Origin of the sequence: Sphingomonas oleivorans (genome assembly GCF_003050615.1) — a bacterium.
In the GTDB taxonomy this organism is placed as follows: domain Bacteria; phylum Pseudomonadota; class Alphaproteobacteria; order Sphingomonadales; family Sphingomonadaceae; genus Sphingomonas_H; species Sphingomonas_H oleivorans.
In genome coordinates this window covers 115,344-172,093 of the sequence record NZ_NWBU01000017.1, presented here as the reverse complement: position 1 = coordinate 172,093, position 56,750 = coordinate 115,344, and the positions used below count along the sequence as shown (strand labels likewise).

Here is a 56,750-nt window from a genome sequence, read left to right as displayed (position 1 = left end):
GGTCTCTTCCAGCGCCAACGGCAAGGCAAGCCACGCTTGGAAGCCGAACATCCGGTCTTCGCGTGCCCGAAAATCGGGGCCGCTGCGCTCGGAGTGGACGATACCGCGCCCCGCAGTCATCAAGTTGACTTCGCCCGGACGGATGGTCTGGAAATAGCCCTCGCTGTCGCGGTGATCCATCTCTCCCTCGATCAGATAGGTGAGCGTGGCGAGACCGATATGCGGATGAGGGCGAGTATCGACGCCTGCACCTTCGCGAAAAACGGCCGGACCGAAGCTGTCGAGGAAGATGAACGGGCCAACCATACGGCGGTGCGCCGACGGCAAAGCCCTGCGAACTTGAAAATCGCCCAGATCGCGCACGGACGGAAGCAGGACCTGGTCAACTTGAGAATTGTTAGACTGGATGCTCATGGACTTTTCCTCATCTGGGCTCGAAAGCCTGTGATCTTTGTGATGAGGAGAACCTATGCCTGGTAGACGAACGAAAAAACCGGCATAAGATAGGCATTTACGTTCTAGGAAATCGGCATGATATCAGAGCCAGGTACACCCACACTCGACCAACTCAAAGTCCTGCTTACCGTTGTCGATGTGGGCAGTTTTGCCGGTGCGGCGCGCAAGCTGAACCGCGCCACGTCCGTCATCAGCTATTCGATCGCGAACCTCGAGGCGCAGCTCGGCCTGACCCTTTTTGATCGCGAAACCACGCGCAAACCACAGCTTACAGAGGCCGGACGCATGGTTCTGGCCGAAGCGAGACGTGTCGCCAACGGGATCGATAATCTGCGGGCCAAGTCGAAAGGAATGCTGCAGGGACTGGAGTCGGAACTGCATATCGTCCTTGACACGTTGCTTCCCGAGCATCGGGTGGTTGATGCCCTGATCAGCTTTCGAGAGCATTTCCCGACGGTCAACCTCCATCTCTATGTGGAATCCCTTGGCGCCGTCACGCGGCTGGTCCTTGATCGGGTGGCAACCATTGGTGTCGCCGGTCCGTTGGTCACGGTCGATGGAATCGAGAAGATTGGCATTGGCAGCGTTCATATGATTCCTGTTGCCGCGCCCGGTCATCCGCTTGCCAGTGCCGAAGAGAGTCAACCCGGTGCAGGTCGTGAGCATGTTCAGCTCGTTCTCACCGACCGATCAGAATTCACCAAAGGCAGAGATATGGCGGTTGTTGGAACGAGCACCTGGCGCCTGGCCGACCTCAGTTCCAAGCATATGTTGCTGAAGGCGGGGATTGGGTGGGGAAACATGCCCGAGCCGATGGTTCGGGACGATCTCATCGCCGGCCGATTGGTCCACCTCGATATGCCGGACAGCATTGAAGGCTACTATGTCATGGACGCCATCTATCGCACGGACACGCCGCCGGGGCCGGCGGGCAGATGGTTGATCGAGCGCTTTCGATTTCAGGCGAAATGTGACGATGCCGAAACTGGAACAGTGGGCTGACGTGGCGCTGGGCTACTGCCGTCGCAATCGAGCGGTCCGCCCCGGTTACGAGCGGCGGTTCGAATTTGTCGAACCTAATCGTCGATACTATTCGTCTATTTCGACAAAGGGTGAACTGCCAAATTGATCCTGCAGCAGCGCTCCATGGGGGAGCGCGGTCTCAGGAAAGAAATCGTCATGTCACAGACCGCCACCGTATCTTCGAAATTGTCCAACACCGCTTCCACCGTCGGAGCTATCCAATCGTTCGCACCGTTGGCCGGGCGCCTCCTCATTGCTCCACTCTTTCTGCTCTCGGGTATTTCCAAGCTCTCGGCTCCCGCCGCTACTATCGGGATGATCGCAAGCTCGGGGCTGCCTCTCGCCCCGCTCGGTTTTGCGGCTGCCATTCTTGTCGAAGTGATAGGGAGCATCGCCCTTATCGTCGGCTATCGCACTCGCCTCGTCGCCGCAGTGATGGCGCTGTTCACCCTCGCCACCGCGCTCGCCTTCCATGCCAACCTCGCCGACCAGAATCAGTTCTTTCATTTTTTCAAGAACATATCGATTGTCGGCGGACTGCTGCAAATCGTGGCGTTTGGCGCCGGACGCTTCAGCCTCGACGCTCGCACCCACTAAGGATTGGGCCGGAGGGGGTTCCAGATATTCCTTCCGGCCTTGCTCCAATCTCAGCCAAGCCACGGTGAGCCCCTCCGTTCTCATGCTGGAGCGGCTGGTTGCTATCGAACGAGGCACCGCGAAAGCCCGACGGGCTCGCTGAGTATCATTGGCCCGCGGAAATCTGGTTAACTACGACGGTTGGAATCCCTTTCGCGATAGTGTTCTCGCCATACTCAGCAAGCGTCGTAGTGCGGGATTATCGTTCTTTGGCGACCAGACGGCACCGAACGGCAGCACCTCTGCCTTGATTGGCCGATAGGCAATACCCGGCAGTTGAGCCGCTGTGGTCGCTTCGCTCGCCAGCGTCAGGCCACGTCCTATCGCAACGAGCGATAGAAGATTGTCCCGACCAACAAACTGCGAATGAATCTCTGAGTGTCGCCCCAAGTTCACCAATCGCTGCACCAGATAGTCATGTATTTCCTGACCAGGTGCTGCCTCGCTCACAATGAAAATCTCATGAGCAAGGTCGTGCTACTCCAGCTCTTCCTTTTCAGTGAGTTTATGCCTTTCGGGAAGCACCGCGAACACCCTTTCATACCAAAGATGCGCGACGTCGCATTCCGGCCATTCATGCGTTCCAGTAACAAATGCTATGTCGAGCTGGAATTGCCGGATAGCTGCGACGTGTTCAGATGGATGGCCGTCGATCAGTTCGATCCGCACGCCTGCATGGCGCTGATCGTAAGATCGCAACAGGTCAGAGAGGAACCCCGAGGCTAGGGACGAAAAGATCCCAACTCGTACTTGACCCGCTTCACTGCGGCCGATGGCGGCGACATCCCTGGCGCCGTCACTGATGTGTCAGAGCGCTCTGCGTGCCTGGCGCAAAAAACGCTGTCCAGCCTGGGTCAGGAAAACTCCGCCGCTGTGTCGGTGAAACAGCGATGCGCCCAAGCGGTCCTCAAGATCTCGAATACGCCGGCTGATCGCCGACTCCTGGACACCGAGCGCAGCGCCTGCCTTTCGGAAGCTTCCATGGTCGGCAGCCGCCACAAAGTAGCGTAGATGACGGAGTTCAAAGGGGATGTGCGCGGAGCCATTCATTTCACTATTGAAGGGCGTCAGCGCTGCAAGTGGCGCCATTTCACCATGCGCTCGCGCAGGTCGAGCACATCTCCATCGGCGGTGAAGCTGCCGTCACCACGATGATGCATTGTTCGCTGTTCCTTTCGGCCCGCGTCGATCCAGATCCGCTCGGCTTCGAGGATGAAAAGATTGTACTCATCAACGAGGCTGGTATCGGCGACCCTGCATTCGATATTCGCGAGGCACTCCTTGATCAGCGGCGCTGCCACGTCGCTGGCTGGCTGCGGTGTCAAATCAAAGCGATCAAATTTGTTGACGGCGTCGCCTGAGCAGTTGCCGATATCGACGACCACTTCCGCGAGATCGACCGTCGGGATGGCAATGACGCATTCGCCGGTTGCTCTCAGAGCGCTGTAGCTATGATCCCAAGGGCCAATGATGCAGCCGATCAATGGTGGAGCGTGCTGGATCATCATGTGGAAACCCATCGTCATGATGTTGGGTTTTCCGTTCTGGCTGGTCGTCACGAGCACGATCGGACCTGGCTCGAGCAGGCGATAAGCCTGCGAGGCTGGCAATTCGTTCATGATGGAGTTCCTTGATCCTCGACCTTCCCGTCAACGACGGGAAGGCAGACGTTTTGTTGTGTGTGGGTTGGGCGCTTACCAGCCCTGGTCGATCGGCAGAACGAAGAGTTCCGCAACGTTGACGTGGGCCGGCGCCTGAAGCGCGAACAGGATGGTCTCGGCGATATCCGCCCCCTGCAGGAAGGTCATCTGCTTGGCTAGATCGTCCATCTGCTGGCGGTAACCGGCATCCGTGATCTGGTCATAAAGCTCGGTGGCGACTGCGCCGGGCTGGATGCAGGTGACGCGGATGTTGTGCTTCTGCCCGACCTCCATGCGCAGGCCATCGGAGAAAGCGGTAACGGCGTGCTTCGTCGCACAATAGACCGACAGCCCCTTGAAGACCTTGCGGCCGGCGATCGAGGATGTGTTGAAGATGTGACCGGAATGCTGCTTGATCATTTGCGGCAGCACGGCCGCCGTCGTGTTGAGCAAGCCCTTGACGTTGACGTCGACCATGCGGTGCCATTCGCTGGTCTTGAACTGGTCAACATCGGAGAGCGGCATCAGACCGGCATTGTTGAAGAGAATGTCGATCGAGCCGTAGGCATCGACCAGCTTACTGACGCCAGTTTCGACGGAGGCGGGATCGACCACGTCCATTTCGATCACGAGAGCTTCGTCGCCCTTTTTCGTGATTTCGGTTTTCAGAGCTTCGAGGCGATCGGTGCGCCGGGCAGCGATGCCGACCTTGACGCCCGCAGAAGCCAGCTTGAGGGCCGTCGCCGCGCCAATACCGCTCGATGCGCCGGTAATCAGCGCGACTTTTCCATTGATGTTCGTCATGGCTTGTCTCCTTGTTGCTTTCGAACTCTTTCCGGGAAGCGGAAAGGCGTTCGCGTTCGACAAGGAGAAATCTAGAAGACCTCGGCTTTTCTCTCTCCCGGCGCTTTGCGGAGGCTGTCGGGATTTTGCTCGTTTCCGACTTCGGACGAGCTTGACGCTTCAACCGCGGCGGTAATCGGTTGGCGAAAGGCCGGTCTCACGGCGGAAGATCTGCGCGAAATGGCTGGGGCTGGAGTAGCCGACGGTCATTCCGATCTCGATGATGCTGGTGTCGGTTTCCTGCAGCAGTTGCTGCGCCTTGGCCACCCGCTGGCGAATGAAGTAGAGCGATGGAGAAAGGCCCGTCGCCTTCTTGAAGAGCCGGCTGAAATGGAACTCGCTCATTCCCACCGCATGGGCCAGGCTGTGCAGATCAAATGGCTGATCGAGCCGGGCTGCCATAAAGGCAATCGCCCGTCGCAGTTTGGAGCCGGGCAAGGCGTTTCGGGCACGCGCTTCGGTATCTGCAACCGCATAGTGGCGCACGAGATGCACGGCCAGGCTCTGCGCCAGTCCTTCGACAAACAGTGCGCTGCCACTGTTTTCCGCGACCAATTCTCCATGAAGGAGGTTCAGGATATGCGAGATAGTCGTGTCCCGACCACCGGAGATATCCTTCAAGGTGACGTTGCCACCGGCCTTTTCCAGCATCTCTCGCACCACCTTTTCGAACAGTGGGACAGAGACATAGAGGTGCATCACCTGAAATGCCTGATCACCGTCAGCCTGCCATCGCATTTCATAGGGAGCAGGTGATCGCGTCAGGAAGAAATCGCCGACGCTCACGCGATTCACCGCCCAGTCACCTCCAAGATCCCGTTCTTCGACGGTGGCACTACCCGACATGACCCAGACGATGAGCGGCTCGGCGACGGCGGGAACCAGGAAAGGGTGTTGAACCCGGTGACGAGAGAAGACCTGCACGAAGACGTCTTTCCACGCCGGTCCGTCGCCGCTAATCAACGTGGTCCCGCTGATATAGCTTTCGAGCCCGATCGGGGAGGTCCGCTCAGGGGTGGACGGCGGACTGGACGGTTCGTTCGAAGCCAATATCGCCTCCCTTACGTTGTGGATTCCGACTTCATAGAAATGTAACACTGATGATATTGATATCATCCCGAACTACATAGAACAGAGTAATTGGCTTCTTGCGATTATCATGGCGTTTTTCCGGCGCGATACAGGACCATGCCGGCATGATAGAGAACACCCTCGATGAATTCGCCATCGGCGGTGAACCCGGTATCATCCCAATAGTCGATATGATTGCCGCGAACCTCGTAATGTCCCTGATAGGCACTCTCCCGACGACCGCGTGCTTCATCATAGCGACCATTCGGCAGCAGGTTATGGCGAATGTGACCATCCTCCGTGATCCACATGCCGACATAGGGGTGGGTCTGGTCAGGCACGGAGGCCGACGTTCGAGCATTGTTCATCTGCGTATATCCTTCCTGGGCCGAGGCCGTCGTTATGCACGCAAGAAGCCCTGCAACGACAGCGGCGGTTGCGAGTTGAAAGTGGTTTTCGGGTGACATCCCGGCCTCCGCTCAAGCGCTGGCGGTGGGGCGAATGACAATTTCGCTGGTGTCGACATCGGCGGGCTGACCGATCACATGAGCGATTGCGTCAGCAATGGCCTCGGGCTTCAATGCGATCTGGCGATAGGCGATCATCGCTTCCGCAGCGGCGGAATCGGTGATGGAATTGGCCAGCTCGGATTCTACCACGCCTGGATAAACGCAGGTCACGCGGATCTTGTCGCTCTCCTGACGCAGCCCGTCGGAAATTGCACGCACCGCGTATTTGGTGGCACAGTAGACCGCAGCCGTCGGTGAAACGGTGAGGCCACCGATGGATGAGACATTGATGACCTGGCCGGTGCCCTGACGGTTCATGGCCGGCAGCACAGCCGCAATCCCGTAAAGGACGCCCTTGATGTTGACGTCGACCATCCGGTCCCACTCGTCCACTTTCAGGGATGCCATCGGTGAAAGTGGCATGACGCCGGCATTGTTGACGATGACGTCAATGCGTCCGAAGGTATCGAGCGCCGCATCGGCGAAGGCTTGGACATCTTCGCGTGATGTGACATCCAGGCTCTTATAGATAGCCTTGCCGCCGGCAGCGGTAATCTCGGCGGCCAGATTTTCGAGGCGATCCGTTCGCCGCGCGCCGAGCACAACTACGGCTCCGGCTTTGCCAAGTGCTCGGGCTGTCGCCTCACCAATGCCGCTGCTGGCGCCTGTGATGAGAACGATCTTGTTTGCGATATTGCTCATGGGATGATCCTTTCTTTGAAGTTGGTTGGGGGGAGTCAGGCGGCGTCAGAGAGCCGCGTGAAGCTGCGCAGATCGAGATCGCCCTCGACCAGATCGGGTATCCGGGCGACGAAAGCCTGCATGTGCGGAAGCGCGAAGTGCCCGTCGAGATCGCCGGCAGACCGCCAGTTTTCATAGACCATCCTCAAGTCCGGATCGTCGTTTGAATGATGAACGTCATAGGAAAGGCAGGCATCTTCCGCGCGGGATGGTGCGACCAGAGACAGAAGAGCCTTGCCAAGGTCTTCGGAACGGCCTGCCTTGGCACGAATGAATACCAGGTTTGTGAAGTTCGACATTGCCGTACTCCTTTTGAAAGCGGGATGAATTCGAGTTAGGCTGGCGGGCTATGCCATTTCCCGGAAATCGGTGCCGCGGCTGACGTCCTCCCACCGCCGCAGGTCGTCATCAAAGCGATCGAGGCGGGTTTGAGCACGCTGGAGCGCGTCGCTGCCCAGCAGCAGATCGAGCGGCGGCTCGTCGGCATTGACGGCTTCGAGGATGGCAAGCGCTCCCCGACGTGGGTCGCCAGCCTGCTTGCCGTCTTTGGTCAGGAGTCCATCAACTGCCCGTCCACTGGTCGCGGCGTAGTCGTCGACGTTCGACCCCGTCCGGAGAACCGAGCGGCTGGAAAGAAAATCGGTGCGGAATGAGCCCGGCTCGACGGATGTCACCCAAAGCCCGAACGGCGCCAGTTCTTGTGCGAGAGCATAGGAGATGGCTGAGAGCGCCGCCTTCGTTCCGGCATAGATGCCTGAGCCGGGAGCGGGAGCGATGCCAGCAATCGACGAGATATTGATGATGTGCCCGCGCCCTTGGTCGCGCATCTTGGGGAGCGCGTGACGAATAATCGCGAGCGGGGCGAAGAGATTGATATTGAAGATGTCTCGCACCTCCTGATCGGAGGCGGTTTCGACCGGCCCGAGAAGGCCGTACCCCGCGTTATTGACCAGAACATCGATGCGATCGTGCAACGCGTAGGCCGAAGCGAACGCATGTTCGATCGACGTGGGGTCGCCCGCCTCGAGCGGCAGGACATCAAGGTTATGCGCTGGAAGACCGTCCGGTACGCGCCCGCTGCGTGTCGTACCGATGACTTGATCGCCGTGCTCAAGCGCGGCATGCGCGAGGGCATATCCCAGTCCCCTCGATATTCCGGTGATGAACCAGACTCTATTGGTCATGACCTGCTCCTTTCCTTCGCGGTGAAGGCCCTGAATGGCTCACCGGCTCTGGAAAGGAGATTAGTTTGTGAGTTTGTGATTTATAATCCGATGTCTTTCAACATGGCTTGTTAGCTGGATTGGTATAATGGATATGCCCAGAAGAAAATGCACCCAAGAGATTCGGGGTGCATCTGAAATGCTGAGCCTGATCCGGCTTTCGGCTCTGGCATCACGTTTCTTCGAGTTGAAGCCAATGAGGCGGTGAGGCCGCCAGTTCGGCCCAATCAAGCTCTTCTTGAATAGCATGGAAGACATCGTCTTCTATCGTGCCGGCTCCCCGTATGCTCGACAACGTTGCCCGCATCTCTATGAGCGTCAATCGACGCAATTGATCCGCCTCGCTTAGGGCACGGGGATCTCGGTACTGCGCGGCGACAGTTCGGTCAGCGATGTAACCCTCACGAAGATTCGAGGCCGCCGATCCTTCCAGGCCCGAAAGGCTCTGTAGCGCGGCATCGAGTAAAGCAACGCGCGTGACGGCAACTTCGTCGCCGAAGGAGTCGTCCGGTTTCAGGTGAAAGAGCCGTATCAGCGGCCCCAACGTGAGACCTTGCCCGATCAGAGTCCCGAGAACGACGGCAAGCGAGCTGAGAACAATCAGATCGCGGGCGGGAAAGTCGATCGGCAAAGAGAGAGCGGCCGCCAGCGTCACCACCCCCCTCATGCCGCACCACGATACGATGCACCCTTGAGACAGACTCGGCACGTTGGAGCCCCGCGCTGCACGTGCTCCGCGATACATGACGCGATTGAACAGTAGCACCCAAGCGATGCGGACAAGGACGACTGTCGCCAGAACGGCGCCGGCGAAGCCCAAGGCGTGCCAGATTTCGGTTGCGTCCAGGCGCGCTACAATAGCGCGAGCCTGTAAACCCATAAGCAGGAAGGCGAGCACGTTCAGAAGAAAGACCGCAGCTTCCCATACAGCGTAGGAATGGACGCGATCGCGGGCCGACTGCCGTTCCGGCATATAACGCGCCACTGCCATGGCGAACGCAACGACGGACAGGATTGCGGAGAGGTGCAACCGCTCGGCGATGACCCAGGCGCCGAAAGTTGCTACGAATTCCAGTAGTCGGCTACCAAGTGTCCCCGCGAAACTTGGCGCGAGACGGACATAGAACAAAGCGAGACCGATCCCCAGGGCAACACCGCCGGGAGCGGCGGTCAGAATCATCGAAATCCGATGGCTTGAGATTTCGGGTTGCGTCGCTGCAGAGACGGCGGCACCTAGGATCAGGAGCGCGACAGCGTCGTTGAAGAGGCTTTCTCCCTTGAGAACTGCGATCGTCCTCCTTGGCAATGGAAAACGAGCAAGGACTGCGGTTGCTGCAGCAGCGTCCGGAGGTGCGACAATCGCTCCCAAAGCAATTGCAGCAGCCAAAGGCAGTCCCGCGAAGGCAAAACCCACCCACGCAACGGCGGCCGTCGTGAGAACAACGGCAAGTGCCGCCAATGCCAGCAACGGCGCCCAGTTGCTTTTCAGCGCACGAGGCGAAAAATCGTAGGCTGCATCGAAGAGCGCCGGTGCAATAAAGAGCGCCAACGCCAGTTGTGGGTCTATTTCAATGACCGGAACCCAGGGCAGTGCCGCAACAAGTAAGCCTGCCAGAGCGAGCATTGTCGGATATGGGATGCTCAATCGTCGCGACACATGCAGCAATCCAACTGCTACGAGGACGAGGATGAGCATGTTCTCGAAGAGAGCCATCTGTATACTCTCCCAACTCACGTCGGCCGATGGGCCTGAGCGCGGGTTGAATGTGGAAGGCTGCGCCAACGTGCAGGGCGGGTGACGTTAGATGCCGCTGGGAGGGTCGAGACTTCCGAAAACGTCAGTAGTTCGAACTTCGGTTCGGCAAGGTGACGCAGAACGTTGAAATAGCCTTCCATCCGAGCATGCCGCAGGTTGTCCCTGAGATCCTGGCGTGACCGCCACGTTTCGTAGATGCACCAGACACCGGCTTCGTCTTCTGATTTGTGGACACGGTACTGGAGGCAGCCGATTGCGGCTCGGCATGGCTGGACGAGCCGTTCAAGCTCGCGGCCCAATACCTCTTCCAATCCGGGACGGGCGCGTAAGATTGTAATGTTCTTAAGGCTTTCCATGACACGCTCCCAATCTCTTTTCGAATAGCTGCGTGGTTGTCCGCTGATGGAAGGAGCATGCCTTGCGAAGGCATGGCTGATAATCGATTGAGTTCCACTGTTCTTTGTTAGCAGCGAAGATATAATCGAGGGGCGCAAAAGAAAGCCGCGTGCCTTTTTGGGACCGCAGCTTAGCTATGACTGATTGGCCGAAGAGGTATTCAACGGCGGCTGAACCGGTAGCCTGCGTGATGAAGCTGGCCATCCTTGAACTCGCCAAAGGCCCAGAAGCCGAGATCGTCCAGATAGATAATCCGTTCGCCCTGAATCCAGTAAGCCCCACGGTACGCGCTTCGCCGATCTCCGCGCGCCTCATCATATCGGCCGCCAGGTAACAACTCCTGACGGACGAAGTCGCTTTCGTCGACCCACATTCCCAGATAGGGATGGTTGTCGATCAATCCTTGGACGGGTGCGATTGCTTCGGCTGCTCTTTCCAGAGGCTTACCATCCCACTGAAGAATCTTGCCTGCGCCGATCAGGATATCGAGATGTCCGCATCGGGCAGGCACTGGGCCAACGGGGGCATTCTTCGGATCGGCGATGCGGACAACGGCAATGTCTGCCGTGGCCGCCGGGGTTAAAGTAGCTGCCGAGGTGGGGCTAGAGAAGTCCACGCGCGAGGGCAGGATCAATGTCCTCTCGCAGTCGATGACGATCGTGTCTTCATCCCCCGGCGCCGTGGATAGGCCGGGGCCAACGGCTACGCATAAATCAAAACGTCCGCCTTCTCCCAATCACCGATACCTGCCTCTAGCGTAAGGACGGCACCTCCTGCCAGTAGGATAGGGCGAGCCTTCGCCTTCGTTGGCGAGGAGTTCCCGAAGCACTTCGGAATTACGCCCAAAGCGCCCAGGGATGATGTCAACTTGGTTTGCTGTCATCGAAACTCCCATTCACCTTCAAGCCGCTTCAAGGGTCAGGCGCTTGAGCAGGCTATAGAAGTCGAAGTAGGAGTCGGCGCGCATGATCTTCCCGTCCTTGAGCCTGTAGACGTCGCAGAACTGGACTTCCATCTTGCGGCCGGTGGGCTGAATTTCGCCGGCCGGCGAGTTGAACACGCCGCTATGGGTGCCGCGGCCGATGCCCTGCGCGATGACGTAGTCTTCAAGGGCGATGAGGCTGCGCACCTCGCAGGTGGCGTCCGGGAAGATGTTGAACCAGTTCTTCCAGGGATCGATGATCGCCCGTTCGCCGGTCGCCCGATAATCGAAAGGCACATCTAGCCACTCACTTTCGGGAGCGCCGAAACCGGCAATGACTTCGAGGTTCTTGGCGTTCACGGCTTCATAGAGTTCGCGGATGCGCTGAGCGTTGGTTTCGTTGGTCATGGGAATTTCTCCGTGGGTTCCTGGAAACGACCCAGCCGGCCGCCTCGTCAGCATTTCTGCCATGCCCTCGCCGGTTAATAATTCCCGGATTTCGCAGTGACCTTGTTAGTTCCACGCACATAATCCACCGATCGGTCCATTTGCTCAGGGTGAAGCTCGCCTGCCTAATGTTCCAGACGAACGGTCGCTCGCACGGTATCGATGAACGCGCGCAAAGCTGGTGCCATTTGCCTTTGCTTAGGATAGTAAAGAAAATAGCCTGGGTACGGCTCGCAATATTGATCGAGCATCTTGCTTAGACGGCCATCGGCTATAAGGGTATCGACCTCCCGATTTGTCGCAAAGGCGATGCCGGCGCCATCCAGGCACGCTGACAGCATCATTCCCCGGTCGCTCACGATGATAGAGCCTTTGACCACGAGTTCGAACCAACTCCCGTCACGATGGAATTCCCAGGCATAGGGAAGGCTCTGCCCCGACCAGCGCCAGAGAATGCAATTATGATCCAGTAGCTGCTCAGGCGTTTCCGGCGTGCCATGCTTCGCAATGTATTCCGGTGTCGCAACCGGATACTGGCGAAGCGGGCCTCCGATCTCGACAGCGATCATATCTCGTTCGACCACCTCGCCGGGTCGGATGGCAACGTCCCATCCACCCGACACAATGTCGACGACAGCATCATCGACGGTAACATCGACTGTGATCTCGGGATAAGACTGACTGAAGGCTCCAAGCATTGGAGCGATAAACACCTGCGCCGCGAGGCGGGCGGCGTGTACGCGCACCGTGCCAGCAGGCGTGTCTCGGAAGCGTACAGCGCTCTCAATCGCGGCACTGATCTCGTCCATTGCGGGGCGAAGGCGAAGCAGCAGGGCCTCTCCAGCAGGTGTGAGGGCGACACTGCGCGTCGTGCGATTAAGGAGGCGGATGCCCAGACGCTCCTCAAGGCTTCGGATCGTCTGGCTGAGAGATGATGGCGTGATGCCGAGGCGCTCTGCCGCGCGGCTGAAACTCAACTGCTCGGCAACAGTCACAAAGGTTCGGAGTTGCGCAAACTCACTGCCTTGGACTGTCGGCGTCATTCTTACCCCCGAGTAGCAAACCCTCTGATTGCTTAGTCAGTAGCAAATAATCGTCGATAATTCCTGCCAATTTTTTAATTTTCAGACATTTTTGTCTGTTCACTTGGGGTCATAAACGCTGCCAGCAACGCGAAAGGGCCTGGGCTCAAACACGCTCAGGCGCTTTCTACCTCACGGGTCATTTGCCCCATTCAGGGCCGCCGTCAGTGCATGTCTGCCCTCCATCAACGGGCAGGATGGCCCCCGTGATCCAGGCGGCCTCGTCGCTCGCCAGAAACGCCACTGCTGCGGCGATCTCGTCAGGCTGGCCGGCGCGTCTCAGGGGAATTCGGTCCCATGCCTTATCGAGCAGCGTCTCGTCCTCCATGATGGCTTCCACCATCCCGGTGACGGTCAGGCCGGGAGCAACGGTGTTGGCGCGAACGCCGAACTTGCCGAGATCGCAGGCGGCCGAACGGGTGAGGTTCGCCACGCCACCCTTGGCGGCGTTATATGCCGCATGGCTCCAGCCGCCACCGAGAGAGGAGACGGAGCCGATATTGACGATCGATCCCTTCGTCTCGATGAGATGCGGCACGGCCGCACGGCTCATATAGAAGACCCCGGAAAGGTCAGAACGCAGGCAGGCTTCCCAGTCTTCATCGGACGTGTCCTGGATGGTCCCGACGAGATTCATTCCCGCGGCATTGACCAGCGTGTCCACCCGACCGAACATTTCGACCGTTGCGACCACGAGAGCATCGCAGTCCTTTCGAATCGCGACATCTGCAACGCGGGTGGCGGTGCGATCAGCGGGCAAGGTTGCCGCTGTTTCGGCAAGGCGATTTTCCGTGCGACCGGAAATCATGACGGACGCGCCCTCCGCAACCAGGCGTCTGGCAATTGCGGCTCCGATACCCGAGCCACCGCCAGTTACGATTGCGACTTTCCCTTCAAAACGATTTGTCATGACAGACTCCTTTCCTGTGGCTGGCGATGGATCATTGCCAGGCCGGTTAGGTTTTCGGGATTTCAGGTGTTGAGTTCAGACGACCGGGAAATCGGCAGACCGGGAGAGCCCCTCCCAGGCGGTCACATTGGCCCGTAGCGCGTCGATCTTTTCGAGCGCTGCATCCACCGCGTCATTGCCGAGAAGCAGATGATGCGGAGGTTTGGCGGCAAGTACGGCTTCGCGGATTGCTTTAGCCGCACGGGCCGGGTCGCCGGCTTGATGACCTACCGAGGCATGATAGGCGCGGCGCGCTTCGCCAGCGGTGCCATCATAATCTGCTATGATAGCCGCGGCTTCGCTGGATGAGCCAGCCCATTCCGTGCGAAAACCGCTCGGTTCAACGGCCATGACCTTGATGCCGAGTGGCTCGACCTCCGTCCGGAGCGTATCGGACAGCCCTTCGACCGCGAACTTGCTGGCACAATAATAACCGACGCCCGTAAAGCCGACTATTCCGCCGATCGAAGTCAGGTTGACGATCGTGCCGCTGCGGCGGGTGCGCATCCCCGGCAGGACTGCGTGAATCGTGTTGGCCGTGCCGAAGAAGTTCACCTCGAACAACCGGCGCGCGTCCGCCTCCTCGGTTTCTTCCACCGCACCGAAAAAGCCGATACCGGCATTGTTGATCAGAACATCAACCCGGCCAAAGTGGGCTTCTGCTGCTTCAACGGCTTTACGGCACTGCGCGCGATCAATAACGTCGAGGGGCAGGATTAGGGCATCGCCCTTCTGCTTCAGGTCGGCAATTTTGTCGGTCTTGCGGGCGGTGACAACCACCTTCTCTCCACTTTCGAGAAGATGCTCGGCGATGTAGCGGCCGAAACCGGTCGAGCAACCGGTCACGAGCCAGACTTTTGAAGTTTCCTTGCTCATGTTATTTGCTCCTTGGATTTGATTACGGTTGCGGAGAGCGCTGCCGATAGCCGCAGATCTCCACCTCTTCGACGCAAAGATCAGAGACCTTCGCCATGAAGGCCCGCACATAGTCGGAAGCCATATGCAGATCGAAGTCGGATGGATGTCGCCAGTCTTCCAAAACCATCCAGGCATTGGGATCGTCCTGGGACTGGTGGATTTCGTAGCGGAGGCAGCCTTCCTCCTGTCGTGAAGGCGAGACAAGCTGTAGCAAAGCGACCCCGAGATCTTCTGATCGACCGGGCTTCGCATTGAAGAAGGCGGCATTGGTCAGTTCTGCCATTTCGCTCTCCTTTTTCTGTCCTTTCCAACATGTTCATCCTGCGATGATCTGGCGGTTCTTTCTGCTGCCCTCTTGCGCAGACTATCGGGATTTTGCTTTTTTGCGTCTATCGCTACACGCCGCGCAAGGCGATGATCCGCGAGCCGGCTGCGGCCTGACGTTGGAGCGCGAGCGGCGCGTATTCCGGCGACGCGAACAGGCCTTGGATAGCCTCCATGTCGGGGAATTCGATGATCAGCATGTTCGTCGCCTGCCACCCTTCAAGTTCGAGCGGAGCGTCATCAAGGGCAATGAGGCGACCGCCAGCTTTTGCGACCAGCGGCAGCGCCTTGGAACGGTAGTCGGCAATCACATCGTGATCGTGAATGTCGAGATCGACAACGAGGTAAGCTGGCATAGGTGTCTCCTGTTGCATGGCCTGTCTCTCAGTTTGGAAGGGCGAGATTGACAGGCTGATATCTAGTTCGACCTTGGAGACATCTCTCTCGTAGGCTTGCGGAAGCTGTTGGGATTTTGCGTTTTCCCCGGAGGTGCAGGAATGGGCACCTCTTCGTTGAGCATGGGGGACGGTGTGCCTATGCAGCAGACTCGCGATTGGTTCGATGGAAGCTTTAGAAGAGCGGACCAGCTGTCTTATGCGTCGTTGCAGAAGCTGTTCGAAATTCTGCGCTCTTCCTCCGACCTCTGGCCATCAAGTGCAGCGACGAGCATCGTGCGTATCGTCACCCGACACGGCTGAAAGGGCATCGCTCGATTTTATAGAAAGTAACTGACGATTTTGTTCGACTTTTCGAAGGTGGGCATCCTGTCAATATCCGCGTGCCGCAACCGGCTAAATCAACCGTTCACTAGGAATTGAAACATGACCAATGCTTCATTCTCAAAGTTGGCCTACAATAATGAGGTCGTTTCCCATGCCAACAACTAGCCCCATAGCCGTCGTAACCGGCGCATCCTCCGGCATCGGCGCCGTATATGCCGATCGCCTTGCCGCGCGAGGTTACGATCTCTTGCTTGTCGCGCGCCGGATCGAACGGCTGCGGAGTTTGGCCGATACCCTTTCCGAAGCGCATGGTATCCAGGCAGGGATCATCGAGGCTGACCTGACCGAAGAGAAGTCACTGGTGCATATCGAGGAACTGCTTGGCTCAGATGAGCGCATTGCGCTGCTCGTGAACAACGCTGGCAACGGCAAGCTCAGCAGCACCGGCGATATGTCGGATGCAGACACAGCCTCAACGATCGCGCTCAACGTCATCGCACCGACCCGGCTTACCCGTGCCGTGCTGCCCGCGTTCCTGAAGCGGGACGCAGGTGCGATCATCAACATCGCTTCGGTCATGGCCTTCCATTCTCTGCCGATAACGACGCTCTACAGTGCCACGAAGAGCTATGTGCTAGCCTTGAGCCGTGGACTCCAGGGCGAGGTGTCGGGCACTGGCGTCCGTGTTCAGGTCGTACTTCCCGCCGGCACGGCAACAGAGTTCTACGACCATGCGGGTATTCCTCTCTCGGCTTTCGACCCTGCTGCTGTGATGACGACTGAGAATCTGGTTGATGCCGCGCTCGCCGGCTTCGACCAAGGCGAAGACGTCACACTTCCCTCGGTCCACAATACCGAACTGTGGGCTGATTATGAGCAGGCGCGAGCGGCATTGTTCGGCGCTACACAGGTAGGCATCCCGGCACCGCGTTACCTGGTCAATTCTTAAGAAGGCAGAGCGGCTTTGCGTGACAGGGGCAAGGCACTGCGAAGTCATCCCCTTCGCAATATGCGCTTTGGCTGCTTTCGGGCACGGTCAAAATCGTGGCGGAACTTCTGACCTTGGGCCGAATCGCGCCAGCATAGGGGCGCCCCTTGCATATAACGGCGAGAAGCGAATGCTTAAGGCCGAATAGGTTGCCCGGCGATTTTCCGCGACATCGGCGTGCTAAAGGCGCTGGGCACCTATCATCCTATGCGGCGTGGACAAATTCCGGCCAGTATCTGGCGGTGGCCAGATGGACCATGCCGAGGAAGCTGTTGGCGAGCTGATCATATCGGGTGGCGATGGCGCTGCGGCAGCTATGTCGTCGTCCAGAAATATCTCCACGATCTCGATGCGTGGTCGAAGGTCCCAACACCACGCCAGGAGGAGATTGTCGGCCGCACGAAGATCGACAATGTCGAACTCGATGATGACGATTGGCCACGCAAGTCGCACAAGACTTTGGCCATTATCGTAGACGCCGATGGCAACGAGCACGACATTCTGCGAGACAATATGCCGTTCGAACGACCGGGCCAGCGGGAGTTCGGCACCTATTTCATCGGCTACTCCCGGCGCCTTTGGATGATCGCGAAGATGCTGGAACGCATGTATGTCGGCGATCCGCCAGGCGCTTACGGCCGGCGGCTGGATTTCTCGACGCCGCACACCGGTGTGACGTTCTTCGCTCCATCTCGCCCGACACTCGAAATGCTTGTTCAGGCAGCGCAGAAGAAGCTCGCTGCGACGTGACCGACCATGGCGACCGAAAGGCAATCAGCTTCTGGCGCGCAGCTTAGGATGCTAAGCTGCCGATCGAAAGAGCAAGTGAAGATGGTTGCCGGTCCCCGCAACCAACAATCACACAAAAGCCCGGCCACCCTCCTGGCCGGGCTTTCGCGCGTCTGCCCACCACAGCCCTCTCAAACAGCACCCACAGCACTCCTCTGCGCCGGCCTCAAACTCTCCTCCAGCCGGTGGACGAGCCTTTGGTCGGCTCGAAGGGACGCTGGCCGCCCGGCCGGGACCGGAGCGAGGCGGACCGGATCCGATATGGGGTTCATTACGGCCGAGTATTTGGCGCTAAGGGGGGCGGCAAAACCCATTGGCACAGGATCAGGCGCGACGATGATCGATCTTCCCTATTACGGCTTGCTGGCAGTCCATATCCTGGCGGTCGCGATCTTCCTGGCCGGTTCGCTCGTGGAAGCGCTGTCCCTTCCATCATTGTCGAAGGAGGGGACGCTCGAACCCCGCAGGGCCGCCGAACTGCAGCGGCTACGGTTCGGGAATGCTGTCGTGACGACGCCCGCGCTCTTCTTCATCTGGATTCTGGGCCTTGCCATGACCCTTCAGGTCGGCTGGTTCGCGACGGGCTGGATGAAGGCGAAGATCGCCTGCGTGGCGATGCTGACGCTCATACATGGATCCAACATGGTGAGATTGCAGCGCCTGTCGCGCGGCAGGTCCGTCAGCCCTTCGACATTCCGGCCGCTGCTCGCGATGCTGCTGCTCGTGCTCGCCATCAGCACGCTGGTGCTCGCGAAACCGTTTTGATCCCTCGGCGGTGTGCGAGGCGGTGTGCAAAGCGAGGCTTCCTGGCCTGCTGCCGGTTCCGTGGACACTGAGATAAGGTGTTTTTGGAACCGGACATGCTCCTCGATGAGCTGGAACGGCACCGGACCAGGCCATCCGAATGATCAGGCGCCCGAAAGATCAAGCGGTCGCCGGCACGGCCGCGATGAACGCCTCGAGCGCCTCATGCGCGAGATCATCGGTCATCTGCCGGGGCGGATGCTTGCAGAAATAGGCCGACGCGGGCTCGATCGGCCCGGAAAGCCCCCGGTCGAGCGCAATCCTGGCGCAACGGATCATGTCGATCGCCACGCCTGCCGAATTGGGGCTGTCCTCCACCGACAGGCGCAGTTCCAGGTTCATCGGCACGCCGCCGAACAATTGCCCTTCCATGCGCAGGAAACAGACCTTGTTGTCCTTTTGCCATGCCACATAATCGGATGGGCCGACATGGATATTCTCATCCGCCAGCCGCCGTTCGGCGACGGATTGCACCGCTTCGGTCTTCGATATCTTCTTGGACGCGAGGCGCGTCCGGTTCGCCATGTTGAGGAAATCGGTATTGCCGCCGGTATTGAGCTGATAGGTGCGATCGAGCTTCACCCCGCGCTTGGCGAACAGGTCGGTCAGCACGCGATGGACGATGGTCGCGCCGAGCTGCGCCTTGATGTCGTCGCCGATGATCGGCACGCCCGCCGCACGGAAGCGCTTCGCCCAGCCTTCGTCGCTGGCGATGAAGACGGGGATGTTGTTGACGAAGGCGACGCCCGCCTCCAGCGCGCATTCGGCGTAGAATTCGGTCGCCTTCTGGCTGCCGACGGGCAGATAGTTGAGCAGCATGTCCGCCCCGCTCGCGCGCAGCGCCGCCACTATCTCCGCCTTGTCCGGCTCGGGCGAGTCGGCGATCAGGAAGGTGCGGTCGTCGGGCTGATCGGCCATATGCTCGGCATATCCGTCGAGCAGCCGGCCCATTCGTACCTCCACCCCCGTGGGCGGCACCGTGTCGCAAAATGTCGCGGTGCAGTTGGGCCTGGCGAAGATCGCCTCCGCCACGTCGCGGCCGACCTTGCGCCGGTCGACGTCCCAGGCGGCGACGACGCGGATGTCGCCCGGCCGATACCCGCCCAATTCCCAATGCATCAGGCCGATATGGTCGTTTGCCCCCTCGCGATAATGGCTGAGGCCCTGGACGAGCGAGCTCACGCAATTGCCGATGCCGACCAGCGCAATATTGATCGGCCGGCGCGTTTCGGGGGAATCGATCGGACCGGAGGTTTTGGTCAGCATATCCCTCTCCCTGTCAGGCTGTCACGGCGGCAGGCAGCGTCGCACGCGCGGGCGCATAGCGCTCGATCATCCAGGCGCAGAAATCGGCGAAGGCCTGTGGCTCGCGCGCGGGGCTCGTATGATGCGGCGCGATTCCCAGATGCTCGGGCGTGAAGCAGAAGGTGACGGTCACGTCGAAATCGGCGAGCGCCTCCATTTGCCGGTCGAACCAGCCGATCGCGTCGGGACGGAAGCTGTCCGCCCAGCTCAGCCCCGTGCGCAGATGGCGCACCCCCAGCCGTTTCATCCAGGCGACGGCATCGTCGAGCCGGGGGTCATGATAATGGAACCACTGCATCAGCCCCATTTCGGCGGCATATCGCGCATAATGGTCGAGCGCGGACTTGGGCGTCCCGTCCTCGCGGATCAGCCCCATGTGGAAATGGCGATAATAGCTCGATCCCTCCGCCTCGCGATGGCGCGTGGTCGCGCCCCAGCTCTGCGGAAGATCATAGAGGCTGTACCAGAAGATGCGCGGCACCCGGCCGATCAGAAGCTCGGCAGTGCGGTTCAGGCCGAAGAGCTGCACCTCCTCCGCGCCGAAGGAGCCGACGCCCACCTCCGTCACCCAGATCGGCTTGTCGGGGACGACGGCCTCGATCTCGGCGATCTTGTTCGGCCATTCGTCGATCTGCCAGAGATTCCAGTCGAGCGGGAAGCCATGGAGCGCGACGACATCCACCTCATTGAGCGCGCCATGGCGCTCCATCGTCCGCACCCATAAGGGGTCGATCGGGGACATGCCGCCCAGAAGCCGCGTCATGCCCGGATTGGCCGAGCGGATGGCGCGGCCGGCGAGGATCACCGTCTCGGCATATTTCGACCAGTCGGGGTCGATCTCCGGATCCCAATGCGATTTGTTGTTGGGCTCGTTCCAGATCATCGCGGCTTCGATCATGCGCTCTCTCCCCTGGCTGGGTAGACCGCGCCCGCACCCCAATCGCCATAGGGCACGGGCGCCGTGCGGCAGATATAGACTTCCTCCTCCGGCCGGGCTTCGATGCGGAAGCCGGCGCTGCGCAGCATCGCTTCGCTGCAGGCGCGGTTCGGCACCCACCAATTGGTCCAGTCGCGGGAATATTCGCGCTCGATGAAGGCGAGGCGCGGGAAATCGGGCCGATCGAAGATCGCCTGCTCCTCGAAGGGATAATCCTCCGCGAGCGGCATCACCTCGCTCGATCCGCGCTGCATCGACTGGAAGATCAGCATGTCGCCGGCGACATGCGCGCGGATCAGGTCCAGTGCGAGCAGCGGATGACGCAGATGATAGAGCACGCCCATGAAGATCACGATGTCGAACCGTTCGCCGAGCGCGCCGACATCATAGACGGAAAGATTGCGGAACTCGACGTCGCTGAAGCCCAGCGCATCGGCCGCGAGGCGCGCCTGTTCCAGATAGCGTTCGTCGCAATCGATGCCGAGCACGCGCGCCGCACCGCGCCGTTTCATCTCCACCGAATAGAAGCCGGCATTGCAGCCGATGTCGAGCACGCTCCGGCCGGTCAGATCGTGAGGCAGGGCATCGGCGAACTTGCGGAACTTCATATTGGGATAGTCGCCGAGGAAATGGTCCGGCGCCGTCCAGATGCCGCCCAGATTGATATTGTGGAACCAGGGAGCCAGCGCGTCGATCCGCGCCCGCAGATCATCATGTGGCGTTATCGCCGCCGCTATACTGCCGCTTTTGCTCATCCGATCACCTCGTTCAGTGTCAGGATGCGACCGCCCCGATCACCCACGACGAGCCTGCTGACCGAGGCGGGATCGATGTCGAAGCGGAGCATATTGTCGAGCCCGAGCCCGAGATAATAAGCGATCAGGCCGCGGATGATGTCGCAATGGGTGACGCAGAGCACGCCCGTGCGGCCCGCGGCGCCCAATTGCTCCATATGCGCGGCGGCGCGCTCCACGGCGGCCGCCATGCTCTCGCCGCCGGGCGGCAAAGCGATGCTCCGCGCTTCGTTCCAGCGGTGCCATGCGGGATCGCCTTCCAGCACCGCGAAACTCCGGCCGGACCAGGCGCCGAAATCGATCTCGTCCAGCGCGGGCACGGTTTCGACCGCCAGGCCCAGTCGCTCGGCGATGATGGCGGCTGTCTCCTGCGTGCGTTGTCGGGGGCTCGCATGAATGGCGCTGATCCCGCGCCCGGCCAGCGCGTCGGCGAGCAGCCGTGCCTGTGCCCGTCCCTGTCCGGTGAGCGGGGCTGCGCCCAGCCGCCCCGTCAGCACGCATCCCGCCTCCGCATGGGCGGCATGGCGGACCAGATGGATGAGCGCGCTCATCGGCGAGCAGAATCGGATGCGAGGATCAACATAGCTGATCCACAAACAAAAAATTCAAGGCTGGGGTTCCAGCAAAGGTGATCGTCGGGATGAATCGAGGGGGTGGGTCGATAAGTTGATATAGGTGATTGGAACAAAGATGAAGAAGAGGATGTTTGCCATTCATGTTCATTCAATGAGGATAAAAGGATTAACCATTATACTGGGTCCGAGCTAATCTTTGTTAAGATAAGCAAAAATATTCATCCATGTTATTCTCCCTCAACCAGTCGCATGGCGGCCGAATGGACCGGAGAAGCGAATGGAAAAGATTCTCATCACCGGCGGCGCCGGTTTCATCGGGCGGTTCGTGGCGGACGAGCTGCTTGCACGCGGCCATCAGGTGCGCGTGCTCGACAGCCTGATCGATCAGGTCCATGGCGATTGCGCGCGGCCCGAGGCGCTGAGCCCGGAGGTGGAGCTGGTGCGGGCCGACGTGCGCAACGGCGATGCGGTCGCGCGCGCGCTCGAGGGCGTCGACAGCCTGATCCATCTCGCCGCCGAGGTGGGCGTGGGCCAATCCATGTATTCGGTCGAGCGCTATACATCCGTGAACGATGTCGGCACGGCGGTGCTGTTCGAGACGCTGATCGACCATCCGGTGCGACGCGTCGTCACCGCCTCCTCGATGAGCATCTATGGCGAGGGCCTCTATCGCGACGCCGACGGCAATCTGGTGGAAGATGCCAAGCGCCGGCCGCGCACGGGCGATCAGCCGGTCTGGGACCCGCTGGACGCACAGGGACGGCCCCTGACGCCGGTGGCGACGCCCGAATGGAAACGGCCGAACCTCGCCTCGATCTATGCGCTCAACAAATATGTGCAGGAACGCACGACGCACATCATGGCCCGATCCTATGGGATGGAGGGGGTGTGCCTGCGGCTGTTCAACGTCTACGGCCCCGGCCAGGCGCTTTCCAATCCCTATACGGGCGTGCTGGCGATCTTCGCCTCGCGGCTGCTGAATGGGCAGCAGCCGATCATCTTCGAGGATGGCAGGCAGCGGCGCGATTTCGTCCATGTCCGCGACGTGGCGCGCGCCTTTGCCGATGCGCTGTTCCTGCCCGGGGCCGCCGGCGGGACGTTCAATATCGGATCGGGCCATGATCGCTCGATCGGCGAGGTGGCGCAGGAATTGGCCCGCGCCATGGGCCGCAACCGGATCGAGCCGGAGATCGTCGGCAAGTCGCGCATCGGCGACATTCGCCATTGCTTTTGCGACACAAGCAAGGCGGCGGCCGAACTCGGCTTCCGGGCGCGACAGGATTTCGGCGAGGGATTGGCGGAGCTTGCCGAATGGCTCGCCGGGCAGACGGCCGACGATCGGGTGGCCGAGGCGCGCGCCGAGCTCGAAACGCGCGGGCTGGTGGCATGAGCGGGGGCGATCGCCGGCCCGTGCTCGTCACCGGCGGCGCGGGCTTCATCGGCTGCAATATCGCCGATGCGCTGGCGGCGCGCGGTCATGACGTGCTGGTCTATGACGCGCTCGTCCGGCCGGGCGTGGAAGCCAATCTCGCCTGGCTTCGGGAGCGTCATCCGCGGCGGATCCACGCCATTATCGGCGATGTGCGCGACGAGCTGCTGCTGGCGGATGCGGCGGCGGGGGCCAAGGCGGTGTTCCACATGGCGGCGCAGGTCGCCGTCACCACCAGCCTGATCGATCCGCGCGAGGATTTCGAGATCAACGTCTGCGGCACGATCAACCTGCTCGATGCGCTCCGCACGCGCAATCCCGGCACGCCGCTGATCTTCGCATCGACCAACAAGGTCTATGGCGATCTTGCCGACATTCCTCTCGCGCTGGAGGGCGACGGCTATGCGCCGCTCGATCCCGCCGTGCGCGTGCATGGCATAAGCGAGAAGCAGCTGCTCGATTTCCATACCCCTTATGGCTGCTCCAAGGGGGCTGCGGACCAATATGTGCTCGATCATGCGCGCAGCTTCGGCATGCCGGCGGCGGTCATGCGGATGAGCTGCATCTATGGCCAGCGGCAGATGGGAACGGAGGATCAGGGCTGGGTCGCCCATTTCCTGATCCGCGCGCTCGAAGGGCGGCCGATCACTCTTTATGGCGACGGTCATCAGTTGCGCGACATTCTCGACGTGTCGAACGCGGTCGAGGCCTATCTCGCCGCCTGGGAGAGGATCGACGAGGTGCGCGGCCGCGCCTTCAATCTCGGCGGCGGGCCGGAAAATGCTGTCAGCCTGGTGCGGCTGCTCGCTTATGTGGAGGCGTTGATCGGCCGCGAGATCGATATCTCCTTCGCTCCCTGGCGCGCGGGCGACCAGCGCTATTTCGTGGCCGATACGCGCGCGGCGGAGGCGGCGCTGGGCCTGGGCCCCCGGCTGCCATGGAAGGTGGGCGTGGCGCGCCTCCTCCGCTGGCTGTCCGATGCGCGCGGGTTCGATCGCTCTCTCCTCACCGCAGGAGCGATGACATGAAGCTCGCGCTCGTCAATCCCGCTTGGTCCTATGCCAACAGCATCTATTTCGGCAGTCGCGATCCGCATCTGCCGCTGGAGCTGGGCTATGCCAGAGCGCTGCTCGAAGCGGACGGCCATGAGGTGCTGATGCTCGACGGCCATCTGAATGGCCAGTCGAACGAGGAGTTGGCCCGTCTCGTCGCCAATTTCGCTCCGGAGATGACGGTTGTGACGACCGCGCCCACCTATCTCTTCTGGCGCTGCGCCCCGCCCGAGCTGCGCGTGCCGGCGGAATTTCTCCGTGCGCTGGGGCAGGGTGGGGGGCTGATGGCGGCGGTCGGCCCGCACGGATCGGTGACGCCGGAAACGACGCTGGAGAAGCTCGGCGTCGATATCGTCGTGCGCGGCGAATGCGAGGAGGTGGTGGGGACCCTCGCCCGCGGCGGCCCGCTCGGCGAAGTGCCGTCGATCGCCTTCCGGGCAGGTGGCCGGACCCGCGTGACGGGCGGACCGGCGGCCGCGCGCTTCGTCGATGCCCCGGCGCTCCATTGGCCAGCGGCATGGATCGCGCGCCACAGCACGCATCATCACCGCTTCGATCGCGCGCCGGTCGGGCCGGGTGCCGAAGTCGAGGCGTCGCGCGGCTGCCCCTATCATTGCTCCTTCTGCGCCAAGATTGATTTCCGCGACGCATATCGCCGCCGCGCGCTGGAGCCGCTGCTTGAGGAAATGGACGCGCTGATCGCGCAGGGTGTCACCTATGTCTATTTCATCGACGAGATATTCCTGCCCAACCAGCCGCTATTGGAGGCGCTGGCCGATCGCCCCGTCGAATTCGGCATCCAGACGCGCATCGACCTGTGGAAGCCCGAGATGCTCGACCTTCTCGGCCGCGCCGGCTGCGTCTCGATCGAGGCGGGCGTCGAGAGCCTGACCGAGGAGGGCCGCGCCCGCCTCGACAAGAAATGCCGGGCGACGACCGACGAGCTGGTCGATCGGCTGATCCATGCGCGTCGCTCCGTTCCCTTCGTGCAGGCGAACCTGATCGAGATGGCGGGCGACGATCCGGCGCTGGTCGCCCGGTGGCGCGACCGGCTCCGCGCGGCGGGCGTCTGGGCCAATGATCCCGTGCCGCTCTATCCCTATCCTTCCTCGCCCGATTATCGGAAGCTGTGGGGCCTGCCAGACGATCGCGCCTGGGAACGGGCGCACGAACATTATCTCAGCCAGTTCAGCGAATTTTCGGACATACAGGAGGAACGGCCGCTGCCGCTCGCCGCGCTGGAAAGCGCCTGCCTGGGCGAAAGGGCGCGGCGATGATCCCGCCGGGCACCCGCATCCTGATGACCGCCGATGCGGTCGGCGGCGTGTGGCAATATGCCACCGATCTTGCCCGCGCGCTGGCGCCGGCAGGGGTGGAGACGGTGATCGCGTTGATGGGGCCGCCGCCTTCTGCCGCGCAGCGGGCGACCGCCGTCGCGATTCCGGGCGTGACGCTGGTCGATACCGGGCTGGAGCTTGATTGGCTGGCTGAGGATGCCGGGACGGTGGCCGATGCGGGCCGCGGCATCGCTGCGCTGGCGGGCGATCTGAAGGCGGATATTGTCCAGCTCAGCATGCCCGCGCTCGCTGCTTCCGTGCGCTTCGCCATGCCGGTCGTGGCGGTCGCGCATAGCTGCGTCGCCACATGGTGGGATGCGATGCACGGCACCGTGCTGCCGGCCGATTTCGCCTGGCGCGGCGCGCTGGTGGGGGCGGGGCTTCGCGCGGTCGACCGGGTGGTGGCGCCGAGCGCGGCCTTTGCCGAGGCGGTGATGCGCGTCCATCGCCTCGCCCGACCTCCGACGGTGGTGCATAATGGCCGTGCGCCGATCGTCCTGCCATCCGCCGCGATGCATGATTTCGCCTTCACCGCCGGCCGGCTGTGGGACAAGGCCAAGAATGTCGCGACGCTCGATCGCGCCGCCGCGCGCCTCGCTTTCCCCGTCAAGGCGGCGGGCCCCGTGCGCGGGCCCAATGGCGAGCGCGCCTCCTTCGCCAATCTGGTCGCGGTCGGATCGATGGGGGAGGCAGGAATCGCCGCCTGCCTCGCCGCCCGGCCAGTGTTCGCCTCGGCCGCGCGCTACGAGCCGTTCGGGCTCGCCGTGCTGGAGGCCGCCGCCGCCGGCTGCCCGCTCGTCCTGTCCGATATCCCGACCTTCCGCGAGCTTTGGGATGGGGTAGCCGTTTTCGTGCCGGCGGAGGATGATCGCGCCTTTGCCGAGGCGATCGAGGCGATCGTTGGCGACATGCATGTCCGGCTTATGCTCGGCGATGCGGCGCGGGCCCGCGCCGCGCGCTACACATTGGCGGCCGAAGCGGCAGGGATGATGACGATCTGGCGCGATCTCCTCCGTCCCAATCGAGCGGTGCACAGCGCAGCGCCACAGGTGGCGGCATGAAGATCGTCTATTTCACCCATTCGCTCCTGTCCTGCTGGAACCATGGCAATGCCCATTTCCTGCGCGGGGTACTGCGTGCGCTGATCGCGCTGGGGCATGAGGTGCACGCGCTGGAGCCCATAGGCGCATGGAGCCTCGAAAACCTGCTCGCCGATCATGGCGATGCGGGGCTTTCCGCCTATCGCATCGCTTATCCGGAGCTTCGCTCCGAACGATATGATCCGCATGGGGAGGTGGAGGCGCTGGTGGACGGCGCCGATATCGTGATCGTGCATGAATGGAACGATCCCGCGCTGGTCGCGGAGCTCGGCCGGCTGCGCAAGGTGGGCGCGCGCTTCACGCTGCTGTTCCATGACACGCATCATCGCGCGGTGAGCGATCCGCAGGCGATCCGCGCCTTCGATCTTTCGGGCTATGACGGGATATTGGCCTTCGGCGAGGCGCTGGCAGAGGTCTATCGCCGCTGGGGCTGGGGCGATCGCGTCTTCGTCTGGCATGAGGCGGCGGATATCCGCCATTTCCATCCGCCGCTGGAGGAAGGGTCACGCGCCGGGCTCGTCTGGATCGGCAATTGGGGCGATGGCGAGCGTACGCAGGAGCTGGAGGATTTCCTGTTCCGCCCCGCTGCCGAGGCCGGGCTTGCCCTCGACGTCCATGGCGTGCGCTATCCGGAGGAGGCGCGGGCGACGCTCGCATTTCATGGCGTGCGCTATCATGGCTGGGCGCCCAATGCCCGCGCGCCGGAAATCTTCGCGCGCCATCTCGCGACCGTCCATGTCCCGCGCCGCTTCTATGCCACGCTCTTGCCCGGCATTCCCACCATTCGCATGTTCGAGGCGCTGGCCTGCGGCATTCCGCTCGTCTCCGCGCCCTGGGAGGATAGCGAGGGGCTGTTCCGTCCCGGCCGGGATTATCTGCCGGCACGTGACGGCGCGGAGATGCGGCGCCATTTGGAGGCGTTGCGCGACGATCCCGCGCTCCGCGCCTCGCTTGCCGAAAGCGGGCTCCAGACCATCCTCGCGCGCCACACATGCGCCCACCGCGCCGACGAACTGCTGGCCATCATCGATCGGCTGGCCGCGCCCAGCCGCACCAGGAGCGTCTCATGAAGATCGCCTTTTACGGCTCCAGCCTGCTCTCCTCCTATTGGAACGGAGCCGCGACCTATTATCGCGGCATCCTGCGCGATCTCGCGGGGCGCGGCTATGACATCATATTCTACGAGCCCGACGCCTTCGGCCGGCAGCAGCATCGCGACATCGATCCGCCGATATGGGCGCGATCGATCGTCTATCCCGCGACGATCGAGGCGACGCGCGCCGTGCTGGCGGAGGCGCGGCAGGCGGATATCGTCGTCAAGGCGAGCGGCGTCGGTGTATTCGATGCGGAGCTGCTCGACGGCATCGTCGAACATGCGCGCGACGATGCGCTCAAAATCTTCTGGGATGTGGATGCCGCCGCGACCTTGGACGAGATGCGGCGCGATCCGTCCCATCCCGTCCGTCGCACCCTGCCCGATCTGGGCATGGTGCTCACCTATGGCGGCGGCCCGCCGGTGGTCGATGCCTATGAGCGGTTCGGCGCGGCGGCCTGCATGCCGGTCTATAATGCGCTCGATCCCGAAACCCATTTCCCGGTGGCGCCGGATGCGCGTTTCGCGGCCGATCTCGCCTTTCTCGGCAATCGCCTTCCCGATCGGGAGGCGCGGGTGGAGACATTCTTCCTGGAGCCGGCGGCGGCCCTGCCGGAACGATCCTTTCTGATCGGCGGCAATGGCTGGGAGACGAAGCCGATGCCGTTTAATGTCCGCCATCGCGGGCATGTCTATACGGCCGAGCATAATGCCTTCAACTGCACGCCGCTCGCCTTGCTCAACGTGGCGCGCGACAGCATGGCCGATATCGGCTTCTCGCCCGCGACGCGTGTGTTCGAGGCGGCGGGCGCCGCCGCCTGCCTGATCACCGATGCCTGGGAAGGGATCGAGCTGTTCCTGAAGCCTGGCGAGGAGGTGCTCGTCGCGCGCGATGGGCGCGACGTTGCCGATCATCTCGCCGCGCTCACGCCCGAGCGCGCCCGCGCGATCGGCGAGGCCGCGCGCGTGCGGATCCTGGCCGAGCATAGATATGCGCTGCGCGGCGCGCAGGTGGATGCGATCTTCAAGACGCATTTCGCGCGGCGGAGGGAGGCGGCATGAGTGCGAAGCCGATCCGTCTGGTCGTGCTGGGCCTCAGCCTTTCCTCCTCCTGGGGCAATGGCCATGCGACGACCTTCCGCGCGCTGCTCGCCGCCTTCGCCGCGCGCGGGCATGACATATTGTTCCTCGAACGCGACACGCCCTGGTATGCCAGCCAGCGCGATCTGGCCGCGCCTGATTATTGTCGGCTGGAATTTTACGCGGACCTTGCCGGCCTCCAACGCTGGTGCAGTGAGATTGCCGGGGCGGATGCGGTGATCGTCGGTTCCTATGTGCCGGATGGCGCTGCCGTCGGGCGCTTCGTTCAGGAGGTAGCCGGCGGCATCACCGCCTTCTACGATATCGACACGCCGGTGACGCTCGCCCGGCTGGAGCGGGATGATTGCGATTATCTCTCGTCGGAGCTGATCCCCGGTTACGATGTCTATCTTTCCTTTACCGGCGGCCCGACGCTCGATCTCCTCGAAGATCATTATGGCGCACCCGCCGCGCGGCCGCTCTTCTGCTCGGTGGATCCGGACAGCTATCCGCCGCTCGATGTGAAGAAGCGCTGGGATCTGAGCTATCTCGGCACCTACAGCCCCGATCGTCAGCCGATGCTGGAACGGCTGCTCATCGATCCGGCGCGGGTGATGCCGGATCGCCGCTTCGTCGTCGCCGGCCCGCAATATCCGGCGGATATCGATTGGCCCGCCAATGTCGAGCGGATCGCGCATCTGCCGCCCGCCGATCATGCGCTTTTCTATTCTGCCTCGCGCTTCACGCTGAATGTCACGCGCGCCGACATGATCCGGGCGGGCTGGTCGCCCTCGGTCCGCCTGTTCGAGGCGGCGGCATGCGGTACGCCGATCATCTCGGACATTTGGGACGGGCTGGCGGAGCTGTTCGTGCCCGATCGCGAGATCATCCTTGCATTCGATGGTGGCGCGGTGGCGGTCGCGCTGGCGCAGGAGGACGATGTGGCCGCCGCGATCGGGCGGGCAGGGCGCGCGCGCGCGCTTGCCGGTCATAGCGCGGCGCAGCGCGCGGCCGAGCTCGAAGCCTATCTGTCGGAGGCGATGATGCGCCGCGCGGAGGCGCCGGCGCTGGCCGTCACTGGCTGACGCGCCAAGGGCATGGGATGGGAGCCTGCGATGACCGACGGGAAGGAAGAGCTGGTCCTGGTCGCGGGCGGCGCAGGCTTCATCGGCTCGCATCTGTGCAGGGCTTTGCTGGGTCAGGGGCGACGCGTCGTCTGCCTCGACAATCTCCAGACCGCGCGGCCCGTCAATCTCCGCCTGTTCGAGCGGCATCCGGGCTTCGAGTTCATCGAGGCCGATGTGGTCGATCCCCTGCCGCCTTCCCTGCTCGAACGGACGCGGCAATTCACCCGCATCTACAATCTCGCCTGCGCCGCCTCGCCGCCGCAATATCAGGCGGATCCGGAACATACGATGCTGACCAACGTGGTCGGCACGCATCATCTGCTGCGTCTTGCCGAGGAGGCCGGCGCGCGCTTCCTGCTCAGCTCGACCAGCGAGGTCTATGGCGATCCGGAGGCGCATCCCCAGCGCGAGGATTATCGCGGCTGGGTGAGCTGCACCGGTCCGCGTGCCTGTTATGACGAAGGCAAGCGCGCCGCCGAGGCGATGACCTTCGATTATGCCCGCATGGGCCGCGCCGAGGTGCGCGTCGCGCGCATCTTCAACACCTATGGCCCGCAAATGCGCCCCGATGACGGACGGGTCGTCTCCAACCTCGTCTGCCAGGCGCTGTCGGGCCGCGAAATCACCGTCTATGGCGACGGGTCGCAGACGCGCAGCTTTTGTTACATATCCGATATGGTGGACGGGCTGATGCGCCTGATGGAGCATGACGGCGTCGGAATGGAACCCGTCAATCTCGGCAATCCCACCGAGATGACCGTAAACGAGCTGCTCAACCATATCCTCGATCTTACCGGCGCCACCGCGCCCGTCGTCCACAAGCCGCTGCCCATCGACGATCCCCGCCGTCGCCGCCCGGAGATCAGCACCGCGCGCAAGCTGCTCGACTGGTCCCCCAGGGTTCCGCTCGAGGAAGGGCTGGCGGCTACCTGCGCATGGTTCGCCTCCGAGCTCGGTGCGGGCGCGCCGGTCGAGGGCAAGGCGAGGATCAAGAGCCCCGTCGCCGCCGGATGAGATAGAACGGCTCGCGCGCCATGATCGTCTATGGTGACCATGCCGAACGCGCCTGTCCTGCCGAGCGGATCGAGCAGATCGCAGCCGAACTCCGCCAGATCGAGGCCATGCCGGCAGGCATTGCGCGGCACGGGGCGCTCGTTGCCGCCTTCGTCGCGCTGGCCCGGATCGCGCAAGGTATCGCCGATGCGCATTTCCAGGAGGTTGGGGCAGATGGCGGTTCGCCGGCTGAAGCGGACCTGCTCGCCAGTCTCGTCGAACTGGCGCATGCTATCATGGCGTCCTGGCATGGCGGTTTCGCCGTGGTGTCTTTGCCGAAGCCGGCATGTCCGGCCAGGCTTCCCGATGCGGTGGAACTGAGGCGGCCGGAGGGGCATGCCTTCTATGCGGTCTATCCCGAGGCCTATGCGCTGGCCGCGGCGCGGCTGGTGCTGAAGGCGCCGCCACGGGTGATTGGCATCCGCAGCATCGGCACCGGCCTTGCCGCAATGGTCGCGGCCATGCTCGGCGCGCCGCCGCCGCTCACCGTCCGGCCGATCAGCCATCCCTTCCGGCGGCGGATCGAGATGGCGTCCGAAATTGCCGCAGCGCTGCCGGCAGAGGATTGTCATTATGTGGTGGTCGATGAAGGGCCGGGTCTTTCGGGCAGCTCCTTCGCGGCGGTGGCCGGTTTTCTCGAGGCGCGGAACGTGCCCCGCGACCGGATCGCCTTCCTGCCGAGCCATGGGGGAAATCCCGGAGCGCAGGCGAGCAATGCCGTGCGACGGCGCTGGGCGGAAGCGCAGCGTCCCGTCGTGGAGATGGACGAGCTGATTCCGCCCGCGCGGCTGGCCGCATGGGTATCGAGCCTGGTCGGCCCGCTGGTCGCCCCGCCCGAAGACATTTCGGGCGGGGCATGGCGGCGGCATGTTTTCACCGACGAACGGGACTGGCCTGCCGTCGATCCCTATCGGGAGCGCCGCAAATTTCTCGTCCGGACGGCGAAGGGGCGATGGCTGGCCCGCTTCGCCGGAATAGGCGAGGGCGCGTACAAGCTGGAGCGCGCGCGGACGCTCCATGCCGCAGGGCTGGTGCCGGAGGTGCGGGGGCTTGTTCACGGCTTCCTCGTCGAACGCTGGGAGGAGGCGAGGCCGCTCGATCCGGCGGCGACGGATGCGATCGGGGCGGTCGCTCATTATCTGGGGCTCCGCACGCGGCTGTTGCCGTCTCCGGTGACGGAGGGCGCCACGCTGCCTGCATTGTTCGAAATGGCGGAGTGCAATATCCGGGTGGGGCTGGGCGAGCGCGAGGCGCTGCGCTTCGCGGCTCGCCATGCGCCCGATGCAGCGCTTGCGGCGCGTGCCATCCCGGTCGCGACGGACAATCGCTGCGACATGCAGGAATGGCTGCATCTGCCTGACGGCCGCATTTTGAAGGCCGACGCGCTCGACCATGATATGGGGCACGACCTTGTCGGGCCGCAGGATCCCGCCTGGGACGTGGCCGGGGCGGCGGCGGAGTTCGATCTGGAGGATGAGCGGCTTGCGCTGCTGGTTGCGCTGCTCGATCGCATCGCGCCACGTCCGATCGATTTGGCGCTGCTCGGCTTTTTCAGGCCCTGCTATCTGGCCTTCCGTCTTGGCGCGGCAAGGCTGGCGGCGGGTACGCTCGCCAACTGGCCGGCCGAAGCGATGCGCAACGAAGCATCGGCAGAGCGCTATGCCCAACGGCTGGCGCGACTGCTCGCCTGCCCATAGGCTGCATTCGGCCGATCCGCAGCTCGGCATCGGTCCGCTCGTCCATCAGCTTCACCATGCGGTCGAATGACAGCGGCCGCGCAACTGCCAATGGATATCGAAATCGCTGAAGGAGACTTTCGGGCACGGCGATTGTAGCCGTAGCGCGCGCGTCTACGACCTTAGTCGCTGATGTTGGTCGATGGCAGAAGGTCTATGCATTTCCTGTGCACGAGCGGGGCGTAACGCCCCCAATCACAAGGAGAGAAAAATGCCGGCTGAATGCCTTGCCCTTTGTCATCGGGACACCCCAAGCCGAGCAAGACGATCGGTGCTTCGCGAAACGAGCCTGATCGCATTGCTTGTCGGTCTGTCCGCGGGCATGGGCCAGCCGGCGTTCGGACAATCGGTCGCTCCTGCCGACGCGGTTGCAAGCCCGACGGAAGCCGCTCCCGCCGAACCGGAAGCGGCTGCTCAGGAAATCATCGTGACTGGCCAGCGGCGCAGCCAGCGCCTGCAAGATGTGCCAGCGTCGATCACCGCAGTATCCTCCGAAGCCATCAACAATTCGGGGTTCACGCGGCCCGAGGACCTTCAGCGGGTTGCTCCTTCCCTCAGCTTCAATCCCAGCCAGGGCGCAGGCTTCCAGATCCGGGGCGTCGGCAGTCAGGGCGTGGACTATAATCTGGAAAAGGCCGTCGCTACGGTCGTCGACGATGTCGTGCAGGGCACGCCCCGCAACATTGGCATCAACACGCTGAGCGATATCGAGCGCGTCGAGGTGCTGCGCGGGCCTCAGGGCACATTGTTCGGCAAAAATGCCTCGGGCGGCGTGGTCTTCGTCGTGACGCAGAAGCCGAGGCTCGGCGAAACCGAAGTCATCGGCCGATACCGCTATGGAAGCTATGACGAGATCCTGCTCGACAACACGGTCAATGTGCCGGTCGCGGAAAATCTCGCCTTCCGCGCGACGGGCATCTATCAGCGTCGCGACGGGACGTCCCGGAACCGCTTCAACGGCCAGCGCGCCACCGGCTATCGGGATTATGCGCTGAAGGGCAAGCTGCTCTGGGAGCCGGTGCCCGACCTCGAAGCCTATATCATCGCCGATTATCAGAACCATCGTAACACCGGCCTGGGCTATCTCAACGTCCATCGCCGGCTTGTGCCCTATACCGGCGCGGCCAATACGATCGATCTGGCCCAGGTCCTCGGCGGCTATGGCATCACGCCGAGCTCGACCACCGAGCAATTCGCGCAGGACACCCATCCCTTCGCCACGGTCAAGTCCGAAGGCATCCAGGCGAATATCAGCTATCATCTGGGCGATTATACGCTGACATCCGTCACCGCGTACAAGCACCAGAAAAATTACTCGCAGTCCGACCTCGATTATACGTCGCTTCCTATCTTCAGCTACAACAGAAATTTCCTCACCGCCGATCAGATTTCGCAGGAGATCCGGCTGAACTCGCCCACTGGCGGCTTCCTCGACTATGTCGTCGGCGTCTATTTCTTCGACCTCGACGTCCATGCGGAGGAGCGGCAGGGCGGCACCTTCTTCCGCACCGACCTGCCCCCCGGCACGCTGCTCAGCCCGGTGGGAGGTGTCGGCAACTATCGCGCCAAATCGCGCAGCTATGCGGCGTTCGGGCAGGCCAATCTGCACCTGACGGACCAGTTCACCGCCATTCTCGGCGGGCGCTATACGCATGATCGCGTCTTCGCGAGCTTCCGCACGAGCGCGGATCCCAATTTCACGCTTCTCCCGCAGACCGTGCTATTCGCGCCGGCCGCGCTGTCCGACGAGCAGGATGATTTTTCGGGGAAGGTGACGGTGCAATATGAGCCGTCGCGCAGCTTCATGATCTATGCGACGGCGTCGCAGGGCTATAAGGCACCGGCGATCGCGACGATCCGCGGCAATGTCCGCAAGGTGGAGCCGGAAACGGTGACCAATTACGAGATCGGCGTGAAGTCCCAATTATTCGATCGGGCGCTGACGCTCAACGTCACCGCCTTTACGCAGAAGTTCAAGAATTTCCAGACGCAGACGGTCACGCAATTCCCGGACGGCAGCCTTTCGATCGTGCTGGCCAATGCGGGCGGCCTGCGCTCGCGAGGCATTGAGGCGGACTCGCAACTGCGTCTTTCGCGCAACTTCTCGCTGAACGGGAGCGTCGCCTATACGCCGACCAAATATACGGATTTCCTCACCTCCTGCTATGCCGGCCAGCCGCTCAACCCGTCGCCGGGCCCCGGCTGCTACATCGCGCCGGGCACCACGACGCGCGTGCATCAGGCGGCGGGCAAGCCGCTGATCTATGCTCCGAAATATGCCTATACTGTGGGCGGCGATTATTCCGTTCCGCTTGGCGATCATTCGATCGACGCCAATGTCGTTTATACATGGCGGAGCAGGACCTATACGGTCGCGGGCGATCCTTTCACCATCGTTCCGAGCTACGGCCTGTTCAACGGCAATGTGAGCTTCGGGGCGGAGGATGACAGCTGGCGCGTTGGCCTCTATTTCCGCAACCTCTTCGACAAGTTCTATGTCGCGCGCATCAACCGCTCGGTTTTCGCAGCGCCGGGAACGCTGGTCCATACGCCGGCGATCGACGCGCACCGCACCATTGGCGGGCAGGTGTCGTTCCGCTTCTGAGGGCCAAGGCCTATGCCCCCCCATGAGCGGCCGAGCCATGAGGTTCCGGCCGCTTATGAGGAGCGGTTATTTGCGGGCAGGCCGGCTGCCGGCGGATCTTTGATTCAGCACGGCTGAATTCACAAAATATCGAAGCCCGACTCCCTGCATTTGGCGAGTCAGGCCCCGATATCGATCGACGGGCCGGCTGGCAGCCGGCCGTCGCGTCACTTCCGGCGCGCAATCTCCGCGACATAGGCGCCGAAGGGCTTCAGGCTGACTTCGCTCCCGCTGGCGCTTGCGCCGTTCACGGCCAGCGGTTTCGTGATGCGCACTGCCTCCACCGCGGCAAGGCCGACCGTTGCCGGCTTGTCGCTCAAGTTGAGAAGGACGAGCACGGTCGCCTCGGGCGAGCTGCGCAGAAAAGCCAGGACAGAGGGATTGGTCCGGTCCACCGATATGAAATCGCCCAGAAATGCCGGATGCGTCCGGCGCAGCGCGATCAACTGGCGATACCATGAGAGGACAGAGCTGGGATCGGACGTCTGCGCGGCGACGTTCCGGGTGCGATAATCGTCACCGACCGGCAGCCAGGGCTTGGCACCGCGGTTGAAGCCCGCATTGACCGATGCATCCCACTGCATGGGCGTGCGTTCGCCGTCGCGGCCCTTCTCCTGCGGCCAGCCCTTGCGGCCGATCGGATCCTGCACATCCTCGACCCGCTTCGGATCGTTGTTCAGCATTCCGATCTCCTGCCCATAATAGAGGATCGGCGTGCCGCGCAGCGTCAGCAGCAGGGCGCCCGTCAGCTTCGCTATATCGTCCGGATCATGGCCGGGTGGCGTCAGCCGGCTGGCCGCGCGGATGTTGTCATGATTGTCGAGCGCGAAGGTCGGCCAGCCGCCCACCGGATTGTTTTCCACCGCCTCGATGCGTTCACGCAGCGACGATGCCGCGAACGGCTTTGCCCTGATCAGGCTCAGGAACATCGGCATCTGGATCTCGTCATTGCGCGGGCCGTAATAGCGGGCGATGTCCTTGCCCGTCTCGGCATAGGTCTCGCCGATCAGCACCCGGCCGGGATAGCGATCGACCACCTGCCCGCGCAGCCGCTGCAGCTGAGTATGGACTTCGGGCAGACGATAATTGTTGATGCGCTCCTGCCGGGGCATCCCATATTCGTCCTTGCCGGGAAGTTCTGGATTATCCTTCAGATCCTCGCGTTCGAACATGGAATCGACCGCATCGAGGCGGAAGCCATAGACGCCCTTGTCGAACCACCAGCGAACGATGTCGAACATCGCCGCTTCAACCTTCGGATTGCGCAGGTTCAGGTCGGGCTGCTCCGGCGTATACATATGATAATAATATTGGCCGGCCTTCGAATTCCCGGTCCAGGCCGGGCCACCAAATTGCGAGGTCCAGTTGTTGGGCGGACCACCGGCCTTGCCATCGCGCCAGATGTAAAAATCGCGATAGGGATTGTCGCGCGCGCTGCTGGCCTGCTTGAACCACTCATGCTGATCCGATGTGTGATTGATGACGAGGTCCAGCACCAGCTTGACGCCATTCTGCTTGCCGAGTGCGATCAGCCGGTCGAGATCGGCAAGCGTGCCATATTGCGGGTCCACATCCTTGAAGTCGGACACGTCATAGCCGAAGTCGACTTGAGGCGAGGGGAACATCGGCGTCAACCAGATCGCATCGATGCCAAGATCCCGCAGATAATCGATCCGGCCGGCAATGCCCTTCAGGTCGCCGACGCCATCATTGTCGCTGTCGGCGAAGCTTCGCGGATAGACTTCGTAGAAAACCGCTTTTTTCCACCAGTCCGCCTGTGCCGCCGCCGGATTGGCGGGCATCTTCATCGGGGTAGGAGATGTGTTGCCCTGCACGGGCTCGGCGGCGACTGCGCAGCCCGAAGCGAGCAGGGCCATTCCTAGTGCGACAGTGCCATTCAACCAGCTCTTCAGCATCGCTTCCCTTCCTCCCTATGAGCGCCGTGCATGGTCATGAGCGACCGCGTCACGGCATTAGTCGTTTGCGGCCCTGTGAAAGATGCCAGCGCATGGCGAGCGCCGCGCCATCGGCATCATGGTGGCGGATCGCTTCCACCACCGTCTCATGCTCGTCGATCATCGCCTGGATCGCCTGCGCGGAGCGCGACCGGGAAATATCGACGCCGGCCTGCATGACCCGATCCACCTCCTCATGCATCCGCTCGAAGGCCGCGACGAAAGCCTGATTGCCCGTGCCCCGCATGATCGCCTGGTGCAGCGCCATATCCTCTTCATGGGCCGGGCTGTTCGACAGCAGGGCGTTGCGCAAGGCATCCATTGCGGCCGAGATGGCGTCCATATCCGCTTCGGAGCGGCGCGTGGCCGCCAGCCGGGCGGCCTCGGCCTCCAGCACGAAGCGTACCTCATAGGTGCCGAGCGTCGCCGACAGCTCGGACATGGGCATGTGATCGGACAGTCGCCCGGATGGGCGGCGTTTCACGAAGGAGCCGGCACCTCGGCGAGCCTCGACGATGCCATCCGAACCCAGCCGCACGAGCGCTTCGCGAACCACCGTGCGCGAAACGGCAAGCATGTCGGCCAGGCGCGCCTCGGCGGGCAGGCGATCACCCGTCTTGAGGTCGTTCTGCTCAATGATCCGGACGACGTCGGCATAGACACGATCGACAAGGCGGCGCCCGTTCATGCGCGGTCCTTATCGATTCCGGCAAAAGGCCGGAATTGCCGATGCGCCGGATGAAATCCGATCCTGGCGATCGGCAGCACGGACATGTCCGGCGCAGCCGAAGGCGGGAGCCATCCAGGGTCGGCGCTCATGGATGGAAGCCATTTTGCGATAGCTGCCCTGTGCGAACGCGCTCGACCGCTACGTCGCAAGGCACAACATGCCTCTCATCCACAGCCTCTCCTCTCACCTGCTCTCCCCGAGTCCGCAAGTCTGTCGTACAGCTTGCGATAGCATCGAGACCGGCGGTCTAATTACTTAACGGTATGGCAGATTCCCCGGCCGTGAAACAGGGGAAAATTGGCTATTGACCCCTCAACGAGTCTCCGCATATCGAATAGTTGTCGTACCAGTTCTGAGTGCCGCTGCTTGGAGGCGGTAATCTGTATGACTGCTGGCGCAGCGTCAGCGACGCAGTTCTGGGAAGGCCAAGAACAGCGCTCATGCATCGCAATTGAGCGCGCCCCGATGGCAGTGGGCGGCGGCCTCGACAGGCGGTCGACAATCCACTCTTAAATGGTGGCGGAGAGGGAGAAATGATGAACTTGGAAAGCCTCAACGAGCAGGTTTCAATCGGGCATTCGCCGTCCTGGGGCGCGACGCATGTTCCGAGCCGTGATCTTGCGCTGACGCCTACGCAGCTCAGGGTCATGGAAGGCGTGCAGTCGGGCATGCCCAACAAGCAGATCGCCTTTGCGCTCGGCATAGCGGAAGCGACCGTCAAGGCGCATATGACCGCGTTGATGCGCAAGCTGAACGTCCGCAATCGCACGCAGGTCGCTCTCGTCGCTCGCCACTTCGCTTCTGTCGAAGCGGACTGATGCACCTTTGATCGTCGATGCTGGCGAGGGGGCAATGATCCCTAGGGTCATCGGCTGTCTTGAACGAAGGCCGGCCGCAGGAGGGGACTCAAATCTTTCCAGCCGGCGGTGCGAACAAAAAGCCACCCGGGGCGGGGGGGGCGCCGCCGGGTGGCCGGCCTCGGAGCTTTTCCGAGGATAGTGGAAAGGAGATGTAGTTCGCGTCAGGCGGCCGCAGCCATATTGTCCGCCGGAGCGAGCCGGATCAGATAATCGAACGCCGACAGCGCCGCCTTCGATCCTTCGCCCATCGCGATCACGATCTGCTTGTAAGGCACCGTGGTCGCGTCACCGGCTGCGAAGATGCCGGGCTGCGAAGTTTCGCCGCGATGGTCGATCTCGATCTCGCCGCGCGGGCTGAGCGCGATCGCGCCCTTCAGCCATTCGGTGTTGGGCACCAGGCCGATCTGGACGAAGATGCCCTCCAGCGCGACCTCATGGACCATATCATGGTTGCGGTCCTTGTAGGTCAGGCCGACGACCTTCTCGCCATCGCCGCGCACCTCGGTGGTGAGCGCCGACGTGATCACCTTCACATTGGGCAGGCTGGCGAGCTTGCGCTGCAGCACTGCATCGGCGCGCAGATCGCTGTCGAACTCGATCAGCGTGACATGGGCAACGATACCGGCGAGGTCGATCGCCGCCTCGACGCCGCTATTGCCGCCGCCGATCACCGCGACGCGCTTGCCCTTGAACAGCGGGCCGTCGCAATGCGGGCAATAGGCCACGCCCTTGTTGCGATATTCGTCCTCGCCGGGCACGTTCATCTGGCGCCAGCGCGCGCCGGTGGACAGGATCACGGTCCGCGCCTCGAGCGATGCCCCATTCTCCAGCTTCACCTCATGCAATCCGCCGGGCGTCTTCGCCGGAACCAGCGCCGTCGCCCGCTGCAGATTCATGATGTCGACGTCATAATCCTTGACGTGCTGCTCCAGATGGGCGGCGAGCTTCGGCCCTTCGGTGTGCGGCACCGAGATGAAATTCTCGATCGCCATGGTGTCGAGCACCTGGCCGCCGAAGCGCTCGGCCGCGATGCCGGTGCGGACGCCCTTGCGTGCGGTATAGATCGCCGCCGCCGCACCCGCCGGGCCGCCGCCGACGACAAGCACGTCGAACGGATCCTTGGCGTTGATCTTCTCGGCCGCGCGCGCCGAGGCGCCGCTGTCGATCTTGGCGACGATCTGCTCCAGCTCCATCCGGCCCTGGCCGAACGGCTCGCCGTTCAGGAAGATGGTCGGCACGGCCATCACCTTGCGCTCGGCGACCTCGTCCTGGAACAGCGCGCCGTCGATGGCGACATGGCTGATGCGCGGATTGAGCACGCTCATCAGGTTCAGCGCCTGCACGACATCCGGGCAGTTCTGGCAGGAGAGCGAGAAATAGGTTTCGAAGGCATAGTCGCCGTCGAGATTCTTGACCTGCTCGATCAGCTCCTGCGCGGCCTTCGACGGATGACCGCCGACCTGCAGCAGGGCGAGGACGAGCGAGGTGAATTCATGGCCCATTGGCAGGCCCGCGAAGCGCACGCCGATGTCGGTGCCCGCGCGGCGGATCATGAAGCTCGGGCGGCGCTTGTCGTCATCCTTGCGGAAGAGGCTGACCTTGTCCGACAGCGAGGCGATATCCTCCAGCAGCGCGTTGAGCTCGGCCGATTTCGGGCTGTCGTCGAGCGACGCGACCAGCTCGATCGGCTGGGTGATGTTGCCGAGATAGGCCTGCAGCTGCTGCTTGAGGTTGGCGTCCAACATGCTCTCTACTCCAAACTATATTGTCCGCTGCGGGAGCTCCGGGGACGGCGGCTGCCGCCCCCGGATGCCGATAGAAGCCGCAGGGCTTAGATCTTGCCGACCAGGTCGAGCGACGGGGCGAGGGTCTTTTCACCCTCTTCCCACTTCGCCGGGCAGACTTCGCCCGGGTGGGCGGCGACATATTGCGCGGCCTTGACCTTGCGCAGCAGCTCGGTGGCATTGCGGCCGATGCCTTCGGCGGTCACCTCGGTGAACTGGATGACGCCCTCGGGGTCGACCAGGAAGGTGCCACGGTCAGCCAGGCCCACGCCCTCGCGCATCACACCGAAATTGTTGGTGATCTGGCCGCTCGGATCGCCAAGCATGGTGTAGCTGATCTTGCCGATTGCGGGCGAGCTGTCGTGCCACGCCTTGTGCGAGAAATGCGTGTCGGTCGAGACGCTGTAGATTTCCACGCCCAGCTTCTGGAACTCGGCATAATTGTCCGCGAGGTCCTCGAGCTCGGTCGGGCAGACGAAGGTGAAGTCGGCCGGATAGAAGAAGAAGATCGCCCACTTGCCTGCCACATCGGCCTCGGTGACCGTGACGAACTTCCCTTCCTTATAGGCCTCGGCCTTGAAGGGCTTGAGCGAGCTACCAATGATCGACATGCATGAATCTCCTTTGCATCGGACGGACCTGATTTAGCGTCAGCCGACGCGATACGGAAATTGGTAATCCCGCTCTTATAGATCGATCCAGGCAATCAATCGTGCATGATTGATAAATTTGTTAACCAAAGCGCAATGCGCCGACAGCCGTCAAGCCAGTCCATGACGGTCCCGACAATCCGATCGCGAGCCGGGCGGGATGGCGCAGCCTTGCCGCGCCATCCCGTCTGCGCCCGCGTCAGAAGCGATAGGCGACACCCAGGAGGATTTGGTGACGGTCAAACTTGCCGTCGCCCTCGCTCAGGTCGGAGTAGCGATATTCCAGCCGCGTCGAGATATTCTGCGCCACCGCCCGCTCGGCGCCGCCGCCGATCAGCCAGCCATCGCGGTTCGAGGAGGCCGAGCGCGTCCCGGTCGCATCCGTCAATGTGGTCCGCGCCCGCACGTTCGTATAGCCGGCGCGGCCATAGATGAGCGTGTTGTCGGTCACGAGATAGCCTGCGCGTGCCGTCAGATCGAGCGAGCGCTTCGGATCGATGGTCAGGCGCGACGTGCCGGAGGTGCGAACGATGCTGTCGTCGGCGCCGAAATTCACGCCGCCTTCCGCGCCGATGACGATGCGCGGTGCGATCTTATAGTCGTAGCCGGCGAAGACGCCGCCCACGAACGCATCCTGCGAGCGACCGACCTGCAAATCGCCCAGCGGGGTCGATGGCGTACCCAGATCGTCCTTGTTCCAGCCGGCCTGCACACCGACGAACGGGCCATTGAATGGCTCCGCCGATGCTGCGCCGCCGAAGCCCGCCACCAGCGCGAGCGCGGCTGCCGAGGAAAGAATCTTCTTCATTTTCAATCTCCCTGGATGGATCGAGCCGCCGGTCCGACGGCCGTCAGGGGGGATTTAGGCAGCGATCTCATTGCGGGAAATCCGAATAAAATAGAAAATAATGCTCCAAAAAATCGAATGATTGAGCTTCGATCGACAGCCCTGGCTGCGCCGTGCGAGCCGATGGAGGCTAGGTCGTTCCTTCGGCTGCCTGAATGTTTGACTTCAGCCATCTCCTTCGGCACGCTTCCCTGGTCGTAATGGGAGAGATCGGCATTGCCGGCGCCGAAGGAGCAACCGCCCCGGAAACTCTCAGGCAGAAGGACCGTGCGGCGCCAACATTCTGGAGAGAGGCGCTTCGGGCGCCCGCCGACGGGATAGCGATCTCAGGCGACAGGACAGAAGGGGCATGCACCTGCGGGAGTTTCCGCGAGAGGAGTGTGCCGTGCCGCCAGTCGTTCCTTTCCTTCACCCTGGGATAAGCCTGACCGAATTGTACACGATCGGCATCGGCCCATCGAGTTCGCACACGGTCGGCCCGATGCGTGCCGCCGCCGCCTTCGCGCGCGAGATCCTGCGCCATCCCGTTCGTGCGGTGCGCGTCGGCTGCGATCTTTACGGCTCGCTGGCGCTGACGGGTCTGGGGCACGGCACCGACGGCGCGGTTCTGCTCGGGCTGGCCGGCTGGCAGCCGGAAACGGTCGATCCGGATGCGGTGCCCGGATTTCTCGCCGGATCTCGCGCACAGGGGGCGCTGCCGCTCGGCCGCGGCGCGGGCGATGGCGGCTATCCGGTCGCCTTTGTCGAGAAGGACGATCTGCGCTTCCATCCCGATCGGTTCGAGCCCGGCCATCCCAATGCCATGGACCTGACGGCCCGCTTCGCCGATGGCAGCACGCTCGTTCAGCGTTATTATTCCATCGGCGGCGGCGCGATCCGGCGCGAGGGCGAGCAAGCGGAGACCGCCGATATCGTCGTCCCTTATCCTTTCGCCTCCGCTGCCGAGCTGCTGGAAAAAGCCGAGGCTGCCGGGATCGGCCTGGGTGCGCTCGTGTGCCGCAACGAGGAAGCATGGCGCACGCCGGCGGAGACGCAGGCATTTCTCGACGGGGTTCACGCCGCCATGAGCGCCTGCATCGATCGCGGCATGACGCGTGAAGGCGTGCTGCCGGGCGGCCTCAACGTGCGCCGGCGGGCGAAGGATCTGCATGCCGCGCTTCTCGCCCGGATCGAGCGCGGCGCGCCGGTGCAGGCGATGCGGTGGGTGAGCCTCTGGGCGCTGGCGGTGAATGAGGAAAATGCCGGAGGCGGGCGTGTCGTCACCGCGCCGACCAATGGTGCTGCGGGCGTGATCCCGGCGGTCCTGCGCTATTTCGAGACGTTCGAGGGCGGCAGCGACCGGGAAGCGATCCGCACCTTCCTCGCGACGGCAGCGGCGATCGGCATGCTCTACAAGACGCGCGCCTCGATCTCGGCGGCGGAAATGGGCTGTCAGGGGGAGGTGGGCGTCGCCTGCTCGATGGCCGCGGCGGGGTTGACGGCGGTGCTGGGGGGCAGCAACGCGCAGATCGAGAATGCCGCCGAGATCGGCATGGAACATAATCTGGGGCTGACCTGCGATCCGATCGGCGGCCTGGTGCAGGTGCCTTGCATCGAGCGCAATACGATGGGCGCGATCAAGGCGATCAACGCCGCCTATCTGGCGCTGGACGGCGATGGCCGCCACATCGTGTCGCTCGACCAGGTGATCGAGACGATGCGCCAGACGGGCGAAGACATGCGCGCCAAATATAAGGAGACGAGCCTGGGCGGGCTCGCGGTGAACGTCGTCGCCTGTTGAACGATTACCGGATCATGGATGTGCAGCGCGGGCGGCCCTTGGAAGGACCGCCCGCGTCGCATCATAGTTCGTCTATCCACCCCATTTCGGCGCCGCCGATCGGCATCCCGGCCGGAATGGCGGGAGCGCGGGGCCGCTTGGCGAGCTCGCGCTCCAGACGTTCGTCGTCGCGCAGCAGATGCGCGACGCTGCGGCACCACGCCGCATCCTCGCCCTTGCCCGCGCTCCTGGCCAGCCGGTCGGCAAGCCCGCGCAGCCGGTCGTCGATCACCGCCGCGACGTCGACCGAGGTGGCCGGGTCGCGCGCGGTGCGCGCCAGCGTCACGATCGTGCGGTGGGCAATCCGCCGGCCGACCGCGTCGTGGCGCGCATCGACCGTTGCCGCCATCAGTCGATCGAGCAGAGCATCGAGGCCGAGCAGCGAGGCATCGCGGCGATGCTGCTCATAGACGCGGATGAGGCGCGACGGCGCGAGCAGCGTATCGAGCGTCACCTGCGCGGCGACATCCGCGGCCACCAACGGGTCGAACATGGCCGCCCCGGCATTCTTGAATATCTCAATATCATATTGCGGGTCGCTGCGGCCGTTGACGCCGGACGAAAGCGGGCCGACGAGCCGGTCGGGCACGGCAAGCTCGGTCGCGGACAGCGTCGCCAGCAGCGCATCGAGCGCGGCATATTGGGTCGCCGCCGGCACCGCCGCCGCCGGCGGACGACCGTCGCCGGCAACGGCATAGGCATAATCCATGCCGCCTATCAGCTTGGCGACGGCATCCACCTGATAGCGATGGAGCAGCCATACCGGCACGAACTTGCGCCGGAGATTGGCCAGCGGCTCATATTGGCGCAGCACGCCCGGCCCGAAATTCGTGATCGCGACGCGGCGCACCGCCATCATGCGGATCAGCTCGGCGGTCGGATCGGGGCCGTCGTCCCACATGCTGCCCCACGGGTTCGGTGTGTCGGGCGCCCGGCCGTCGATATCGGTGACGAAGCGCATGCCGGAGGCCTGCAATGCCGCCGCCTTGGCGTGGGCGGCGGCATCCGGATCGACGCCCGGCGCGGGCTGGCCGTAGAGCCAGTCGACGGTGAACTTGTCCCAGTCGCCGATGCCCGTCGCATAGGCGTCGGAAAGGTCGATCCGGCCATTGGTCAGCCCGATGCGCGGAGCGGGATAATCCATCACCGAGCTGCGGCCCTGCGTGCTGCCGGCGAAATTGTGGACGAAGCCGAGCGCATGGCCCACTTCATGCGCGCCGAGCTGGCGGATGCGGGCGAGGGAGGCGCGCACCGGATCGTTCGGCCCGCCCGAATTATCCTCCCCGGCGCCCACCAGCCCCTCGAAGATGATCATGTCCTGGCGCACGCGGAGCGAGCCCAGCAGGACCGAGCCCTTGACGATCTCGCCGGTGCGCGGATCGGCGATCACCTGACCATAGGACCAGCCGCGAGTGAGCCGATTGTCCCAGTTCACGACATTGTAGCGCACGTCGAGCGGATCGACGCCCTCCGGCAGGATCTTCACCTGGAAAGCATCGATCAGGCCCGCGGCGTCGAACGCCTGGGACCACCAGCCCACCCCCTCGGCGAGCGCGGTCCTGACCGGCTCGGGGGCGGCGCGATCGATATAGAAGATGATCGGTTTCTTGACGCGCGAGCGCGCCGCCGTGGGATCGATCTTCTCGACGCGGAAGCGGTTCGCGAGCTGATAGACGACATCCTGGCCGAGCGGCGTGCCGAAGTCGAAGACCTGGCTGCCGAAGCCGCCCGCGCGGATATCGAACCGGCGTGGCTGATAACCCGCGTCGGGCAGCCGGACCAGCGAATGGTGGACGACGAAACTCACCTGCCTCGGATCGGACGCGATAGTCTCCACCTCCTTGCCGGGGGTCTCCGACTGGAAGGTTTGCACCGCCTCCATCTCGATATTGTCGGGAAATATCTTCACCGACCCGGGATCGGCTGCGCTGAGGCTATCCACCAGCTTGAAGCCCTTGCCGCCCTCGTTCAGGCTGCCTGCAATGTCCATCACGTCGCGGGTGAGGAAGGGCGCGATGTCGATCACCACCCCGCCGTCCGGCTCGGTGGAGACGATGTCAGCCATCCAGACAGTGCTGAACGGGAAGCTCTCGCGCGCGCCCGTCTGCCCGGCTGCGTCGCCCGTGGCGCGGAAGCGCGGATTTTCGAAGCTGATCGCGATCTTCTTGCCGAGCCGGCGGAATGCGAGAATCCTTGTTGGCCCGTTCATCGCATGATCGAGCCGGATCGCGGCCGAGCCAAGCCCGGTCCGCAGCGCGGTCGCATGGAGAAAGCGGCCTGAAATCCCTTCGCGATCGGGCGCGGGAAGCGTCACCAGGATGCGTCCCTCGGCCGCGTTGACGCGCACCGGCAGAAGCCCGTCGGCGTTGGCGACCGTCTGCACCCCCGCTTGCGCCGCAGCCGGAGCGCCGGTCATGGCCGCGAGCGCCAGGAGCGCGCATCCGCTTGCCGCCAGGATTCCACATTTCATCGAACTTGCCCCCTTGTCCAAATGACGGTCGATCCCGCCTGCAGCCAGAACCAGCCCGCCATTCGCATCTCCCGGGACGATCACGGCCCGCGGGACGCTCGGCAGCAGGGCTTGTGCGCGGCCGAAGCTAGCATGATCGGCATTGCGCTTCCTGTCATTCCACCACAGGATCTGCGCCAAAGTTGACGTTTTCATGCGAGAAAGGGGCGTTTCATGGAGGATTCCAGCTCTACGGCGATCGATCAGACGGATTATCGAATCCTTCGAGAGCTTTCGAAGGACGGACGCGCTTCGGACGTCGCCCTGGGCGAGCGCGTTCATTTGTCGAGCACCGCGGCTGCCCGGCGGCGCAAGATCCTCGAGGAGCGCGGCGCCGTGCGGGGCTATACCGCCGATCTCGATCTGTCCCGGCTGGGCTTCAGCATCGTCGTGATGGTAGCGATCGAACTCAGCTCTCAAGCCGAGCAAGCGCTCAACGAGTTCGAGACCGCGGTCGTGCGCTGCCCGTCAATGTCCTATTGCAGCTTCGTTTCCGGAGATACGGACTTCCTCATGATCGTCCATGTGAAGTCCTTCGAGGATTATGACAGGGTCTATCGCAGCGAGCTTTCCACGCTGCCCCATGTCGCCAAGATTCGCAGCAGCTTCGTGATGCGCGAGGTTGCGCAGCGTACGGTTCCGCCGATCCTTTTCCATGGACTAAGCTGAGCCAAGCATAAGCAGGCATATGCCATGTGCCTGCTTATGGTGATTCGATAAGCGTCACCGCCTGCGAACCTGAAGCAGCAATCCTGCAAACTTTTCTGTTTCTGCGCATGAAATCCACGCAGAAACCATTTTGCGCGCCCGAGATTAGCGGGAACCGCAACCGGCAATCTGATAACTTTTCATTGAACAGTGTGAGGGAAGCTAATGGTTGCCGCCGGCGAGAGGCTGGTCAGGCAGTTGGGCCGCGCCCTTCGGCGAAGACATGGGCGCGCAAATCAATTGGTTTGTGAAGATGTAATCGGGACGATTATTGCATCTTAAGGAAATCATTAACTTGTAATGTTGTCTAAGTTTCGTCGGAGTAAATGGAATTTGGATTAAGAAACTATAATATATAACGCTGGAGAGGGTTGCCCGTAGCGCTATGGAATATTGAAGGGGGCAATCATGGCAATCTTTCGGAGCGTATATGTAGGCTGTAATAGTTCAAGGCATCGTTCAGTCAGGCGATATATTCTGACTACGGCTAATGTCATGGCGCTTTGCCTCGGAGCGCAGATGGCCAATGCGCAGCAGGGAGGCCCGATCGAGGCGGCCAATAGCGACGAGGAAAGCGTCAATGTGGCGGGTGGACAGGAACAGCCGCCCGCAGATGGCCTGGTCACGCAGGATAGGCCCGCGCCGCTCGACGAAATCACGGTGACGGGTACGCGCATCGCGCGCGACGGCTTCGACTCGCCGACGCCCGTGAGCGTCATCAGTGACAAGGAATTGAGAGCCGAGGCGCCCGCGAACGTCGCCGACTTCGTCAACACCCTTCCTTCGGTGCGCGGCAGCTCGACCGCGGCCAATTCATCCGGAGCGCTCAGCAGCGGTCTTGCGGGCATCGCCTCGATCAACCTGCGCGCGCTCGGCGCCAGCCGCACGCTCGTATTGTTCGACGGGCAGCGTTCGGTGGCGTCGGCCGCGACCGGCGTGGTCGACGTGAACACCTTTCCCCAGGCGCTGATCCAGCGCGTGGAAGTGGTGACCGGCGGCGCATCCTCGGCCTATGGATCGGACGCGGTTTCGGGCGTCGTCAACTTCATTCTTGACCGTGATTATACGGGCATCAAGGCCGAATATGAATATGGCGAGACCAGCTATGGCGACAATCCCAACCATAAGGCGTCGCTCACCTATGGTACGCCATTCGCCGGCGGCCGCGGCCACATCCTGCTGAGCGGCGAATATTTCACGCAGGACGGCGTTCACACGATCGATCGCGCGTGGAACGATGCCGGCTTCTTCCAGATCGACAACCCCGCCTATACGCCGACCAACGGCCAGCCCGCGCGCCTGGTGCAGGCCGGGATTGGGCCCGGGCAGTTCACGCCGGGCGGCCTCATCAGCACCGGCCCCTTCCGGGGCACCTATTTCGGCACGATCAATCCAAGCACGGGCCAAGCGAGCGTCAACCAGCTGGCCTTCGGGCCGACCAACGGACAGTGGATGGTCGGCGGCGATTATCGCATCACTCGCGAGGGCCATCTGGGCTCCAACTCGCTGGTGCCCGACGAGGATCGCGCCAGCCTGTTCGGGCGGCTCAGCTTCGACATCACCGACAATATCGAGCTGTTCGGCCAGATCGCCTATTCGCGTTACGAGGGGCTGAGCTATTATCAGCAGACCCCCAGCACCGGCGTGGTGATCCGCACCGACAACGCCTATCTGCCGACCAGCTTCCGCACGAGCATCGCGGCCTATAACGCGGCGAACGACCCGGACATTACGTCGATATCCATCGGCACGAGCAACGCCGGCATTCCGGCCGCGGGCAGCGACAATGTCCGCGAGGTCGAGCGCTATGTCGCCGGCGCGAATGGCGGCTTCGGATTGGTCGGGGCGGAATGGAAATGGGATGCCTATTATCAGAAGGGCGTCGCCAGCCTCAACGAGCGGCTGATCAACACGTGGAACAACGCCCGCGTCAGCTTGGCGACGGATGCGGTCGTCAACCCGGCTACCGGGCAGATCGTCTGCCGGTCGACGCTCACCGATCCTGCTAATGGCTGCGTGCCGCTCAACCGGATCGGCGTCGGCGGTGTCACCCAGGCGGCGATCGACTATATCTTCAACGACGGCGACCAGCCCTATCGGCGGCAGACGCTCAAGCAGGATGTGGCGGCGTTCAATTTTTCGACGAACAACCTGTTCGAAAATTGGGCCGGGCCGGTGTCGGTGGCATTCGGCGGCGAATATCGCAAGGAGTCGGTGGACGGGTTTGTCGAGCCGCAGTTCAACTCGGGGTGGCTCTATGGCAATTATCTGCCCACCATCGGGTCGTACAACGTCAAGGAAGCCTATTTCGAGACGATCTTTCCGATCATTGACGGCACCGATTTCAACGGCGCGGTCCGCATCACCGACTATTCGACATCGGGCAGCGTCACGACTTGGAAGGCGGGCATAACCTCGCAGATCATCGACGATATCAAGCTTCGCGCGACCGTTTCACGCGATATTCGTGCGCCCAATCTGAGCGAGTTGTTCGCGCCGGGCACAGCGCGCACCAATACGGTCAACGTGCCGCTGACCGGAGGCGCTACCCGGGCCGACCAGTTCGTCGAACAGACGACCGGCAACACCGCGCTCAAGCCCGAAGTGGCGGAAACCTATGGCCTGGGCGTGGTGTTGACGCCGAGCTTCTTTCCGGGCTTCGCGGCGTCGGTCGACTATTATGACATCACGCTGGATGGCGCGGTCGGCACGGTGACGGCGCAGACCACCGTCAATCTGTGCTATGAGCAGAATGTTCAGGCGTTCTGCGACAATATCAGCTACGCGCCTGGCAGCACGACCGATATCTCGGGCATCCGGCTGGTGCCGTTCAACTTCGCTACGCAGGAATCGCGGGGGTTGGACTTGGAACTGAGCTATCGTCGCGAGGTGGGGCCGGGCAATCTGACGCTGCGTGCGCTCGCCACGCACTATATCAGCAACCGGGTCGACAACGGCATCGATTTCCCCATCGAATATGCCGGGGTCAATGCCGGCGGCAACGCCACGCCCGACTGGAACTACCGCCTGACAGCCAATTACGAGACCGGCCCCTGGGCATTTAACGTGACCGGACGGGGCTTCAGCAGCGGCGTCTATGACAATTCGTTCGTCGAATGCCAGACCGGCTGCCCGGCCTCGACCGTCGAACACCGGACGATCAACGACAATGACATCGATGGCGCCTTCTATCTCGATGCTTCGGTGACGCATATGTTCGACGTCGGGCCGACCAAGGCGCAGGCATTCCTGTTTGTCCGCAACCTGCTCAACCGCGATCCGGTGCTGGTGGGCAACGGGCCGACCGGGAACAATACGCCGGCTTATGCCCAGACCAACCGTGCTTTGTACGACGTGCTGGGACGCGTTTTCCGGCTTGGCCTGCGCATTTCCTACTGATGCGGTTTCCGCGCCTCGGCCGAGGCGCGGCTTTTGGCTTCATTTGCAGGGGGCGGAATGCCCGTCCCGAGGGAGGGATGATGACGATCAAGAGACATTCGATGGCTGCGCTGGCTGTTTCGGCCGCGATGGTCGCTATGGTGCCGCAGGCCGTTCACGCCCAGGCGAAACCGGCGCTGAAGAAGGAAGCGGTCGCCAATGTCGATGCGCGCGCCAAGCTGGTGCAGGAGATGGTGGATTCCATATTCAGCTTCGCGGAGCCGGGTTTCCAGGAATTCAAGACCTCGGAATATATTACCGCCATTCTTGAAAAGAACGGCTTCAAGATCACCCGCGGCGTGGCCGGCATCCCGACGGCATGGACGGCGACCTGGGGCTCCGGCGGGCCGCTCGTGGCGCTGGGCAGCGACATAGACGGCCTGCTCGGCGTGTCGCAATATCCTGGCACGCCAACCGGCAAGCCCATGGTGGCGGGCGGGCCGGGCCATGGCGAAGGCCATAATTCCGGCATGCCGCTGATCGTCGCGGCGGCACTCGCGGCCAAGGATGTGATGGAGAAGAACAAGATTCCGGGCCGCCTGATGATCTGGCCGGGTGTGGCCGAGGAGCTGCTGGCCACCAAGGCCTTCTATGTGCGCGAGGGCATGTTCAAGGGCGTCGACGCGTCGATTTTCACTCATGTCAGCCGGGATTTCAGCACCGGATGGGGCGATATGGGGAATAATGGCATGGTGTCCGTGGAATATAGCTTCCACGGCAAGACGTCCCACGCCGCCGGTGCGCCCTGGGCGGGCCACAGCGCGCTGGATGGCGTGGAGCTGATGGACATAGCGTGGAACATGCGCCGCGAGCATCTGCCGGTGACGCAGCGCTCGCATTACGTCATCACCAATGGCGGCGGCCAGCCGAACGTGGTGCCGGGCGAGGCCTCGGTCTGGTATTATTTCCGCGAGCAGAGCTTCGACAGCGTCCGCAACCTTTATGAGACCGGCAACGAGATCGCGGAAGCCGCCGCAAAGGCGACCGGCACCGCTGTGACCCGCCGGCTGCTCGGCTATGCCGCGCCGAACTATGGCAATCGTCCGCTGGCCGAGGCCGCCTATGAGAATATCAAGGCCGTCGGCATGCCCAAATGGACCACCGACGACCAGGCCTTCGCCCGTGCGGCGCAGGTGGCGAACAAGCTGAAGGTCCAGCCGCTGGCCACCACGGTCGCGCCGCTGTCGACGCCGGAGACACGCGGGCCTTCGATGGGCGGCGGCTCGGACGATATCGGCGATATCATGTGGACGGTGCCGACCATCACCATCCGCTTCCCGTCGAACATCCCCAACATGATCGGGCACCATGCCACCTCGGCGATCGCCATGGCCACGCCGATCGCCCATAAGGGCGCGGTCGCGGGCGCCAAGGCGGTGGCGATGACGGTGCTCGACATCATGACGACGCCGAGCCTGGTCACGCGCGCGAAGGACTTCTTCAACAACGTCCAGCTCAAGGATGCGAAGTACGACCCCGTGCTGACGCCCGAGGACAAGCCGGCCATCCACCTCAATCAGCAGCTGATGCAGCAGATGCGCCCGCAGATGGAGAAATTCTATTATGACCCGAGCCGTTACAAGAGCTACCTTGAACAGCTCGGCATCCAATATCCGAACCTGAATACCGGCGTGGAGTGACGGATCCGCTCGTCTGGCGCGGCTTTGGCTGACTGGATCAATCAGCTGCGGCGATGCGCTTGTCACAATGCGGGCAGCAGCTTGGCTGCGGAGGCGGACCAGGGACTTTTTCTGTCCCGTTGCGGTGAGGCGGCGGGACGGGAGAAGGGCGTAGGCGATCGTGGCGATCAGCGTGGGGCGGTGCAGGCCTATCCATAATCGCCTTCGCCGCTCGACCGGTGTTCGCCGATCGGCCACATCTCTTCGCCCGGCGGGTACCAAAACCTGCCGATGCGCTGGGTCGGGCCGTTCGCGATACGCGCCCGGACGGCGGCTTAGCGTAAGGCTCTTGCGGCTTTGCCCGCTATCCAGCTTTCCAGCACCTGTCCGCTGTCGTCGAGCAGCACCATGTCGGCGCTCAGGCCCGGCGCGATGGTGCCCGTTTCCGCATCGATGCCGAGAAACCGGGCGGGATGAAGGCTGGCCATGCGCACCGCCATTTCCAGGCTGACGCCAAGCATGTGCCGGGCGTTGCGCACCGCCATGGCCATGTCCAGATCGGAGCCGGCCAGCGTGCCGTCCTGATTGACGCAGACTCCGTCGACGACATTGATCGGCCGGCCCTGCAGCAGGAAATGCTTGTCGACCTTGCCGACGCTGGGCATCGCGTCGGTAACGAGCATGAAGCGATCGGCCGGCTTGCAGCGCAGCGCCAGTCGCATCGTCGTCGGGTGGACATGTCTTCCGTCGACGATGAGGCCGCACCAGGACTCCGCATCCTCGAGCGCGGCTCCGACCACTCCCGGCTCGCGCGCCGTGAGGGGGGACATGGCGTTGAACAAATGCGTGAAGCCGGTGAGGCCGTAATCGAGCGCGGTGTGGATTTGCTGATAGCTGCCGTCGCTATGCCCCGCAGCGACGATCACGCCATAATTTGCGAGGCGGCGGATCATCTCCGGCGTCGTCCGCTCGGGCGCGAGCGTCACCAGCGTCTTGCCGCGCCTCAGGCTGGTGATCGCGGCGAAGCCCTCGTCGTCCAGCGCGCGGATCTTCGACTTGTCATGTATGCCCTTGCGGTCGGCGTTGAGGAACGGTCCCTCGATATGGATGCCGAGAACGCCGGGAACCCCGGCGTCGATCGCTGCTCCCACAGCCTCTATGCCACGGCGCACGACGGCGAGATCGTCGCTGATCAATGTCGGCAGGAAGCCGGTCGTGCCGAACGCCCGATGTGTGGCACCGATTGCAGCGATCGCGTCCACCGTGGGCGAATCATTGAACAGGACGCCACCGCCGCCGTTCACCTGCGTATCGATGAAGCCGGGAACGAGCGTCTGGCCGTCCAGATCGGTTATGTCGGCGTCTGCGGGGATATCGTCCTTCCCGACGATCCCCGAGATCTTCGTGCCTTCGATCAGGACGGCGGCATTTTCCAGAAAGCCGGCCGGGGTGAGGATGCGGGCGTTGGCAAGCGCGAGCATCAGAGTGTTTCCGTCACTTTGGCCAGATAGGGCGGCCTGTCCGGATCGAGCCCGCGTGCGACCGATAGCGCATTGACCGCGCGGTAGAAGGATTGGATCTGCAGCATCGGCTCGATAACCGGATGGGCGGATATGGAGGGGAGGGCGATCGCACCTCTTGGGGCAGGGCCCGCAACAATGACTTCGCCGCCGCGCGCGACGATCTCCGAAATCAGATCGTCGATGCCGCTTTCGGTTTCGTCCGACTGGCGGAAGACGAGCAGCGGAAAGCCTTGCTTCACCAGCGCCATCGGCCCGTGGCGTACCTCGGCTGCGCTGAAGGCCTCGGCATGGAGCCCGCAAGTCTCCTTGAATTTCAGCGCGGCTTCTTGCGCGATCCCAAGACCCAGGCCGCGCCCGATCACATATAGGCCGCGAACGTCGCGCAGGCGCTCGACCAGTGGCGACCAGTCCGCCGCCCAGGCATTTTCGAGCTGGCCCGGGGCGGCGGCGAGAGCAGTCGCCAATTCCCTATCGCCACTCCAGGCGGCAACAAGATCGATGAGCGCGGCGATGGTCGCAATATAGCTCTTCGTCGCCGCCACGCTCAGCTCGGGGCCGGCGCGCAGAGGAATGACATGATCGGCAAGATTAGCGAGCGGCGAATCCTCGACATTGACGAGCGCCACGCTGGAGGCGCCGGCGCGGCTTGACGATTCCACGGCCGCCAGAATGTCCGGACTCTTGCCCGACTGCGAAATTGCAAGGCAAAGCGCATCGGGCGCGCGCGGCGCCATGCCATAGACCGAGGCGATGGAGGGCGCCTGCGATGCGACAGCAATTCCGAGACGCGTCTCGATCAGATATTTGGCGAAGGTCGCGGCATGATCCGAGCTGCCACGCGCGCAGCTAAGCACCATGCTGGGTGGCGTGGCCCTCAGGTTCAGCGCGAGTGCCGCAATGCGAGCGGCATTGGCGGCGCCTTGGGCGGCGACCACCGCGGCTGCCTGCTTCGCCTCGGCGAACATCTGGGTGGTTTCGGCGGACTTGTTCATGAGCGCTCATTCAGTTCGGCGACAAAGTCATAGGCGTCGCCGCGATACCAGCTATGGGTCATCTCGATCGGACGACCATCCTCCAGATAACCGCGGCGTTCGATGAAAAGGCCGGGCGCTCCCTGCTCGACGTCCAGCAGCATCGCCTGCTCGGCATCGAACGGGACGGCGCGCAGCCGCTGCAGCGCGCGCACAGGGCGGCTGCCGGTCGCTTGCAGCGCTTCATAAAGAGAATCGTGGACGGCATCGATGCCGGCAAGCCCGAAACCCGAAATCACCGAATGTTCGAGCGCCATCGGCATGTCGTCGGCATAGCGGACCCGCTGGAAACGGAATACGCGGGTGCCGGGGCTCAGGCCCAGTGTCAGCGCCTCTTCGGGGCGAACGGCGCCCTCCGATTTGCTCAGCCATTTGGTACGCACCTTGCGCCCGCGCGTCGCCATATCCTCCGAGAAGCTGGTGAGCTTGGAGAATTGCTTTTCCACCACGCCCTTGACGAAGGTGCCCGCGCCCTGTCGCCGGGTCAGCAAGCCTTCCTCGACCAGTCCGTCCAATGCCTTGCGCACCGTGATCCGCGACACATCGAAGTCGGCGGCGAGATCGCGTTCCGGGGGAAGCGCCTCATCGGGCTTGAGTAGTTGAGACTCGACGGCACGGCGCAATGCCCGCTGCAGCCGCAGATAGAGCGGCGCGCGGATTTCCGTCTCAAGCGGTCCTATCTGCTCGGCCAGGCTCATTCGTCTCGGTCTCCCCGGATCCGGGCCGCTCGGCGACCCGCTGCATATATAGAACCAATCTATAACCCATTTCCAGATGATTCTGTCCCTGTAGCCTCTGTCTTTCGATGCTTCTGCACTTGACGGCCGGATTGGCCTGATGGATTGTCTCATTGGTTATAGGTTGGCATCTATGGTCGGGGGCATAGGATGGCATTCCAAAAATGTTTGGGCTTGCAGGTGACGGGTTCGCCCATGGCCCATGCATATTCTTTCCCGCAGGCGTCATGACCGGCATCCGGCTATATGCGCCGATCGCCGGCTGGGCGGCGGCTCTCGACGAGGTGCCCGATCCCGTATTCGCCGAGCGGATGATGGGAGACGGCATCGCCATCGACCCGTTGGACGGCGTGCTGCGCGCACCCTGCGATGCCGAGGTCGTCGCGGTTGCGCCGACCGGCCATTCGATCACTCTCGAGCTTGCCAATGACGCGCAACTGCTCCTCCATATCGGCCTGGAGACGGTGGCGCTGAATGGTCGAGGCTTTGCCGCGTTGGTCGCGGCAGGCGCACGCGTCCGCACGGGAGATCCGCTGATCCGCTTCGATCTGGATGCGGTCGCGGCGGCGGCCAGGAGCCTGATCACGCCGATCGTCGTCGCCAATGACGGCTATGTCGTGCGGGCGATCGCCTGCAACCGCATTATAGCGTCGGGCGAGCCGCTGATGGAGGTGCATCGCGCGGCGGCGGTCGTGGCAACGGCCGAACCGACAGGGGAAGCCGTCACCCGGCGCGACGTGATGATCCCGATGGCGCATGGCCTTCATGCCCGTCCGGCCGCGAAGATCGCTGCCGCGCTCAAGCCTTTTACGGCGGACATCCGCTTTTCCGTCGGTGGCCGGGCGGCCAACGCCCGCAGCACCGTCGCCATGCTGTCGCTGGGATTGAAACATGGCGACAGCGTCTCGATCAGCGCGACGGGCGTGGACGCGCAGCATGCCGTCACGACCATTGCGGACATGATCGAGACGGGCATGGGCGAGGCGCAGGAGGAGGCGCAAGAGCCGCGGCCGACGATTGCCGACGCTCCGCCGCAATC

General features: G+C 62.8%; 53 protein-coding genes, 1 pseudogene and 2 riboswitches (2 of these 56 cut by a window edge). Of the genes and pseudogenes, 21 read left to right on the top strand and 33 right to left on the bottom strand.

What is annotated here, in order from left to right; translation table 11 throughout:
• A protein-coding gene (locus CLG96_RS17220) for a pirin family protein (RefSeq protein WP_107969837.1) crosses the window boundary here: on the bottom strand, positions 1-414 show its start. 498 nt of this gene lie to the left of the window's left edge; 414 of the gene's 912 nt are visible here — the first part of the coding sequence; it begins with the start codon at positions 412-414; its stop codon lies off the left edge, out of view.
• Positions 415-534: 120 nt separating this feature from the next.
• On the opposite strand from CLG96_RS17220, the gene CLG96_RS17215 reads away from it, so the two are divergent.
• Together CLG96_RS17215 and CLG96_RS17210 are read left to right on the top strand one after the other, a co-directional pair.
• Positions 535-1,458: a LysR family transcriptional regulator gene (locus CLG96_RS17215; protein ID WP_207796744.1), complete on the top strand. Its 924-nt coding sequence runs from the start codon at positions 535-537 to the stop codon at positions 1,456-1,458.
• A gap of 123 nt (positions 1,459-1,581) precedes the next feature.
• Positions 1,582-2,076, top strand: coding sequence for a DoxX family protein (locus CLG96_RS17210; protein WP_341476960.1), 495 nt, complete (start codon positions 1,582-1,584; stop codon positions 2,074-2,076).
• A gap of 516 nt (positions 2,077-2,592) precedes the next feature.
• On the opposite strand, the gene CLG96_RS19265 is transcribed toward CLG96_RS17210, so the two are convergent.
• The 18 genes from CLG96_RS19265 to CLG96_RS17120 all read right to left on the bottom strand — a co-directional run bounded on the left by CLG96_RS19265 (position 2,593) and on the right by CLG96_RS17120 (position 15,292).
• The gene (locus CLG96_RS19265) at positions 2,593-2,853 is read right to left on the bottom strand and encodes a LysR substrate-binding domain-containing protein (protein ID WP_243395852.1); all 261 of its coding nucleotides are present in this window, start codon (positions 2,851-2,853) and stop codon (positions 2,593-2,595) included.
• Positions 2,854-2,922: 69 nt separating this feature from the next.
• Positions 2,923-3,165, bottom strand: coding sequence for a LysR family transcriptional regulator (locus CLG96_RS19260; RefSeq protein WP_243395851.1), 243 nt, complete (start codon positions 3,163-3,165; stop codon positions 2,923-2,925).
• 17 nt (positions 3,166-3,182) lie between these two features.
• Complete coding sequence (locus CLG96_RS17200; protein WP_107969834.1) at positions 3,183-3,734, bottom strand: flavin reductase family protein; 552 nt, start codon at positions 3,732-3,734, stop codon at positions 3,183-3,185.
• Between the two features lie 75 nt (positions 3,735-3,809).
• A complete protein-coding gene (locus tag CLG96_RS17195) occupies positions 3,810-4,559 on the bottom strand; it encodes an SDR family oxidoreductase (RefSeq protein ID WP_107969832.1) in 750 nt (249 codons plus the stop codon).
• 159 nt (positions 4,560-4,718) lie between these two features.
• Positions 4,719-5,648 carry a helix-turn-helix domain-containing protein gene (locus CLG96_RS17190; RefSeq protein ID WP_207796740.1) on the bottom strand — a complete coding sequence of 310 codons (930 nt, stop codon included), beginning with the start codon at positions 5,646-5,648 and terminating at the stop codon, positions 4,719-4,721.
• Positions 5,649-5,755: 107 nt separating this feature from the next.
• Positions 5,756-6,136, bottom strand: coding sequence for an Atu4866 domain-containing protein (locus CLG96_RS19255; RefSeq protein WP_107969828.1), 381 nt, complete (start codon positions 6,134-6,136; stop codon positions 5,756-5,758).
• A 12-nt stretch (positions 6,137-6,148) separates the two neighbouring features.
• Complete coding sequence (locus CLG96_RS17180) at positions 6,149-6,880, bottom strand: SDR family oxidoreductase (RefSeq protein WP_107969826.1); 732 nt, start codon at positions 6,878-6,880, stop codon at positions 6,149-6,151.
• A 35-nt stretch (positions 6,881-6,915) separates the two neighbouring features.
• Positions 6,916-7,218, bottom strand: coding sequence for a putative quinol monooxygenase (locus CLG96_RS17175; RefSeq protein ID WP_107969825.1), 303 nt, complete (start codon positions 7,216-7,218; stop codon positions 6,916-6,918).
• A gap of 48 nt (positions 7,219-7,266) precedes the next feature.
• A complete protein-coding gene (locus tag CLG96_RS17170; RefSeq protein ID WP_107969823.1) occupies positions 7,267-8,103 on the bottom strand; it encodes an SDR family NAD(P)-dependent oxidoreductase in 837 nt (278 codons plus the stop codon).
• Positions 8,104-8,314: 211 nt separating this feature from the next.
• Positions 8,315-9,856, bottom strand: a complete 1,542-nt coding sequence (locus CLG96_RS17165; RefSeq protein WP_107969821.1) for a cation:proton antiporter — start codon at positions 9,854-9,856, stop codon at positions 8,315-8,317.
• A 17-nt stretch (positions 9,857-9,873) separates the two neighbouring features.
• Positions 9,874-10,254 carry a putative quinol monooxygenase gene (locus tag CLG96_RS19480; RefSeq protein ID WP_107969819.1) on the bottom strand — a complete coding sequence of 127 codons (381 nt, stop codon included), beginning with the start codon at positions 10,252-10,254 and terminating at the stop codon, positions 9,874-9,876.
• Positions 10,255-10,454: 200 nt separating this feature from the next.
• Complete coding sequence (locus CLG96_RS19250; RefSeq protein ID WP_133175417.1) at positions 10,455-10,928, bottom strand: Atu4866 domain-containing protein; 474 nt, start codon at positions 10,926-10,928, stop codon at positions 10,455-10,457.
• Positions 10,929-11,195: 267 nt separating this feature from the next.
• The gene (locus CLG96_RS17145; protein WP_207796739.1) at positions 11,196-11,624 is read right to left on the bottom strand and encodes an ester cyclase; all 429 of its coding nucleotides are present in this window, start codon (positions 11,622-11,624) and stop codon (positions 11,196-11,198) included.
• A gap of 164 nt (positions 11,625-11,788) precedes the next feature.
• Entirely contained in the window at positions 11,789-12,706 is a 918-nt protein-coding gene (locus tag CLG96_RS17140; RefSeq protein ID WP_107969811.1) for a LysR family transcriptional regulator, read from the bottom strand.
• Positions 12,707-12,884: 178 nt separating this feature from the next.
• Positions 12,885-13,655 (bottom strand): meso-2,3-butanediol dehydrogenase, encoded by a 771-nt coding sequence (gene budC, locus CLG96_RS17135; protein WP_107969809.1) that lies wholly within the window; start codon positions 13,653-13,655, stop codon positions 12,885-12,887.
• Positions 13,656-13,730: 75 nt separating this feature from the next.
• The gene (locus CLG96_RS17130; protein WP_107969807.1) at positions 13,731-14,570 is read right to left on the bottom strand and encodes an oxidoreductase; all 840 of its coding nucleotides are present in this window, start codon (positions 14,568-14,570) and stop codon (positions 13,731-13,733) included.
• Positions 14,571-14,592: 22 nt separating this feature from the next.
• Positions 14,593-14,895: a putative quinol monooxygenase gene (locus CLG96_RS17125; RefSeq protein WP_107969805.1), complete on the bottom strand. Its 303-nt coding sequence runs from the start codon at positions 14,893-14,895 to the stop codon at positions 14,593-14,595.
• A 112-nt stretch (positions 14,896-15,007) separates the two neighbouring features.
• Positions 15,008-15,292 (bottom strand): DUF1330 domain-containing protein, encoded by a 285-nt coding sequence (locus CLG96_RS17120; RefSeq protein WP_107969803.1) that lies wholly within the window; start codon positions 15,290-15,292, stop codon positions 15,008-15,010.
• Between the two features lie 517 nt (positions 15,293-15,809).
• Here CLG96_RS17120 and CLG96_RS17110 point away from each other — a divergent pair.
• The 3 genes from CLG96_RS17110 (at position 15,810) to CLG96_RS18860 (ending at position 18,200) form a co-directional block, all read left to right on the top strand.
• On the top strand, positions 15,810-16,607 hold the full coding sequence (locus CLG96_RS17110; RefSeq protein ID WP_107969899.1) for an SDR family NAD(P)-dependent oxidoreductase: 798 nt from the start codon (positions 15,810-15,812) through the stop codon (positions 16,605-16,607).
• A gap of 216 nt (positions 16,608-16,823) precedes the next feature.
• Entirely contained in the window at positions 16,824-17,396 is a 573-nt protein-coding gene (locus tag CLG96_RS17105) for a Dyp-type peroxidase (RefSeq protein WP_243395849.1), read from the top strand.
• 375 nt (positions 17,397-17,771) lie between these two features.
• Complete coding sequence (locus tag CLG96_RS18860) at positions 17,772-18,200, top strand: CopD family protein (protein WP_165799692.1); 429 nt, start codon at positions 17,772-17,774, stop codon at positions 18,198-18,200.
• Positions 18,201-18,359: 159 nt separating this feature from the next.
• Here CLG96_RS18860 and CLG96_RS17095 read toward each other — a convergent pair whose 3' ends face one another.
• The 4 genes from CLG96_RS17095 to CLG96_RS17080 are packed head-to-tail and all read right to left on the bottom strand — an operon-like array spanning position 18,360 to position 21,826.
• The gene (locus tag CLG96_RS17095) at positions 18,360-19,505 is read right to left on the bottom strand and encodes an inositol-3-phosphate synthase (protein ID WP_107969795.1); all 1,146 of its coding nucleotides are present in this window, start codon (positions 19,503-19,505) and stop codon (positions 18,360-18,362) included.
• A 13-nt stretch (positions 19,506-19,518) separates the two neighbouring features.
• Complete coding sequence (locus CLG96_RS17090; protein ID WP_107969793.1) at positions 19,519-20,442, bottom strand: glycosyl hydrolase; 924 nt, start codon at positions 20,440-20,442, stop codon at positions 19,519-19,521.
• The gene (locus CLG96_RS17085; RefSeq protein WP_107969791.1) at positions 20,439-21,236 is read right to left on the bottom strand and encodes a TIGR04290 family methyltransferase; all 798 of its coding nucleotides are present in this window, start codon (positions 21,234-21,236) and stop codon (positions 20,439-20,441) included. Before CLG96_RS17085 ends, CLG96_RS17090 begins: the two co-directional genes overlap by 4 nt.
• The gene (locus CLG96_RS17080; RefSeq protein WP_107969897.1) at positions 21,233-21,826 is read right to left on the bottom strand and encodes a histidine phosphatase family protein; all 594 of its coding nucleotides are present in this window, start codon (positions 21,824-21,826) and stop codon (positions 21,233-21,235) included. The genes CLG96_RS17085 and CLG96_RS17080 overlap by 4 nt, the downstream gene beginning before the upstream one ends.
• A 301-nt stretch (positions 21,827-22,127) precedes the next feature.
• On the opposite strand from CLG96_RS17080, the gene CLG96_RS17075 reads away from it, so the two are divergent.
• The 10 genes from CLG96_RS17075 to CLG96_RS17030 all read left to right on the top strand — a co-directional run bounded on the left by CLG96_RS17075 (position 22,128) and on the right by CLG96_RS17030 (position 35,462).
• Complete coding sequence (locus tag CLG96_RS17075; protein WP_107969789.1) at positions 22,128-23,240, top strand: NAD-dependent epimerase/dehydratase family protein; 1,113 nt, start codon at positions 22,128-22,130, stop codon at positions 23,238-23,240.
• Positions 23,237-24,307: an NAD-dependent epimerase/dehydratase family protein gene (locus CLG96_RS17070; protein ID WP_107969787.1), complete on the top strand. Its 1,071-nt coding sequence runs from the start codon at positions 23,237-23,239 to the stop codon at positions 24,305-24,307. Before CLG96_RS17075 ends, CLG96_RS17070 begins: the two co-directional genes overlap by 4 nt.
• A complete protein-coding gene (locus CLG96_RS17065; RefSeq protein WP_107969785.1) occupies positions 24,304-25,608 on the top strand; it encodes a TIGR04295 family B12-binding domain-containing radical SAM protein in 1,305 nt (434 codons plus the stop codon). Before CLG96_RS17070 ends, CLG96_RS17065 begins: the two co-directional genes overlap by 4 nt.
• The gene (locus tag CLG96_RS17060; RefSeq protein ID WP_207796738.1) at positions 25,605-26,729 is read left to right on the top strand and encodes a glycosyltransferase family 4 protein; all 1,125 of its coding nucleotides are present in this window, start codon (positions 25,605-25,607) and stop codon (positions 26,727-26,729) included. The genes CLG96_RS17065 and CLG96_RS17060 overlap by 4 nt, the downstream gene beginning before the upstream one ends.
• Positions 26,726-27,838, top strand: a complete 1,113-nt coding sequence (locus CLG96_RS17055) for a CgeB family protein (RefSeq protein ID WP_107969781.1) — start codon at positions 26,726-26,728, stop codon at positions 27,836-27,838. The genes CLG96_RS17060 and CLG96_RS17055 overlap by 4 nt, the downstream gene beginning before the upstream one ends.
• Positions 27,835-28,923: a CgeB family protein gene (locus CLG96_RS17050; protein WP_107969779.1), complete on the top strand. Its 1,089-nt coding sequence runs from the start codon at positions 27,835-27,837 to the stop codon at positions 28,921-28,923. Before CLG96_RS17055 ends, CLG96_RS17050 begins: the two co-directional genes overlap by 4 nt.
• Positions 28,920-30,026: a CgeB family protein gene (locus tag CLG96_RS17045; protein ID WP_243395848.1), complete on the top strand. Its 1,107-nt coding sequence runs from the start codon at positions 28,920-28,922 to the stop codon at positions 30,024-30,026. The genes CLG96_RS17050 and CLG96_RS17045 overlap by 4 nt, the downstream gene beginning before the upstream one ends.
• A 30-nt stretch (positions 30,027-30,056) precedes the next feature.
• Complete coding sequence (locus CLG96_RS17040) at positions 30,057-31,082, top strand: UDP-glucuronic acid decarboxylase family protein (RefSeq protein ID WP_107969777.1); 1,026 nt, start codon at positions 30,057-30,059, stop codon at positions 31,080-31,082.
• A gap of 20 nt (positions 31,083-31,102) precedes the next feature.
• On the top strand, positions 31,103-32,818 hold the full coding sequence (locus tag CLG96_RS17035) for a hypothetical protein (RefSeq protein WP_107969775.1): 1,716 nt from the start codon (positions 31,103-31,105) through the stop codon (positions 32,816-32,818).
• A 310-nt stretch (positions 32,819-33,128) separates the two neighbouring features.
• A complete protein-coding gene (locus CLG96_RS17030; RefSeq protein ID WP_165799691.1) occupies positions 33,129-35,462 on the top strand; it encodes a TonB-dependent receptor in 2,334 nt (777 codons plus the stop codon).
• Between the two features lie 206 nt (positions 35,463-35,668).
• Here CLG96_RS17030 and CLG96_RS17025 read toward each other — a convergent pair whose 3' ends face one another.
• Both CLG96_RS17025 and CLG96_RS17020 read right to left on the bottom strand, forming a co-directional pair.
• The gene (locus CLG96_RS17025) at positions 35,669-37,417 is read right to left on the bottom strand and encodes a glycoside hydrolase family 13 protein (protein ID WP_243395847.1); all 1,749 of its coding nucleotides are present in this window, start codon (positions 37,415-37,417) and stop codon (positions 35,669-35,671) included.
• Between the two features lie 49 nt (positions 37,418-37,466).
• Entirely contained in the window at positions 37,467-38,144 is a 678-nt protein-coding gene (locus tag CLG96_RS17020; protein WP_107969769.1) for a FadR/GntR family transcriptional regulator, read from the bottom strand.
• 578 nt (positions 38,145-38,722) lie between these two features.
• Here CLG96_RS17020 and CLG96_RS17015 point away from each other — a divergent pair.
• Positions 38,723-39,004, top strand: coding sequence for a helix-turn-helix domain-containing protein (locus CLG96_RS17015; RefSeq protein ID WP_107969892.1), 282 nt, complete (start codon positions 38,723-38,725; stop codon positions 39,002-39,004).
• A 203-nt stretch (positions 39,005-39,207) separates the two neighbouring features.
• On the opposite strand, the gene ahpF is transcribed toward CLG96_RS17015, so the two are convergent.
• From ahpF to CLG96_RS17000, 3 genes are all read right to left on the bottom strand, one after another.
• Positions 39,208-40,791 carry an alkyl hydroperoxide reductase subunit F gene (gene ahpF, locus CLG96_RS17010; RefSeq protein ID WP_107969767.1) on the bottom strand — a complete coding sequence of 528 codons (1,584 nt, stop codon included), beginning with the start codon at positions 40,789-40,791 and terminating at the stop codon, positions 39,208-39,210.
• Positions 40,792-40,877: 86 nt separating this feature from the next.
• Complete coding sequence (gene ahpC, locus CLG96_RS17005; protein ID WP_107969765.1) at positions 40,878-41,441, bottom strand: alkyl hydroperoxide reductase subunit C; 564 nt, start codon at positions 41,439-41,441, stop codon at positions 40,878-40,880.
• 238 nt (positions 41,442-41,679) lie between these two features.
• On the bottom strand, positions 41,680-42,288 hold the full coding sequence (locus CLG96_RS17000; protein WP_107969763.1) for an outer membrane protein: 609 nt from the start codon (positions 42,286-42,288) through the stop codon (positions 41,680-41,682).
• A gap of 230 nt (positions 42,289-42,518) precedes the next feature.
• Positions 42,519-42,605: riboswitch (glycine riboswitch) on the top strand.
• Position 42,606: 1 nt separating this feature from the next.
• Positions 42,607-42,673: riboswitch (glycine riboswitch) on the top strand.
• A 39-nt stretch (positions 42,674-42,712) separates the two neighbouring features.
• On the opposite strand from CLG96_RS17000, the gene CLG96_RS16995 reads away from it, so the two are divergent.
• The gene (locus CLG96_RS16995; RefSeq protein ID WP_243395845.1) at positions 42,713-44,107 is read left to right on the top strand and encodes an L-serine ammonia-lyase; all 1,395 of its coding nucleotides are present in this window, start codon (positions 42,713-42,715) and stop codon (positions 44,105-44,107) included.
• Between the two features lie 61 nt (positions 44,108-44,168).
• On the opposite strand, the gene CLG96_RS16990 is transcribed toward CLG96_RS16995, so the two are convergent.
• Positions 44,169-46,616 (bottom strand): zinc-dependent metalloprotease, encoded by a 2,448-nt coding sequence (locus tag CLG96_RS16990; protein ID WP_107969890.1) that lies wholly within the window; start codon positions 46,614-46,616, stop codon positions 44,169-44,171.
• Between the two features lie 213 nt (positions 46,617-46,829).
• Here CLG96_RS16990 and CLG96_RS16985 point away from each other — a divergent pair, with 213 nt between their 5' ends.
• From CLG96_RS16985 to CLG96_RS16975, 3 genes are all read left to right on the top strand, one after another.
• Positions 46,830-47,324, top strand: coding sequence for an Lrp/AsnC family transcriptional regulator (locus CLG96_RS16985; protein WP_107969759.1), 495 nt, complete (start codon positions 46,830-46,832; stop codon positions 47,322-47,324).
• 558 nt (positions 47,325-47,882) lie between these two features.
• Positions 47,883-50,762, top strand: a complete 2,880-nt coding sequence (locus CLG96_RS16980) for a TonB-dependent receptor plug domain-containing protein (protein WP_107969888.1) — start codon at positions 47,883-47,885, stop codon at positions 50,760-50,762.
• Between the two features lie 101 nt (positions 50,763-50,863).
• Entirely contained in the window at positions 50,864-52,441 is a 1,578-nt protein-coding gene (locus tag CLG96_RS16975) for an amidohydrolase (protein ID WP_243395844.1), read from the top strand.
• Between the two features lie 105 nt (positions 52,442-52,546).
• On the opposite strand, the pseudogene CLG96_RS19245 reads toward CLG96_RS16975, so the two are convergent.
• The 4 genes and pseudogenes from CLG96_RS19245 to CLG96_RS16960 form a co-directional block, all read right to left on the bottom strand.
• Positions 52,547-52,755, bottom strand: a pseudogene (locus tag CLG96_RS19245) (hypothetical protein); the annotation flags it as partial.
• Complete coding sequence (gene nagA, locus CLG96_RS16970; protein WP_207796737.1) at positions 52,756-53,901, bottom strand: N-acetylglucosamine-6-phosphate deacetylase; 1,146 nt, start codon at positions 53,899-53,901, stop codon at positions 52,756-52,758.
• A complete protein-coding gene (locus CLG96_RS16965) occupies positions 53,901-54,935 on the bottom strand; it encodes an SIS domain-containing protein (protein ID WP_207796736.1) in 1,035 nt (344 codons plus the stop codon). The genes nagA and CLG96_RS16965 overlap by 1 nt, the downstream gene beginning before the upstream one ends.
• Positions 54,932-55,672 carry a GntR family transcriptional regulator gene (locus tag CLG96_RS16960; RefSeq protein WP_107969757.1) on the bottom strand — a complete coding sequence of 247 codons (741 nt, stop codon included), beginning with the start codon at positions 55,670-55,672 and terminating at the stop codon, positions 54,932-54,934. The genes CLG96_RS16965 and CLG96_RS16960 overlap by 4 nt, the downstream gene beginning before the upstream one ends.
• A 266-nt stretch (positions 55,673-55,938) precedes the next feature.
• Between CLG96_RS16960 and ptsP the strand changes: the two genes are divergently transcribed.
• Positions 55,939-56,750 carry the start of a phosphoenolpyruvate--protein phosphotransferase gene (gene ptsP, locus CLG96_RS16955; protein WP_107969756.1) on the top strand. The gene runs 1,678 nt beyond the window's last position, so only the first 812 of its 2,490 coding nucleotides appear in the window; the start codon lies at positions 55,939-55,941; its stop codon lies beyond the right edge, outside the window.

Excerpts from the sequence above, each read along its gene's own strand:
- CLG96_RS17025 (WP_243395847.1), bottom strand. The coding sequence starts at position 37,417 with ATGCTGAAGAGCTGGTTGAATGGCACTGTCGCACTAGGAATGGCCCTG.
- CLG96_RS16975 (WP_243395844.1), top strand. The coding sequence starts at position 50,864 with ATGGCTGCGCTGGCTGTTTCGGCCGCGATGGTCGCTATGGTGCCGCAG.
- CLG96_RS17040 (WP_107969777.1), top strand. The coding sequence starts at position 30,057 with ATGACCGACGGGAAGGAAGAGCTGGTCCTGGTCGCGGGCGGCGCAGGC.
- CLG96_RS17080 (WP_107969897.1), bottom strand. The coding sequence starts at position 21,826 with ATGAGCGCGCTCATCCATCTGGTCCGCCATGCCGCCCATGCGGAGGCG.
- CLG96_RS17110 (WP_107969899.1), top strand. The coding sequence starts at position 15,810 with ATGCCAACAACTAGCCCCATAGCCGTCGTAACCGGCGCATCCTCCGGC.
- CLG96_RS17075 (WP_107969789.1), top strand. The coding sequence starts at position 22,128 with ATGGAAAAGATTCTCATCACCGGCGGCGCCGGTTTCATCGGGCGGTTC.
- CLG96_RS17165 (WP_107969821.1), bottom strand. The coding sequence starts at position 9,856 with ATGGCTCTCTTCGAGAACATGCTCATCCTCGTCCTCGTAGCAGTTGGA.
- CLG96_RS17050 (WP_107969779.1), top strand. The coding sequence starts at position 27,835 with ATGAAGATCGCCTTTTACGGCTCCAGCCTGCTCTCCTCCTATTGGAAC.
- CLG96_RS17200 (WP_107969834.1), bottom strand. The coding sequence starts at position 3,734 with ATGAACGAATTGCCAGCCTCGCAGGCTTATCGCCTGCTCGAGCCAGGT.
- CLG96_RS17130 (WP_107969807.1), bottom strand. The coding sequence starts at position 14,570 with ATGAGCAAGGAAACTTCAAAAGTCTGGCTCGTGACCGGTTGCTCGACC.
- CLG96_RS17045 (WP_243395848.1), top strand. The coding sequence starts at position 28,920 with ATGAGTGCGAAGCCGATCCGTCTGGTCGTGCTGGGCCTCAGCCTTTCC.
- CLG96_RS17180 (WP_107969826.1), bottom strand. The coding sequence starts at position 6,880 with ATGAGCAATATCGCAAACAAGATCGTTCTCATCACAGGCGCCAGCAGC.
- nagA (WP_207796737.1), bottom strand. The coding sequence starts at position 53,901 with ATGCTCGCGCTTGCCAACGCCCGCATCCTCACCCCGGCCGGCTTTCTG.
- CLG96_RS19255 (WP_107969828.1), bottom strand. The coding sequence starts at position 6,136 with ATGTCACCCGAAAACCACTTTCAACTCGCAACCGCCGCTGTCGTTGCA.
- CLG96_RS17055 (WP_107969781.1), top strand. The coding sequence starts at position 26,726 with ATGAAGATCGTCTATTTCACCCATTCGCTCCTGTCCTGCTGGAACCAT.
- CLG96_RS16990 (WP_107969890.1), bottom strand. The coding sequence starts at position 46,616 with ATGAAATGTGGAATCCTGGCGGCAAGCGGATGCGCGCTCCTGGCGCTC.
- CLG96_RS18860 (WP_165799692.1), top strand. The coding sequence starts at position 17,772 with ATGATCGATCTTCCCTATTACGGCTTGCTGGCAGTCCATATCCTGGCG.
- CLG96_RS17020 (WP_107969769.1), bottom strand. The coding sequence starts at position 38,144 with ATGAACGGGCGCCGCCTTGTCGATCGTGTCTATGCCGACGTCGTCCGG.
- CLG96_RS16965 (WP_207796736.1), bottom strand. The coding sequence starts at position 54,935 with ATGAACAAGTCCGCCGAAACCACCCAGATGTTCGCCGAGGCGAAGCAG.
- CLG96_RS16960 (WP_107969757.1), bottom strand. The coding sequence starts at position 55,672 with ATGAGCCTGGCCGAGCAGATAGGACCGCTTGAGACGGAAATCCGCGCG.
- CLG96_RS17085 (WP_107969791.1), bottom strand. The coding sequence starts at position 21,236 with ATGAGCAAAAGCGGCAGTATAGCGGCGGCGATAACGCCACATGATGAT.
- CLG96_RS17070 (WP_107969787.1), top strand. The coding sequence starts at position 23,237 with ATGAGCGGGGGCGATCGCCGGCCCGTGCTCGTCACCGGCGGCGCGGGC.
- CLG96_RS17095 (WP_107969795.1), bottom strand. The coding sequence starts at position 19,505 with ATGCTGACCAAAACCTCCGGTCCGATCGATTCCCCCGAAACGCGCCGG.
- CLG96_RS17090 (WP_107969793.1), bottom strand. The coding sequence starts at position 20,442 with ATGATCGAAGCCGCGATGATCTGGAACGAGCCCAACAACAAATCGCAT.
- CLG96_RS17125 (WP_107969805.1), bottom strand. The coding sequence starts at position 14,895 with ATGGCAGAACTGACCAATGCCGCCTTCTTCAATGCGAAGCCCGGTCGA.
- CLG96_RS17175 (WP_107969825.1), bottom strand. The coding sequence starts at position 7,218 with ATGTCGAACTTCACAAACCTGGTATTCATTCGTGCCAAGGCAGGCCGT.
- CLG96_RS19480 (WP_107969819.1), bottom strand. The coding sequence starts at position 10,254 with ATGGAAAGCCTTAAGAACATTACAATCTTACGCGCCCGTCCCGGATTG.
- CLG96_RS17035 (WP_107969775.1), top strand. The coding sequence starts at position 31,103 with ATGATCGTCTATGGTGACCATGCCGAACGCGCCTGTCCTGCCGAGCGG.
- CLG96_RS17145 (WP_207796739.1), bottom strand. The coding sequence starts at position 11,624 with ATGACCAACGAAACCAACGCTCAGCGCATCCGCGAACTCTATGAAGCC.
- CLG96_RS16980 (WP_107969888.1), top strand. The coding sequence starts at position 47,883 with ATGGCCAATGCGCAGCAGGGAGGCCCGATCGAGGCGGCCAATAGCGAC.
- CLG96_RS17195 (WP_107969832.1), bottom strand. The coding sequence starts at position 4,559 with ATGACGAACATCAATGGAAAAGTCGCGCTGATTACCGGCGCATCGAGC.
- CLG96_RS17065 (WP_107969785.1), top strand. The coding sequence starts at position 24,304 with ATGAAGCTCGCGCTCGTCAATCCCGCTTGGTCCTATGCCAACAGCATC.
- budC (WP_107969809.1), bottom strand. The coding sequence starts at position 13,655 with ATGACAAATCGTTTTGAAGGGAAAGTCGCAATCGTAACTGGCGGTGGC.
- CLG96_RS17060 (WP_207796738.1), top strand. The coding sequence starts at position 25,605 with ATGATCCCGCCGGGCACCCGCATCCTGATGACCGCCGATGCGGTCGGC.
- CLG96_RS17000 (WP_107969763.1), bottom strand. The coding sequence starts at position 42,288 with ATGAAGAAGATTCTTTCCTCGGCAGCCGCGCTCGCGCTGGTGGCGGGC.
- ahpF (WP_107969767.1), bottom strand. The coding sequence starts at position 40,791 with ATGTTGGACGCCAACCTCAAGCAGCAGCTGCAGGCCTATCTCGGCAAC.
- CLG96_RS19260 (WP_243395851.1), bottom strand. The coding sequence starts at position 3,165 with ATGAATGGCTCCGCGCACATCCCCTTTGAACTCCGTCATCTACGCTAC.
- ahpC (WP_107969765.1), bottom strand. The coding sequence starts at position 41,441 with ATGTCGATCATTGGTAGCTCGCTCAAGCCCTTCAAGGCCGAGGCCTAT.
- CLG96_RS16985 (WP_107969759.1), top strand. The coding sequence starts at position 46,830 with ATGGAGGATTCCAGCTCTACGGCGATCGATCAGACGGATTATCGAATC.
- CLG96_RS17120 (WP_107969803.1), bottom strand. The coding sequence starts at position 15,292 with ATGCCAGCTTACCTCGTTGTCGATCTCGACATTCACGATCACGATGTG.
- CLG96_RS17170 (WP_107969823.1), bottom strand. The coding sequence starts at position 8,103 with ATGACCAATAGAGTCTGGTTCATCACCGGAATATCGAGGGGACTGGGA.
- CLG96_RS17015 (WP_107969892.1), top strand. The coding sequence starts at position 38,723 with ATGAACTTGGAAAGCCTCAACGAGCAGGTTTCAATCGGGCATTCGCCG.
- CLG96_RS17140 (WP_107969811.1), bottom strand. The coding sequence starts at position 12,706 with ATGACGCCGACAGTCCAAGGCAGTGAGTTTGCGCAACTCCGAACCTTT.